Source organism: Demequina sp. NBRC 110055 (genome assembly GCF_002090135.1).
Taxonomy (GTDB): Bacteria; Actinomycetota; Actinomycetes; order Actinomycetales; family Demequinaceae; genus Demequina.
In genome coordinates this window covers 170,564-218,314 of record NZ_BBRL01000007.1, presented here as the reverse complement: position 1 = coordinate 218,314, position 47,751 = coordinate 170,564, and the positions used below count along the sequence as shown (strand labels likewise).

50 protein-coding genes (1 of these 50 running past the window's edge) are annotated in these 47,751 nt (G+C 68.6%); 20 read left to right on the top strand and 30 right to left on the bottom strand.

From position 1 onward, the window contains the following. Nucleotides 1-43 precede the first annotated feature (43 nt). From B7K24_RS09170 to B7K24_RS09160, 3 genes are all read left to right on the top strand, one after another. Nucleotides 44-607: a YdeI family protein gene (locus tag B7K24_RS09170; RefSeq protein ID WP_084130024.1), complete on the top strand. Its 564-nt coding sequence runs from the start codon at nucleotides 44-46 to the stop codon at nucleotides 605-607. Nucleotides 608-627: 20 nt separating this feature from the next. Then, nucleotides 628-1,974 (top strand): nicotinate phosphoribosyltransferase, encoded by a 1,347-nt coding sequence (locus tag B7K24_RS09165; RefSeq protein WP_084130023.1) that lies wholly within the window; start codon nucleotides 628-630, stop codon nucleotides 1,972-1,974. Between the two features lie 75 nt (nucleotides 1,975-2,049). Beyond that, entirely contained in the window at nucleotides 2,050-3,216 is a 1,167-nt protein-coding gene (locus tag B7K24_RS09160; protein WP_084130022.1) for a DUF2510 domain-containing protein, read from the top strand. Nucleotides 3,217-3,276: 60 nt separating this feature from the next. Here B7K24_RS09160 and B7K24_RS09155 read toward each other — a convergent pair whose 3' ends face one another. Beyond that, nucleotides 3,277-4,866: a DEAD/DEAH box helicase gene (locus B7K24_RS09155; protein ID WP_084130021.1), complete on the bottom strand. Its 1,590-nt coding sequence runs from the start codon at nucleotides 4,864-4,866 to the stop codon at nucleotides 3,277-3,279. 494 nt (nucleotides 4,867-5,360) lie between these two features. Here B7K24_RS09155 and B7K24_RS13305 point away from each other — a divergent pair, with 494 nt between their 5' ends. Next, nucleotides 5,361-5,831 (top strand): hypothetical protein, encoded by a 471-nt coding sequence (locus B7K24_RS13305; protein WP_144268225.1) that lies wholly within the window; start codon nucleotides 5,361-5,363, stop codon nucleotides 5,829-5,831. Here the strand turns inward: B7K24_RS13305 and B7K24_RS09150 are convergent. Further along, nucleotides 5,828-6,280: an HIT family protein gene (locus B7K24_RS09150; protein WP_084130020.1), complete on the bottom strand. Its 453-nt coding sequence runs from the start codon at nucleotides 6,278-6,280 to the stop codon at nucleotides 5,828-5,830. The genes B7K24_RS13305 and B7K24_RS09150 overlap by 4 nt on opposite strands. Continuing rightward, nucleotides 6,273-6,755, bottom strand: a complete 483-nt coding sequence (locus B7K24_RS09145; RefSeq protein WP_234986646.1) for a TIR domain-containing protein — start codon at nucleotides 6,753-6,755, stop codon at nucleotides 6,273-6,275. Before B7K24_RS09145 ends, B7K24_RS09150 begins: the two co-directional genes overlap by 8 nt. Before the next feature lie 439 nt (nucleotides 6,756-7,194). Between B7K24_RS09145 and B7K24_RS13465 the strand changes: the two genes are divergently transcribed. Then, on the top strand, nucleotides 7,195-7,422 hold the full coding sequence (locus B7K24_RS13465) for a hypothetical protein (protein WP_159449203.1): 228 nt from the start codon (nucleotides 7,195-7,197) through the stop codon (nucleotides 7,420-7,422). 163 nt (nucleotides 7,423-7,585) lie between these two features. Here the strand turns inward: B7K24_RS13465 and B7K24_RS09135 are convergent, their stop codons facing one another. From B7K24_RS09135 to B7K24_RS09130, 3 genes are all read right to left on the bottom strand, one after another. Continuing rightward, nucleotides 7,586-8,236 carry a hypothetical protein gene (locus B7K24_RS09135; protein ID WP_084130018.1) on the bottom strand — a complete coding sequence of 217 codons (651 nt, stop codon included), beginning with the start codon at nucleotides 8,234-8,236 and terminating at the stop codon, nucleotides 7,586-7,588. Between the two features lie 692 nt (nucleotides 8,237-8,928). Next, nucleotides 8,929-9,084 (bottom strand): DUF6131 family protein, encoded by a 156-nt coding sequence (locus B7K24_RS13570; RefSeq protein WP_200808316.1) that lies wholly within the window; start codon nucleotides 9,082-9,084, stop codon nucleotides 8,929-8,931. A gap of 216 nt (nucleotides 9,085-9,300) precedes the next feature. Beyond that, nucleotides 9,301-9,810, bottom strand: a complete 510-nt coding sequence (locus B7K24_RS09130) for a small multi-drug export protein (protein WP_084130017.1) — start codon at nucleotides 9,808-9,810, stop codon at nucleotides 9,301-9,303. A 165-nt stretch (nucleotides 9,811-9,975) separates the two neighbouring features. On the opposite strand from B7K24_RS09130, the gene B7K24_RS09125 reads away from it, so the two are divergent. After that, entirely contained in the window at nucleotides 9,976-11,064 is a 1,089-nt protein-coding gene (locus B7K24_RS09125; RefSeq protein ID WP_084130016.1) for a sensor histidine kinase, read from the top strand. Continuing rightward, nucleotides 11,061-11,666 (top strand): response regulator, encoded by a 606-nt coding sequence (locus B7K24_RS09120; RefSeq protein ID WP_084130015.1) that lies wholly within the window; start codon nucleotides 11,061-11,063, stop codon nucleotides 11,664-11,666. The genes B7K24_RS09125 and B7K24_RS09120 overlap by 4 nt, the downstream gene beginning before the upstream one ends. Nucleotides 11,667-12,002: 336 nt before the next feature. Here B7K24_RS09120 and B7K24_RS09110 read toward each other — a convergent pair whose 3' ends face one another. Further along, nucleotides 12,003-12,443 (bottom strand): hypothetical protein, encoded by a 441-nt coding sequence (locus B7K24_RS09110; RefSeq protein ID WP_084130013.1) that lies wholly within the window; start codon nucleotides 12,441-12,443, stop codon nucleotides 12,003-12,005. Nucleotides 12,444-12,684: 241 nt separating this feature from the next. Between B7K24_RS09110 and B7K24_RS09105 the strand changes: the two genes are divergently transcribed. Genes B7K24_RS09105 through ptsP form a run of 5 tightly spaced genes read left to right on the top strand, consistent with a single transcriptional unit; the run spans nucleotide 12,685 to nucleotide 18,475 of the window. Then, a complete protein-coding gene (locus B7K24_RS09105; RefSeq protein ID WP_084130012.1) occupies nucleotides 12,685-13,446 on the top strand; it encodes a DeoR/GlpR family DNA-binding transcription regulator in 762 nt (253 codons plus the stop codon). Beyond that, the gene (gene pfkB, locus B7K24_RS09100) at nucleotides 13,443-14,393 is read left to right on the top strand and encodes a 1-phosphofructokinase (protein WP_084130011.1); all 951 of its coding nucleotides are present in this window, start codon (nucleotides 13,443-13,445) and stop codon (nucleotides 14,391-14,393) included. Before B7K24_RS09105 ends, pfkB begins: the two co-directional genes overlap by 4 nt. A gap of 17 nt (nucleotides 14,394-14,410) precedes the next feature. After that, the gene (locus B7K24_RS09095; RefSeq protein ID WP_084130010.1) at nucleotides 14,411-16,483 is read left to right on the top strand and encodes a fructose-specific PTS transporter subunit EIIC; all 2,073 of its coding nucleotides are present in this window, start codon (nucleotides 14,411-14,413) and stop codon (nucleotides 16,481-16,483) included. A gap of 38 nt (nucleotides 16,484-16,521) precedes the next feature. Further along, nucleotides 16,522-16,794, top strand: coding sequence for an HPr family phosphocarrier protein (locus tag B7K24_RS09090; protein WP_084130009.1), 273 nt, complete (start codon nucleotides 16,522-16,524; stop codon nucleotides 16,792-16,794). Nucleotide 16,795: 1 nt separating this feature from the next. Next, nucleotides 16,796-18,475: a phosphoenolpyruvate--protein phosphotransferase gene (ptsP, locus tag B7K24_RS09085; RefSeq protein WP_084130008.1), complete on the top strand. Its 1,680-nt coding sequence runs from the start codon at nucleotides 16,796-16,798 to the stop codon at nucleotides 18,473-18,475. A gap of 96 nt (nucleotides 18,476-18,571) precedes the next feature. On the opposite strand, the gene B7K24_RS09080 is transcribed toward ptsP, so the two are convergent. The 11 genes from B7K24_RS09080 to infC form a co-directional block, all read right to left on the bottom strand. Then, a complete protein-coding gene (locus tag B7K24_RS09080) occupies nucleotides 18,572-19,054 on the bottom strand; it encodes an FBP domain-containing protein (protein ID WP_084130007.1) in 483 nt (160 codons plus the stop codon). A 257-nt stretch (nucleotides 19,055-19,311) separates the two neighbouring features. Further along, a complete protein-coding gene (pheT, locus tag B7K24_RS09075) occupies nucleotides 19,312-21,915 on the bottom strand; it encodes a phenylalanine--tRNA ligase subunit beta (protein ID WP_084130006.1) in 2,604 nt (867 codons plus the stop codon). 2 nt (nucleotides 21,916-21,917) lie between these two features. Continuing rightward, nucleotides 21,918-23,006 (bottom strand): phenylalanine--tRNA ligase subunit alpha, encoded by a 1,089-nt coding sequence (pheS, locus tag B7K24_RS09070; RefSeq protein ID WP_084130005.1) that lies wholly within the window; start codon nucleotides 23,004-23,006, stop codon nucleotides 21,918-21,920. Between the two features lie 257 nt (nucleotides 23,007-23,263). Further along, nucleotides 23,264-24,829, bottom strand: a complete 1,566-nt coding sequence (locus tag B7K24_RS09065) for a diguanylate cyclase (RefSeq protein WP_084130004.1) — start codon at nucleotides 24,827-24,829, stop codon at nucleotides 23,264-23,266. A gap of 16 nt (nucleotides 24,830-24,845) precedes the next feature. Continuing rightward, nucleotides 24,846-25,301 (bottom strand): hypothetical protein, encoded by a 456-nt coding sequence (locus tag B7K24_RS09060; protein WP_084130003.1) that lies wholly within the window; start codon nucleotides 25,299-25,301, stop codon nucleotides 24,846-24,848. Nucleotides 25,302-25,450: 149 nt separating this feature from the next. Continuing rightward, the gene (locus tag B7K24_RS09055) at nucleotides 25,451-27,055 is read right to left on the bottom strand and encodes a diguanylate cyclase (protein ID WP_144268224.1); all 1,605 of its coding nucleotides are present in this window, start codon (nucleotides 27,053-27,055) and stop codon (nucleotides 25,451-25,453) included. Nucleotides 27,056-27,109: 54 nt separating this feature from the next. Then, the gene (locus tag B7K24_RS09050; protein WP_084130001.1) at nucleotides 27,110-28,732 is read right to left on the bottom strand and encodes a diguanylate cyclase; all 1,623 of its coding nucleotides are present in this window, start codon (nucleotides 28,730-28,732) and stop codon (nucleotides 27,110-27,112) included. Nucleotides 28,733-28,801: 69 nt separating this feature from the next. Further along, a complete protein-coding gene (locus B7K24_RS09045; protein WP_084130000.1) occupies nucleotides 28,802-29,641 on the bottom strand; it encodes an RNA methyltransferase in 840 nt (279 codons plus the stop codon). Nucleotides 29,642-29,652: 11 nt separating this feature from the next. Next, on the bottom strand, nucleotides 29,653-30,033 hold the full coding sequence (rplT, locus tag B7K24_RS09040) for a 50S ribosomal protein L20 (protein ID WP_084076712.1): 381 nt from the start codon (nucleotides 30,031-30,033) through the stop codon (nucleotides 29,653-29,655). A 25-nt stretch (nucleotides 30,034-30,058) separates the two neighbouring features. Continuing rightward, nucleotides 30,059-30,253, bottom strand: coding sequence for a 50S ribosomal protein L35 (rpmI, locus tag B7K24_RS09035; RefSeq protein WP_084076713.1), 195 nt, complete (start codon nucleotides 30,251-30,253; stop codon nucleotides 30,059-30,061). 63 nt (nucleotides 30,254-30,316) lie between these two features. After that, nucleotides 30,317-30,982, bottom strand: coding sequence for a translation initiation factor IF-3 (gene infC / locus B7K24_RS09030; RefSeq protein ID WP_084100531.1), 666 nt, complete (start codon nucleotides 30,980-30,982; stop codon nucleotides 30,317-30,319). Between the two features lie 183 nt (nucleotides 30,983-31,165). On the opposite strand from infC, the gene B7K24_RS09025 reads away from it, so the two are divergent. The 3 genes from B7K24_RS09025 to B7K24_RS09015 are packed head-to-tail and all read left to right on the top strand — an operon-like array spanning nucleotide 31,166 to nucleotide 33,246. Further along, the gene (locus tag B7K24_RS09025; protein WP_234986645.1) at nucleotides 31,166-31,567 is read left to right on the top strand and encodes a DUF1844 domain-containing protein; all 402 of its coding nucleotides are present in this window, start codon (nucleotides 31,166-31,168) and stop codon (nucleotides 31,565-31,567) included. Continuing rightward, a complete protein-coding gene (locus B7K24_RS09020; RefSeq protein ID WP_084129999.1) occupies nucleotides 31,568-32,467 on the top strand; it encodes a hypothetical protein in 900 nt (299 codons plus the stop codon). Further along, entirely contained in the window at nucleotides 32,464-33,246 is a 783-nt protein-coding gene (locus B7K24_RS09015) for a serine protease (protein WP_234986644.1), read from the top strand. The genes B7K24_RS09020 and B7K24_RS09015 overlap by 4 nt, the downstream gene beginning before the upstream one ends. A 6-nt stretch (nucleotides 33,247-33,252) precedes the next feature. Here the strand turns inward: B7K24_RS09015 and B7K24_RS09010 are convergent, their stop codons facing one another. Together B7K24_RS09010 and priA are read right to left on the bottom strand one after the other, a co-directional pair. Beyond that, nucleotides 33,253-33,978, bottom strand: coding sequence for an SseB family protein (locus tag B7K24_RS09010; RefSeq protein WP_084129998.1), 726 nt, complete (start codon nucleotides 33,976-33,978; stop codon nucleotides 33,253-33,255). Nucleotides 33,979-34,179: 201 nt separating this feature from the next. Continuing rightward, nucleotides 34,180-34,917 (bottom strand): bifunctional 1-(5-phosphoribosyl)-5-((5-phosphoribosylamino)methylideneamino)imidazole-4-carboxamide isomerase/phosphoribosylanthranilate isomerase PriA, encoded by a 738-nt coding sequence (priA, locus tag B7K24_RS09005; RefSeq protein WP_084129997.1) that lies wholly within the window; start codon nucleotides 34,915-34,917, stop codon nucleotides 34,180-34,182. A gap of 159 nt (nucleotides 34,918-35,076) precedes the next feature. Here priA and B7K24_RS09000 point away from each other — a divergent pair, with 159 nt between their 5' ends. Both B7K24_RS09000 and B7K24_RS08995 read left to right on the top strand, forming a co-directional pair. Then, nucleotides 35,077-35,469: a helix-turn-helix transcriptional regulator gene (locus B7K24_RS09000; protein WP_084130043.1), complete on the top strand. Its 393-nt coding sequence runs from the start codon at nucleotides 35,077-35,079 to the stop codon at nucleotides 35,467-35,469. Continuing rightward, entirely contained in the window at nucleotides 35,469-36,155 is a 687-nt protein-coding gene (locus B7K24_RS08995; protein ID WP_084129996.1) for a cation transporter, read from the top strand. The genes B7K24_RS09000 and B7K24_RS08995 overlap by 1 nt, the downstream gene beginning before the upstream one ends. A gap of 47 nt (nucleotides 36,156-36,202) precedes the next feature. Here the strand turns inward: B7K24_RS08995 and B7K24_RS08990 are convergent, their stop codons facing one another. Next, entirely contained in the window at nucleotides 36,203-36,664 is a 462-nt protein-coding gene (locus B7K24_RS08990; RefSeq protein ID WP_144268223.1) for a hypothetical protein, read from the bottom strand. Nucleotides 36,665-36,696: 32 nt separating this feature from the next. Continuing rightward, on the bottom strand, nucleotides 36,697-37,350 hold the full coding sequence (hisH, locus tag B7K24_RS08985; protein ID WP_084130042.1) for an imidazole glycerol phosphate synthase subunit HisH: 654 nt from the start codon (nucleotides 37,348-37,350) through the stop codon (nucleotides 36,697-36,699). A 73-nt stretch (nucleotides 37,351-37,423) separates the two neighbouring features. Here hisH and B7K24_RS08980 point away from each other — a divergent pair, with 73 nt between their 5' ends. Next, nucleotides 37,424-38,134, top strand: coding sequence for a hypothetical protein (locus B7K24_RS08980; RefSeq protein WP_144268222.1), 711 nt, complete (start codon nucleotides 37,424-37,426; stop codon nucleotides 38,132-38,134). Nucleotides 38,135-38,196: 62 nt separating this feature from the next. On the opposite strand, the gene B7K24_RS08975 is transcribed toward B7K24_RS08980, so the two are convergent. Genes B7K24_RS08975 through B7K24_RS08965 form a run of 3 tightly spaced genes read right to left on the bottom strand, consistent with a single transcriptional unit; the run spans nucleotide 38,197 to nucleotide 40,498 of the window. Beyond that, nucleotides 38,197-38,811, bottom strand: coding sequence for a hypothetical protein (locus B7K24_RS08975; protein WP_084129993.1), 615 nt, complete (start codon nucleotides 38,809-38,811; stop codon nucleotides 38,197-38,199). Continuing rightward, entirely contained in the window at nucleotides 38,808-39,407 is a 600-nt protein-coding gene (gene hisB, locus B7K24_RS08970) for an imidazoleglycerol-phosphate dehydratase HisB (protein WP_084129992.1), read from the bottom strand. The genes B7K24_RS08975 and hisB overlap by 4 nt, the downstream gene beginning before the upstream one ends. Continuing rightward, nucleotides 39,404-40,498, bottom strand: a complete 1,095-nt coding sequence (locus B7K24_RS08965) for a histidinol-phosphate transaminase (protein WP_084129991.1) — start codon at nucleotides 40,496-40,498, stop codon at nucleotides 39,404-39,406. The genes hisB and B7K24_RS08965 overlap by 4 nt, the downstream gene beginning before the upstream one ends. A gap of 92 nt (nucleotides 40,499-40,590) precedes the next feature. Here B7K24_RS08965 and B7K24_RS08960 point away from each other — a divergent pair, with 92 nt between their 5' ends. Then, nucleotides 40,591-42,825, top strand: coding sequence for a RecQ family ATP-dependent DNA helicase (locus tag B7K24_RS08960; protein WP_084130041.1), 2,235 nt, complete (start codon nucleotides 40,591-40,593; stop codon nucleotides 42,823-42,825). 8 nt (nucleotides 42,826-42,833) lie between these two features. On the opposite strand, the gene B7K24_RS08955 is transcribed toward B7K24_RS08960, so the two are convergent. From B7K24_RS08955 to B7K24_RS08945, 3 genes are all read right to left on the bottom strand, one after another. Beyond that, a complete protein-coding gene (locus B7K24_RS08955) occupies nucleotides 42,834-43,274 on the bottom strand; it encodes a hypothetical protein (RefSeq protein ID WP_144268221.1) in 441 nt (146 codons plus the stop codon). A gap of 38 nt (nucleotides 43,275-43,312) precedes the next feature. Then, nucleotides 43,313-44,620, bottom strand: a complete 1,308-nt coding sequence (hisD, locus tag B7K24_RS08950; RefSeq protein WP_084129989.1) for a histidinol dehydrogenase — start codon at nucleotides 44,618-44,620, stop codon at nucleotides 43,313-43,315. Between the two features lie 123 nt (nucleotides 44,621-44,743). Continuing rightward, nucleotides 44,744-45,115, bottom strand: a complete 372-nt coding sequence (locus tag B7K24_RS08945) for a DUF4260 domain-containing protein (RefSeq protein ID WP_084129988.1) — start codon at nucleotides 45,113-45,115, stop codon at nucleotides 44,744-44,746. 83 nt (nucleotides 45,116-45,198) lie between these two features. Here B7K24_RS08945 and B7K24_RS08940 point away from each other — a divergent pair, with 83 nt between their 5' ends. Further along, complete coding sequence (locus B7K24_RS08940; protein ID WP_084129987.1) at nucleotides 45,199-46,038, top strand: SDR family oxidoreductase; 840 nt, start codon at nucleotides 45,199-45,201, stop codon at nucleotides 46,036-46,038. Between the two features lie 26 nt (nucleotides 46,039-46,064). Here the strand turns inward: B7K24_RS08940 and B7K24_RS08935 are convergent, their stop codons facing one another. Both B7K24_RS08935 and B7K24_RS08930 read right to left on the bottom strand, forming a co-directional pair. Continuing rightward, the gene (locus B7K24_RS08935; protein ID WP_144268220.1) at nucleotides 46,065-46,955 is read right to left on the bottom strand and encodes a hypothetical protein; all 891 of its coding nucleotides are present in this window, start codon (nucleotides 46,953-46,955) and stop codon (nucleotides 46,065-46,067) included. Nucleotides 46,956-47,110: 155 nt separating this feature from the next. Continuing rightward, nucleotides 47,111-47,751, bottom strand: the 3' portion of a protein-coding gene (locus tag B7K24_RS08930; RefSeq protein ID WP_144268219.1) for a DUF6318 family protein. Its footprint extends 4 nt past the window's final position; 641 of the gene's 645 nt are visible here — the last part of the coding sequence; its start codon lies off the right edge, out of view — the gene reads right to left on this strand; it ends in the stop codon at nucleotides 47,111-47,113.

The following is a 47,751-nucleotide window of genomic DNA, read 5'->3' as shown; positions in this document are numbered from 1 at the left end:
CGGACGCATCGCCAGAAACCCCAGGTAGGTCCAGAATGGGGACATGCCGACCACGCCGGAACCCGACCGCCTCACCGTGGAGGACCAAGCCGCTTGGCGCGCCTGGCTCGACGCCTACGAAGACACGTCGACAGGCGTCTGGCTCACCCTGACCAAGAAGGTCGGCTCCCCCGTCACCACCCTTACCTACGCCGAGGCCCTCGATGAGGCGCTGTGCAGCGGCTGGATCGACGGCCGCCGCCGCTCGAACGACGAGCGCACCTTCCTCCAACACTTCACCCCGCGACGCGCCCGCTCCGTGTGGTCGCAGCGCAACGTCACTCACGTCGCGCGACTCGTCGGGGAGGGCCGCATGCGCCCGCGCGGCCAGTCCGAGATCGACAAAGCGCAAGCAGACGGCCGGTGGGAACGCGCGTACGAGGGCCAAGCCACCGCGACCGTCCCCGATGATCTGGCGGCGGCGCTCACCAACGCACCCGCGGCATCGGCCGCATGGGATGCGCTCAGCAAAGCAGAGCGATTCCCTCACCTTGCGAGAATCCAGACGGCCGATGCCGAAGCACGGGCCACGTACATCGCTCGCCTGGTCGCGAAGTTGGGCGGGTGAGCCTGCCTACGATGGGTCGCATGAAGGACGCGGCCGCCGTGAGCGCGCTCACCACGGATCAGTATGAATTGACGATGGCCGCGAGCCACTTTGCCCAGGGCCGCACCGCGACAGCGACGTTCGACCTGTTCGTCCGTCGGCTCCCGCCCGAACGCCGCTTCCTCGTCATGGCAGGCCTCGCCGACGCGCTGACGTACCTGGAAAACCTGCGTTTCACCGACAGCGACATCGGGTTCCTCCGCAGCCTGAAACAGTTCGACGACGCCTTCCTCGAGCACCTCGCCGCCCTCACCTTTACTGGTGACGTCTGGGCCATCCCCGAGGGTGAGATCGTGTTCCCCGAAGAGCCGCTGGTGCGCGTCACGGCGCCGCTCATCGAGGCGCAGATCGTCGAGACCGCGCTTCTCACGTTCGTCGGCCACCAGACGGCCATTGCATCGAAGGCCGCGCGCGTCGCGCTCGCCTGCGGCGACCGCCAGTTCGTGGACTTCGCCGCGCGTCGCACCCACGGGCCCGAGGCGGCGCTCAGTGGCGCCCGGGCGGCGTACCTGGCGGGAGCAGCGGCCACCAGCAATGTCCTCGCGGGCAAGACCTTCGGCATCCCGCTGAGCGGCACCATGGCGCATTCCTACGTCATGTCCTACGACGACGAGCGCGACGCGTTCCGAGCCTTTGCTCGCGACTTCCCCACCGCATCGACCCTGCTCATCGACACGTACGACACGCTCCAGGGCGCCCGCAACGTCGTGCAGGTCGCGCACGAACTCGCGGCCGAGGGCATCCGCGTCCAGGGCGTGCGGCTCGACTCGGGCAACCTCGCGGCGCTGTCGCACGAGGTGCGCGACATCCTCGATCACGGTGGCCTGACGGACGTGCGCATTGTGGCCAGCAGCGACCTCGACGAGCGCCGCATCGCCGACCTCCTGCAGGCCGGCGCGCCCATCGACGCCTTCGGCGTGGGCACTCAAATGGGCGTTGCCGCCGATGCCCCCGCGATGAGCGCCGTCTACAAACTCGCCGAGTACGACGGCCGCCCCGTGCAAAAGCTCTCCCCTGGTAAACGCTCCCTCCCCGGCCTCAAGCAGGTGTGGCGAGTCGAGCGCGATGGCGTGCTGGTCGGCGACACGATCGGCGGCGCCGACGAGGCCGGTATTGAAGGGCGGCCGATGCTCGCGCGGGCCATGCGGTCGGGCTCCGTTATCGACGGCGCGGCTCACGGGACGGACGGCCTGACGGCCGCCCGCGAGCGCTGTGCGGCCGGGCTTGCCTCACTCCCCCGGCGACTGCGCGGCTTCGGGCCTAGCGACGATCCTGCGCCGGTGGCCCTCTCCCCACGGCTGGCAAAACTCGGCACCCGCGAGGGCTGATCTTCCCGATCGCGGCCACACGCGCTAGCCTCGGAGCTACGCCGACCCGGTCGGCTGCTGAGGGGGATACCAGCAATGACGTTCTATCCGGACGGGCACTTCGACGAGCCTGCACGCCGGCCTGCCACACCGCGCCTGCCCGCGCCGGGGTGGCTCCCCGACCCCAGTGAGACGCATCTGGAGCGTTACTGGGACGGGGCCCGCTGGACGGGCCGCACCCGAGACCGGGTGAGCAAGGTCGAGACGGGGACCATCGCATCGGCCGCCTACACGCCTCGGGCGTGGACGCCGACGCCGGTCAAGCGGCGTAATCCAGGCAAGGTCATCCTCGCGTGCCTCGCCATCGCGATCGTTGCGGTGAACGCGTATCAGTGGGCCGGCACACACGGGTATGTCCCGGCATGGGCTCTCATCGGCGAGACCGGCGCGCCTGTCTTTGACCTCGCCACGGCCGCCCAGATCGCGATGGTCGACACACCAGTAAGCGGCTACCCCACGTTCGGCAGCACCGAGTTGGTGCGCCACATCGAGGAGAGCCTGCTGGTGCAGGAGGACCGCATCGACGTCACCCCGTGGGCGCGTGAGGTGGGCCAGGAGGGCGTGTTCGACGCCTACACCGAGGCGTACATACAGAACCCGTACGCATTTGGCGGCGGCGGCTTCTACCAGGAACGCGGCGGCAAGGTGTTCCTCGAACCCCAATACGTGTACTCGGACGAGGAGGCTGAGCGGCGACGCGCGGTCACGTATGCGGCCGCGCGGGTGGGGATTGCCGCGTCAGGCGCGAGCCAGGCCGTCAGCGACCGCGACAAGGTGACGGCCATCCACGACTACATCGTGGGCCTCGCCGACTACGACTACGCCACCTACGAGGCGATGAACGCCGGCGCCACCGAAGGGCCCATGGTCGAACGCTCGCAAGAGGCCTACGGGATCTTCGCGGACGGCACCGCGGTGTGCAACGGTTACGCACAGGCGTTCCTCGCGATGGCCGATGCCGCGGGCCTGGACGCCATACAGGTCACCGGCAACGTGGCGGACGGCATGACGGTGGGCGGGCACGCCTGGAACAAGGTGCTGATCGACGGCCAGTGGCTGGTGGTCGACACGACGTGGGACGACCCCGGCGGGCCGCTCCTGGAACACGACTACCTGCTGCTCGACGCGAGCGATCCCCTGCTGTCGAATCGCACCGAGGACACCGACTGGATGGTGGACGCGCAGATCGGCGCATTTGCGTAAGGCAAGCACATGGGCCCGGACACCTCGCGGTGTCCGGGCCCTGGCGATATCTACGACGGCTTAGCGCGAGCGACGACCGCCGCGCGAGGCGGAGAAGTCAGCGGCCGAACGGTGTCCGCCGCTGTGGGACTGGGGACGGCGACCACCCGAGCGTGCACCGCCCGAGCCGCTGCCGCCCGCCTGACGCGTCGCGCCCTGCTCGTTGGCGGTGGCCGTCGAGCGGGCTGCGCCGTTGGCGCCGCGGCTCCGACCACGTCCACTCCCCTGGCCGCCCTGGCCCGAACCGCCCTGGCCGGCGTTGCCGCCGCGACCGCGCCCCTGGCCGCCGCCGTTGCCGGTTCCGTTTCCAGCACCACCGCGCGCGCGACCGCCACCGTTGGCACGGGCGCCGCCGTTGCCGCGACCACCGTTGCCACGGCCCTGGCCCTGCTTCTGCGGACCGGTGCCGGCCACGGCAATCTCGGCCGCAGCGGCGGAGACGCGCTCGGCGCGCTCGCCGATCAGCGCCACCACGGCGGGCGACGAGTCGTTGACCTTCTCGGGACGCACGGTGATCTTGGCCTTGCGCAGCAGCTGGTCAGTGTCGCGGCGCTGCTCGGGCAGCACGATGGTCGCGACGTCACCGGAGGAACCGGCACGGGCGGTACGGCCCGAGCGGTGCAGGTACGCCTTGTGCTCGGCCGGCGGGTCCACGTGAACTACGAGCTCGACGCCGTCGACGTGGACGCCGCGCGCGGCGACGTCGGTCGCGACGAGGACCTTCACGCGTCCCTCGGCGAAGGCCGCGAGGTTGCGGTCACGAGCGTTCTGCGACAGGTTGCCATGCAGGTCGACGGCGGGAATGCCGTCGGAGGTGAGCTGCTTGGCCAGGCGCTTGGCGTGGTGCTTGGTACGCATGAACAGCACACGACGACCGGTGCCCGACGCGAGGGCGCGGACCACGTTCTTCTTGGCCTCGGCATCGGCCACGTGGAAGACGTGGTGCGTCATAGCCTCGACGGGGCTCTCGGCCGAGTCGACGCTGTGCGTGGTCGGGTTGTTGAGGAAGCGCTTGACGAGCTTGTCCACGCCGTTGTCGAGCGTGGCGGAGAACAGCAGGCGCTGGCCGTTGGCGGGCGTCGCGTTCATGATGCGCGTGACACCGGGGAGGAAGCCGAGGTCGGCCATGTGGTCGGCCTCGTCGAGCACGGTGATCTCGACGTTGTCGAGCGACACGATGCGCTGGCCCATGAGGTCCTCAAGGCGACCGGGGCAGGCGACGACGATGTCGACGCCACGTGCCATGGCACGCTCCTGACGCTGCTGCGAGATACCGCCGAAGATGGTGGTGGTCGACATGCCGTAGGCCTCCGCGAGCGGGGCGATGACGGCGTCGATCTGGGTCGCGAGCTCGCGGGTCGGCGCGAGGATCAGCGCGCGGGGACGGCCGGGCTTGGCCTTGCCGCCCTTGGAGCCAAGGCGGGCGACGACGGGCAGCGAGAACGCCAGCGTCTTGCCGGAGCCGGTCTTGCCGCGGCCCAGGACATCACGTCCGGGAAGGGTGTCGGGAAGGGTGTTCTCCTGAATGGGGAACGGGGTGGTCTTGCCCTCGCGCTCCAGCACGGTAGTGAGGGCGGTGGGCACGCCGAGGTCGGCGAAAGTGACAGTCACGTAGGTGTCTTTCCTTAAAGCGGCCGATGCACGCGCCGGCTTTCGCGGCGCGTTTCAGTTCTCTCGTGGCGGGTTTCCGTCACACAGAGCACCGGCGATGGTGGCGAATCGCGATGGGGACACGCGTTCGTTCGCCGAAGAGAGGATTTCTACGAGCCTGGCACCACTCGGTCCGTGTCTGGGACGGTGGCGCCGGCGAGAAGGAGAAGCAATCTGCGACGCATGCCCGGCAGGAGCCGAACACAATCGTCAACTATAGCAGGTGGGTTGCCGCTAGGCCCGGATCGGCCACGTGAGCGCGGATTAGGACATCATAAGCAGCGACTCGTCGATGCGTCCCAATGAACCAACGAAGCGCGGTGGCGCTGCATGCCCGTATCTCTCGTGACCCTAGAGCGACATGCGGGGCGTCAGGGATGCCCCGAGTAATGCCACTAGATCACGTCAAGCGCGCGGCCACGCGCGACGAGCGGACATCATGGCAAAATGGCGCTATGACTTCAGCCGAGTCGCCCTCAAGCGGGGACAACCCGGTGTTTAGCGTCTCGCAACAACATCATATCGACCTTATCCAGGCCATCATCGTTCGAATGTCAACTAGCTCAGCAACGGCCAAGAGTTGGTTGCTACCGGTTGTCACGGCTACCTACGGCTATGCGCTCACTCAACAGGCCTGGACGGTCGCCACACTGGGCGTGCTTGCAACCGTGCTGTTTTGGAATCTCGATATCCGATATCTTCGCGAAGAGCGTGCGTACCGTGCACTGTTTTCCGACGTGGTGTCGGGGAAGACTGCACCGTATAACCTGAACGCCTCGGTCTACTACCGCGCCCCGCTCGGTGGAGCAGCCGACTGCCGTGCCCCCAACTGTAGATGGCGGAAAGTTGCTGGCTCATGGGCGACACTCGGCTTCTACGGACCGGTGGCGATCGTAGGAACAGCTATTGCAGTGGTGGCTCACTAGGCTCTGACGTCTCTAGCACAAGCTCTTGCAAGCCGCTCCCACACTAGGTCCTTGGAACTCTCGCTGTATGACGTCTCCGGCGGCCAAATTGTGCCGATGGCGTCGCCGTTCCACCTCGGTACGAGATGGAAGTGCACATGCTCAACTGTTTGGCTTGCGACTTCCCCGTTTGACTGGATAAGACTCAAGCCCTGCGGGGCGAGCGTCTCAACCATTACTCGGGCGAGGCTGCGACTAGCCTGCCCGAGCTGCGCGGCTTCCTGAGGCGTGAGGTCCCACAGATAGGTCACATGGCGTGCGGGTACCAAGAGCGTGTGCCCCAAGACCGCCGGCTCCGTTGGAAAGAAGGCTGCTACGCCCTCAGTACGAAACACAACACGGACATCCGGGTCATCTCCATCGACTATTCGGCAGAATGGACACGCCGTGCCGGCATAGAAACTAGGCACTCCGGCTAACACCTTGGTCGACCCACGTGTCCCAGTTCTCCTTAATGGAGGCGTAGACACCCTTACTGTCAGGGCCGCTCGGATTGAAAACTGGGACTATGTCGCCCAAGTCGCTGCCGTTCTTCAACTTGATCCCGGCGAATGGGTTGGCCCCTTGTCGATCTCTGCCATTTGCGGGGTCAGCGAGCCCGTGGATTCGCACTCCTAGAACCTTCTTGCCGTCGTTCCACGCCTTCCGAATCTCGTAGTCCACCCACTCTCTGCTCGCGGTCTCCTGGCCGACGAGAACGACCACCGCCCGCTTGTACTTCATCTGCTCGGCGATCCAGTTTTCTACCGCCGCATCACCCTCGTTCTTGACACTCTCCCAATCCTGAGCGCTGAGGATCGTCTGTCCTTCAACGGCGCCCATGTTGAGAATCTGCTGAACCCTCATCGCGTCGCGTCCGTAATGAAAACTCAAGAACACTGCCACTTCCGACCCCCTCGGTCATTATGATTAGTCGTGTAAACGTCAATCTCCGTGTTGCACCTAACCCACGATACAGACAGCGGTATTCCGCAGTCTATTTTTCCACTGCGCCGGTCTGCCATGTCGCGCCCATACTTCGTGCCGGCATCGGTAACTATCGGTCGTGACTGGGACGCTTAAGAACTCGCAGGCATCCTTTACGCCGCCTCCTCGCGTCATGGGTATCGAAAATTGGAAGACATGGCTAACGACGGCGGGCGTCGATGCTGCTCTTGCACTTCCAAGCGTCAGCTCGTCCCACGCCCCGTGCCTTGGGTACCCGGAGGATGTGGTCTTTCTCGGCCTGGCCATCGCCATTTGGTGCCTGGTTGCCGTCGCGGCGTCGGGCGCTGTGTGCGGACGCCGCGCTCACAAGAGCAAGTGGGCCGCGCGAGGCTCCGCCATGCGGCGCACAGTCGCGTACCTGGACGGCATCGCGGACTCCGAATCCGCAGAGTTTGTCCGCCTGTACGTCGCGGAGCAAGCGCACCGGGAGACATACGGAGGTCGGATAGGGGGCCAGAAGGCGAATGCTGAGCGAGTTCTCAAGAAGGCTGAAGCCGTCGAGGCGAAGCGGTGTTTCGCGGCCGCGCGAGAGGAGTATTTGGCGACCGCTTCGCGAGCGAAGTGACGGCGGTGCGAGAAGCAGTGGCCCGGCCGACGTCACGTCGGCCAGGCCGAGAGGCACCGAGGAAAGGAGTAGCCAAGATCGAGGGAAGGGACGGATCTGCGAATTGGCCTGTTACCTCCTCGGTTGACTCAACCAGGCCCAACGGAACTACTTCTCCTGCAGGTCAGAAGTCCTCCTGGTAATAGTCGAATGAAGTCGACTTTCCATGCGTGTATCGGCCACGCATCCGAATGCGCCCGAACTCGAACTCTCCTTCGAGGCTCACCGCGCCGCGCTCGCGTCCAGACACCTTTTTGCGAGTTTGACCACTCTTGGGCACAGTGCCGCGGCGCTCGGCGTCTCGCGCACGGGCTAAGAACTCGTAGATAAAATTCGCCCCCACGCCTACGGCCAAATCAACGCTGAGTCCCCCAATTGCCTGAAGCACGAGAATGACATCGACCTCGAAGACAAGCGGGCTACCCGCAGATAGCTTAGAGATGTGGTTAAAAACCACTTCTTCGCGCAACAACGCGTCTTCCTCGGGCCACAACCCGCGAAGGGTTCGTTCAATCGCGCGCCGCAGTGCCGCATAGTCTTCGCCATATGGCAGCCCCCATGGTTCCGAGATACGTAGCTCGTCCCTGAACCACGCGGGTTCCTCAAAAAGGTTGGGCAACTCGGCCGTTTGCAGAGTCTGCTCAATCATGTCGCCAACCCATGAGCGAGCAATAAGGAGTGCGGCAGCGAGCTCTTCGGCATCGTGCGATGGGAGCATCGGAATGGTGAACGTCAAGGTGGCCGTCTCGCCATGCACGCTTCGCAGTTTCGACATGCCGGCAAAACTACAGGAAAGACGTACAATCTCACCTGCAAGGTCGCGATCACGGGGAACTACGGGCGGTCGCTGGTCTTAAGGTTCGATGTGCACCCATTGCCGAGGGTGTACCGACGAGTTGCGTCACGCGGCGACCTAGTGCACTCATTGCCATCGCACCGGGCAATTCGCCTGGCGCTGCCACTCACTAGCTCGACGTCCCGACGCGCGCTTCGACGTGATGTGCCAACACAAGCACTGAACGCACCAATGCACAGCGGCGGGCAACTTCTTGCCCGTCCTCTGGTACCCACGCCGGATTGCCCGCAGGGCGACCCCCGCGGCCCTCGCATCTCGGTACGGCCTCTTTGCGCAAACCCTCATGACCTCTCCCAGTAAGTTGGGAAGGTCAATCAGCACTTATCTGATCCGCCTTCATGGGCGTGCCTCACATCCACGACGCCAGAAGTAAGCCCCACGGCTAGCAAGAGACTCGCACAACCACGTGTCAGGATCAAGATCTCCTCTCGCGGCCGCATCGCATGGGTGCCACCACAACGCGCCGCTGACAAGCCTCGCAGCCTCTCCGGTCGCGCCTAGGCAATGTCAGCGCAAGAAGCCAGAGGCGGGCACCCGGGGAATCACTCCCGAATGCCCGCCTCTTAATGAGAGCGAGGTCACACCTCAACTCGAAGGCTGAACGCCCACTATCAGAACCAGTGCTTCCGCCCGCCGATGCTCCGGCCCGAGCGTCCCAGCAGCGCCAGCACGAGGCCAACGATCATGAGCACGATGCCGATCGTCTGCAGGATGCCGATCGAGGCAAGAAGGCCGATAAGGAAGAGAATCAGACCGAGAATAATCACTGCGGTTCCAATCTATCGCGGCCTCGTTGCCAAGGCCGTGGGGACATTGTCGCGATCGGTAACGCCGAAAACCCCACGTATCTTCCCGGTTCGCAAGGCTCGAATGGCAAAAGCCCGTAGAGAGGACTCCAGGACGTCGTCGTCTTCGCACTTCGCGCGCACCTATGCCCCCCGTCACCGACGGCGCTCGACGCGGAGTCCGCAGCGGTGGCGCGATCAGTAGATCCAGTCGACCACCAGGTGGCTGAAGAAGCCGAACAGCACTCCCCAGGCAATGATCGAGATGCCCATCCAGAAGTACACCGAGCGCTTCGAGGCGCCGAGCGCGACCATCGCAGGACCGGTGAACTGGCTGGGCAGCGCGAGCGGTCCCAGCAGCGAGACTCCAGGAACGCCAAAGCGATCGAAGTACTTGGAGATCTTCGCGCGCCGGCGCACCTGGCGCTCGGTGAGTTCCTTCTCGGAACCGTTGCCGGTCACGGCAGTGCGCGCGCGGCCCGCACCGGCGATCAGCGCGAATGTGCTGATGGTGTTGCCAATCACGGCCGCGATGACGGCCACGAAGGGGTTAATGCCGACGAGCACGCCAAGGAAGCTGCCCGAGTAGGACTCGACGAACGGAATCGCGCTGATCAGGATCAACGCACCCAACTGCTGCCACGACTCGAGGCCAGCGACCCATTCGGTGAGCGTCATGATGAATTCGGCGATGGAATCGGAGAACATGCGTTCCTCTCCTCAATACGAGCGACAGGGCCAGCTCTTCCGGCCCCGATGAACGCCACCACTGTCCGTCGGATCCCCTGTTCTCAGAAGTGCCGTCGAGTCACCTTTGCGATGTGACACAGCGTCACTGGTCGCGGCCGGCGCAAGCAGGCAGGATGGTCTGCCATGAGCACCACCGAGGTGCGCCCGCTGCGGCGCATGCGAGCCATCACCACCGCCGTGATGGTCGCGACGGTGGTGGCCGTGGGAGCCGTCCCGCTCGTCGTCTCGACGCCTCCTATCTGGGAGATCCTCGCCGTGACGCCCAGCCTCATCGCCGCGGCCGGTATCTCCTCGCAGTGGCATGCGCCGCCGCGCCGCGCCTATCTGATGGGAGCGCTCGCGATCGGCGAGGCCACCTGGATCGTCGCCGTGCTGGTGGGCATGGATCCAGCGACGGTCATTGGCGTCGCGGTCGCCGGCGGCATCGCCGTCGCCACGCGTCGCGACAGCCGTTACGCCACCGCGTTCACCGTGCTTCTCGTCGTCGAGGCCACCGCCCTGCTCAGCCTCATCACCCAGCCCGACGCCACCGGCAGCTACCTCATTGTGGGCCTCTGGTACACCGTCATCTTCGCCGCCGTCTTCTGGCTCAACGACATCACGTGGCGGCTCTTCACCGACCTCGACAGCATGCGTCACACCGAGGCAGAACTCGCCGTCATGAAGGAGCGGGTCCGGTTCGCCGCAGACCTTCACGACATTCAGGGCCACACCCTGCACGTGATTAAGCTCAAGGCGGCGGTCGCGGCAAAGTTGCAGCACACCGATCCCGAGCGGGTCGCGATGGAACTGGCCGACATCGAACGTCTCACCGGCGAGACCATCGAACAGGCGCAGCTACTCGTCAACTCCACGCGACAACTGTCCTTCTCGGCGGAACTCGCTAACGCCTCGGCCCTCATCTCCGCCACCGGGATCGAGGTCGACGTCGACGGCGCGGACTCCTCCCCCGTGAACGACGAGGTGTTCGCGCTCGTCCTCAGAGAAGGCACCACCAACATCCTGCGCCACCCCAGCCCCACCGCGGTCCACATCGAGGTGACGGCCGATGCCATGGCGATCACCAACGATGGGGCCGACTCCGAGACCCGCCCGCTGCGCGGGCTCGCGGCCCTTCGGGAACGCGTCGCCGCCGCGGGCGGCTCGCTCACGGTCGCGCAACGCGAGGATGAATTCACGCTGAGCCTCGCCTTCGCAGATGGCCCACGATGACGATCTCCGTAGTCCTGGCCGACGACGAGGGCCTGATCCGCACTGCGCTCGCCACTCTGCTGCCGCTCGAAGGCGACATCGATGTGGTCGCCGAGGCGGCAGACGGCGAGGAGGCCCTCGCGGCCTTCGGCACGCACCGGCCTGACGTGCTGGTTCTCGACCTCGAGATGCCCGGGATGGACGGCCTCGCCGTCGCCGGAAGCGTCCTCGCAGAGCACCCCCAGCAACACATCCTCATGCTCACCCGGCACGCGCGCCCGGGCACCCTGCGCAGCGCTTTACGGCTAGGCGTGCGGGGATTCCTGGGCAAGCAGTCCGAGCCAGCGGTGATCGCGCAGGCCATCGGCGAGGTGGCCGCGGGTGGGCGTTACATCGACGCAACCGTGTCCGCCCAGGCCCTCATCGACGACTGTCCCCTCACGGATCGCGAACTAGACGTGCTGCGCGTGGCGAGCGACGGCTACTCGGTCGCCGACATCTCCCGCATCCTCCACCTCGCCCAGGGCACCGTGCGCAACTACCTCTCCAGCGCGATCGGCAAGACCCACACGACCACCAGGCATGATGCCGCACGCTACGCACGCGAGCACGGCTGGATCTAGCTGCCCGCCCATCGCACTGGTCGGTGAAGACGGGGCCTCCCGCGAAGTCCTCGGTGCGGTCGCGGCGCGAACACCCACGCGCGCTGGGTGCGCGCGGCGTAGTCGAGGACCACCACGCGCTCGCCCACCCAGACGTAGCCGTCTTGGTCCACGGTCGCGTTGTACTCGATGGACACTCGCACCCCGGGCGCCACAGGAAACTTTCGCCCTGACTGGCGTGCATCGAGAAGTGAATCCAGACCAGCCGTGAGTGCTCGTCGCTGCGCACCACGCCTACGCCCTCGTGGGCATCCCACTCGACGATGGTGCCCGTGTCGGAGTGCTCGGCTACGTCGCTCATGCGCGGGGCTCACTGGTGCTGAGGAACGGCACCGCCACCGCGTTGCGCAGGGCTTTGCCGGGCCGCGCGAGCGCCACACCGCCCACCACGACGGCGACATGCGCGACGTGCAGCGCACCCCAGAACAGGCCGGGAAGCCACAGGGGCCACGAGTCCGGAATGGGCAGCGCTGCAGTAGCGACGGCGTACACACCGATCAGGCCAAGGACGGTGAGCGCCCAGTTTGCGGCACCTCTCGCCGTGGCCACGGCCGGGTCCGCGAGCGGACCGGGAACGGTGAGCGCCGCGACGAGCATCGCCACCGCTCCCACCACGAGGAACGGCAAACTGAGCTCGCCGTACCCGGAGCCCCAGACCAGCGGTACGGGCAGCACTCCGACAATCCCCACCGCATACGCACGCCGACCCGAGCGGCCCACGCCGGCGAAGTCGTCCATCACGTGCCCACCTGGCGGCCACTCGCTCGCTGAGGCGCTTCCCTCCACCGTGTGGCTTGAGTCCGTCGCGTGATGGTTCATGTTGTCCCCCCTGAGGCGATAGCGCCTGGTACTCAGCGTAGCGAGCCTCCGACGCCCAGCGGCGCGTCGACGCCGCCCACAGAAACCCATGTGGCTTTGTGTTGCAGTGTGTTGTTTTCTGTGGTTTCATCGGAGAAGCCGGACAAGGGAGTTCACCCAGATGTATGCCACAGAGCGACAGCAGCGCATCCTCGAGATCGCGCGCGTCGACGGCCGCGTGGAGGTCGCCTCGCTCGCCGAAGCGCTCGACGTCACCACGGAGACCATCCGCCGCGACCTCACGGCCCTCGAGCGCCGCGGGGCCGTCCGCCGCGTTCACGGCGGCGCCATTCCCGTCGAGCGACTCGAGCTCGAGCCCACTCTCGCCTCCCGCACCGCCCTACGCACCGACGTGAAGCGTCGCATCGCGGCACGCGTGCTTGAGGAGATTCCCGCCGGTGGCACCGTCCTTTTGGACGCCGGATCCACCACACAGGCGATCGTCGAACTGCTTCCGGCCGATGCCGAACTCACAGTGGTCACGAACTCCATCCCCGCGGCCGCCGCACTCGCCGGGCGCCCTCACCTCACGCTGCTGGTGCTGGGAGGCTCGGTGCGCGGCACCACGGCCGCGGCCGTAGGCGACTGGACCACGCAGGCCCTCGCCGGGCTGGTGGTCGACGTCGCGATCCTGGGCACCAACGGACTCTCGGCCGCCCGCGGCCTCACTACCCCGGACCAAGCCGAGGCACACGCGAAGGCGGCGATGGCGAAGGCCGCCAGGCGCGTCATCGTCGCGGCCGACTCGTCGAAGGCGGGCGACGACCACCTGCACCGTTTCGCGTCTCTGGAGCAGGTGGACCTCATCGTCACGGACGACGATCTGTCCGACGACATTGCCGACGAGCTGCGCGAGGCGGGCGCCGAGGTGGTGTGCGCATGATCGTCACCCTGACCCCCAACCCCAGCGTGGACCGCGCCATCACCGTCGCTCGCCTGGAGCGCGGCGAGGTGAACCGCGCTACCGAGGTCCACGTGGACGCCGGCGGCAAGGGTCTGAACGTTGCCCGCGCGATCACCGCACAGGGAGGCGACGCCGTCGCCGTGCTCCCGGCCGGAGGCGCCGAGGGCGTCCTGCTGGGCGAATTGCTCGATGACGCAGGCGTGCCACGAGCATCCGTGCCCGTCGCCGGTGCGGCCCGCGTCAACATCACCGTCGCCGAGCCCGACGGCACCACCACCAAGCTCAACGAACCCGGCCCCGCGCTCAGCGCCGCGGAGCTGGAGTCGCTGCTCGACGCCGCCGCCGCTCGCGCCGCCGGCTCCGCGTGGCTGGTGGGCTGCGGGTCGCTGCCGCCGGGAGCGCCGACAGACCTCTACGCGACGCTCGTTGAGCGTGGGCACGCCGCCGGCGCCCTGGTCGCGATCGACAGCTCCGGGCCAGCCCTCGCCGCGGCCATCGGGGCGTCCCCCGACCTCATCAAGCCCAACCACGAGGAGCTCGCCGAGCTGGTCGGGCGTTCCCTGCCCACCCTCGGCGATGTCCTTGATGCCGCCCAGGGGCTCGTCGCCGACGGCATCCCGACCGTGGCGGTCAGCCTGGGAGCGCACGGCGCGCTCCTCGTCACGGACTCCGCCGTCCTCCACGCCCGCGCCACCGTCGAGCGCCCGCTGTCGACGGTCGGCGCCGGCGACTGCATGCTCGCGGGCCTGCTGCACGGCCTCGCCACGGGCCTCGACGGCGCCGCGGCCCTGAGCGCAGCGGTCGCGTGGGGCTCCGCAGCCGTGAGCCTGCCCGGAAGTAGCGTCCCCTCCCCCGCCCAGTTGGCCGGCGTCATCGTCGACCTCACCACCACCCCCGACCTCACCATGGAGCTGGGTCAGAGCTGACCCTGGAAGGACCCACAATGCCCCTCATCGATGAGACCCAGGTCGTTCTCGACCTCACGGCCGACGATCGCCACCAGGCCACCCGCGCGCTCGCAGAGCGCCTAGTCGCCACCGGACGCTGCACCGACCTCGAGGCCTTCCTCGCGGACGTGCGCAAGCGCGAGGAGACCATGGCCACCGGGCTGCCCGGCGGCATCGCCATCCCCCACGCCCGCTCCGCGGCCATCACCGAGCCCACCCTGGGCTTCGGCCGCCTCGCTACAGGGCTCGACTGGGGCGCCAAGGACGGCGCCGCCGACCTGGTGTTCTTGATCGCAGCGCCCGAGGGCGGCGGCGAAGCCCACATGCAGGTCCTTCCCAAGCTTGCCAAGGCGCTCATGAAGAAGGAGTTCACCGCCGCGCTGCGCGCCGCCACCTCCGACGCCGAGGTCGTCTCCCTCGTCCAGGCCGAGGTGGGCGAGGTGGTGCCGGCCGCGAGCGCCGCCCAGGCCACGTCGTCCGCAACCGCCCCCACCCAGGGCGCTCAGGAGGCGAGCGAGGTCACCGAGCCCGCCGAGGCATCGGCCGGCCTCACGCTGGTAGGCGTCACCTCGTGCCCGACGGGTATCGCTCACACCTACATGGCTGCCGAGGCGCTCGAGCGCGCCGCCGCCGAGGCGGGCCACACCATGCACGTCGAGACGCAGGGCTCTGCCGGAGCCACGCCGCTGACGCCCGAGCAGATCGCCGCGGCCGATGCCGTCATCTTCGCTCACGACGTGGAGGTCCGCAACGCCGAGCGCTTCGCCGGCAAGCCGCTCGTGGACGTGGGCGTGAAGAAGGCCATCTCCGACGGTCCCGGGCTCGTCGCCCAGGCCGAGGCCAAGGCTGCCGAGTGGAAGGCGAATCCCGAGGTGCGTACCGCTGCCCCCGCAGCCGCGGCATCGGGCGGCCTGTCCTCCAAGGTCGACAACAAGGCGGGCATCGGCACCCAGATCCGCCAATGGTTGATGACCGGCGTGAGCTACATGATCCCGTTCGTCGCCGCGGGCGGCATCCTGATCGCGCTGTCGTTCATGCTGTCGCAGGTCGCCTTGGGTGAGAACGGCGCCATCGAGATCGTCGAGTACAACCTCACCTCGGACGATCAGTACAACATCGCCCAGAACTTCGACATCGCGTCGCTGACCTCTTGGGCCGCGCTGCTGTACGTGATCGGCGCCGCATCCTTCGGCTTCCTGGTGCCGATCCTGTCCGGCTTCATCGCCTTCGCGATCGCCGACAGGCCCGGCCTGGTGCCCGGCATCGTCGGCGGCTCCGTGGCCGCGAGCATGGGCGCCGGCTTCCTGGGCGGCATCGTGACCGGTGTCCTCGGCGGACTCGTCGCCAAATGGATCGCCTCCTGGAAGGTCCACAAGGGCGTCCGGGGCGTGATGCCCGTGGTCGTGATCCCGCTGTTGTCGAGCCTCATCACCCTGGGCCTGTTCATCACCCTCCTGGGCGCGCCCATCACCGCACTGTCCGACGCCCTCAACGAGTGGCTTACTAGCCTGCAGGGCGGGTCTGCCTTTGTCCTGGGTCTGATCCTGGGCGCCATGATGGGCTTTGACCTGGGAGGGCCCGTCAACAAGGTCGCGTACTTCTTCGGCACGGCCGGTCTGGCCGCCGCGGGCACCGCGACCGACGCGCCGGCGCTGACCATCATGGCCGCCGTCATGGCTGCCGGTATGGTCGCCCCTCTCGCGATGGCCCTCGCCACCACGCTGCGTCCCAAGCTCTTCTCGGAGCCCGAGCGCGAGAACGGCAAGGCCGCGTGGCTACTGGGAGCGTCGTTCATCTCGGAAGGCGCTATCCCGTTCGCCGCGGCCGACCCGATCCGTGTCATCGTCTCCTCCGTGCTGGGCTCGGCGCTCACCGGCGGCCTGGTGATGGTCTTCGGCGTGACCCTGCGCGCCCCGCACGGCGGCATCTGGGTGCTGCCCCTCATGGGCGGCTTCCTGTGGTTCCTCGTGGCCCTCGCCGCCGGTATCGCCCTCATGACCGCCATCGTGCTGGTCCTCAAGTCCCGCGACCGCAAGCTCGCGACCGTCGACGCGGTCGCCACCGTCTAGCCCCTCACCCCGCGACCCTCAACACAAGGAGAACTGTCATGGCACAGCGCACCGTCACCATCGCATCGTCCGTCGGGCTTCACGCCCGCCCCGCCGCCCTGTTCGTCGAGGCCGCGCAGGAGACTGGCCTCGACGTCGAGATCGCCCGCCCCGGCGAGGACGCCGTGGACGCGACCAGCATCCTGGGCGTCATGGCCCTGGGCGCCAAGCACGGCGAGGAGGTGGTGCTCACCGCAGAGGGTGACGGCGCCGACGCCGCCCTCGAGTCCCTCGTCGCGCTCCTGTCGCGCAACCTGGACGCGGAGGGCTGACATGTCCGGCGACACCCGCACGGGCGTAGGCGTGAGCGCAGGAACCGTGGCCGGACCAGTGGTGCAGGTCGCGCCGCCGGTCCAGGCTCCGGCCGACGAGCCCGCCCCCGCCGATTCCGGAGCCGCCGTCGACGCGGTGCTCGGCGCCTTTGCGGCTGTCGCCACCGACCTCGACGAGCGGGCCGCCGCAGCCGACGACCACGCCAAGCCGATCCTCAAGGCCACCGCGCTCATCGCCCGGGACAAGCAGTTGGCGCGCGAGGCCGGCACCCAGGTGGGTCTGGGCAAGGGTCCCGCCACTGCGATCGCCGCGGCGATCGACACCTACGCCGCGCAGTTCGAGGCGCTGGGCGGGTACTTCGCCGAGCGCGTGACCGACCTGCGGGACGTGGGCTCGCGGGCCATTGCCGCAGTACTGGGCGTGCCGACGCCTGGGGTGCCCGTGTTGGACGGCCCGTCGGTCATCGTGGCCGAGGACCTCGCTCCTGCCGAGACCGCGGCTCTCGACCGCTCCAAGGTGGTGGCAATCGTCACCGAGGCGGGCGGCCGCACGTCCCACACCGCGATCCTCGCGGCACAGATGGGCATCCCTGCCGTGGTGCAGGTGCAGGGGGCGACCGCAATTCCTGCGGGCACCGTGATCGCGGTCGACGGAGACTCGGGCGAGGTCACCCTCGACCCCGACATGGCGTTGGTCGAGGCGCAGCGGGTCAAGCGCGAGAAGCGCTCCGCCGCCCTCGCGGGCGTGTCTGGGCCAGGGCGCACAGCCGACGGGCACCCCGTCGCGCTGCTGGCCAACATCGGCGGCGTGGACGACGCCGTGGCGGCGGGCACTCAGGACCTCGAGGGCGTGGGGCTGTTCCGAACCGAGTTTGTGTATCTGTCAGCAACGACGATGCCGTCGATTGAGGAGCAGGCGGACGTCTACCGCGCCGTGCTGGCACCTTTCGACGGCCGCCGCGTGGTGGTCCGCACGCTCGATGCGGGCGCCGACAAGCCGCTGGCCTTCGCGAACCTGGGCGAGGAGGAGAACCCGGCGCTGGGCCGCCGCGGTCTGCGACTGTGCCAGGAGAAGCCTGAGCTCATCGACTCGCAGCTTTCGGCATTGGCGCTGGCGGCGCGCGACACCGGAGCCGACGTCAAGGTCATGGCTCCGATGGTCGCGACCGCCGAAGAGGCGGCGTGGTTCGCCTCGCGCGTGCGCGCGGCGGGTCTCCCCTCTGCGGGCGTCATGATCGAGGTCCCGGCGGCCGCGCTGCGCTCGCGTCACGTGCTTGCCGAGGTCGACTTCGGCTCGCTCGGCACGAACGATTTGGCGCAGTACACGATGGCCGCCGACCGCATGGAGGGAGCACTGTCCGACCTGCTGGACCCCTGGCAGCCCGCCGTCCTCGATATGGTCGCCGCCGCGTGTCACGGCGGCGCCGAGACCGGCAAGCCCATGGGCGTGTGCGGAGAGTCTGCCGGCGATCCCTATTTCGCGCTGGTGCTCGCGGGCCTGGGCGTCGCGAGCCTGTCGATGGCCCCGTCCCAGGTGCCCGCCGTGAAGCTTGCTCTGTCGTTGCACAGCCTGGAGGAGTGCAGCGAGTTGGCAGAAGCGGCACGCGCCGCCACGTCGGCGAGTGCGGCACGGGACGCCGTGCGCGCGGCCGCGAACCCGGAGCTGTCGGCGATTTTGTAACCGCAACCGTTCCTGGCCCGGCGTCGCCGGTCACGCCACTCCCCCCGAGGCGTGACCGGCGATGCTGTTTCTTGACAGGTGTTGAGGGGCCGCTCGCTAGACCTGCGCGGCGAAGGCTGCAACCCTCAGCTGCAGCTCCTCGATCTGACGCTGGCGCTCGGCCTCGCGGTCGAACCCCTCGTACCAGGCCTTCGGGTAGCGGCGAGCGTTCTCGGAGCACTGAAAGTCCTCGCACACCAGCGATCCCAGGGTGTTGCCGTTCTTGCCTGCCTTGCCCGAGCGCTTGGCGTTGTACAGCACCACGTCGTTGGGCAGCGTGGTGTCGTTGCACCACGAGCACTGGGCTCGGGTGCGCGGCGAGGATCCGGGGTGTCGGAACAGGACGCCGGTGGCGCCGCGATCGAGGCTGGGCACGATCACGTACGAGCGACGCTCGAGCTTGGGGTCTCGCCAGCCCAGGAAATCGAGCTGGTCCCAATCCAGCGAGTCGAAGTTCGCCGGCAGGGTGAGGTCGGACGCCTCCTTGCGAGAGGCGTTGACGAAGGACGCACGAATGGTCGCGGGGGTGAGGGGAAGCATGAGGTTCTCTTTCAGGAGTGCCCTGGCGCAAGGCGTGCGCCGCGCGGGCGGGGTGCTTTCAGGGTCGACACTGTGGGCCGCGCCTGACGGCGCAGCCCGGGGCGGGATTACCTGATGTCGGCGCACACGGCGCCGACCACCTCCTGAAGACTCACCCTTCGAGTGTAAGGCCCCGTCAAGCCCACCGTTCTCATCACGCAAAAAGGCGTCGGGCGAGCGTGAGCTTCGCCCGACGCCTTCAGCGCCGGTGGCAATGCCTACCGCAGCAAAGCCTCGAACTTCTCGGCTGCGGCAGCGATAATCGCCTCGCGCACACCCAGCACCTCGTCAGCAGACAGCGTGTGATCCGCGGCACGCAGGCGGACGTTGATCGCCACCGATTTGCGGCCCTCGCCCACCTGCTCACCCGTGAACACGTCGAACACCGTCGCGTCCTCGACCAGGTCTCCCCCGGCGTCCTTGACGACGCCCACCAGGTCTCCGGCGGCAACATCGGAGGCCACCACGAACGCGAAGTCCTCCTTGGCCAGCACCTGCTGCGACACCGGAGTCGCCGCGGCGATGACGCCGTCGGACTCACGGATCAGCGGATCCAGCACGACCTCAAAGGCCACCGAGCGCGCGGGCAGGCCCAGCGTCTCGCACACCTTGGGGTGGAGCTCGCCCGCGTGCGCCACGAACGTGCCGTCGGTCAGCCAGTAGGTGGCGCCGCGACCCGGGTGCCACGGCATGCGCGACCCTTGCGTCACGGTGAGTTCGACGCCCGCGACGGACGCAATGCGCTCCACCGCTGCCAAAGCATCGACCCAGCCCCACGCCGTCGCGTGACCGTTCCAGCCCGCGCGCACGCGGTTGCCCGCCATGATGCCGGCCACGCGGCGCGGCTGACCAGGGAGGGCCTCGTTGAGCGCCTCGACCTCGGACGGCGCGATGCCGCCGTCGGTCGGGTCCACCGTCGGCAGCACACCAATGTTCTTGGCCTGGTACGCACGGCCGAGCTCATACACGGCCACGTCCTGCTCGCCGCGTCCCAGGTTGACGCGCACCGCGTCCACCAACGTGGCCAGCATGGTGGTGCGCATGAGCGGGAGTTCCGCGGACAGCGGGTTGGCGAGCGCGATCCAGTCGCGGCGCGGGTCCTCGTCGGGGATGCCCAGGTCGTCCAGGCGAGACTCCGCCATGAACGGGTACGTCAGCACCTCGGTCAGGCCCGACTCCGCCAGCGTGCGCGCCACGGAGCGGCGCACCTTCTGGCCGTGCGTGAGGCCACGCCCGGGAGGCGCGACCGGCAGGATCGACGGGAGGTTGTCGTAGCCACGCAGGCGTGCAACCTCCTCGACCAGCGTGATGGCGCTGTCGAGGTCGGGGCGCCACGTGGGCGGCGTCACCAGCAGCGACTCGTAGTCCCTGTCGACCTCGCAGCCGACCTTCTCGAGCGCCTCCACGACCTCGTCGGCCGGGTACTCCACGCCCACAATCGTGCTGGGATACGCGACATCCATCGCGATCTGCGAGGGCGCCACCGTCTGGTCGAGGTCCGTGTAGACGTCCTCGATCTGGCCGCCGCCGAATTCCTGCATGAGGTTCAGCGCACGCTGGACCGCCACGACCTGCAGGCGCGTGTCCACGCCGCGCTCGAAGCGGCGGGATGCCTCCGAGCCCAGGCGGTGACGACGCGCGGTGCGGGCGATGGTGACCGCGTCGAAGTGCGCGGCCTCGAGCAGGATGTCCGTGGTCGCGTCCGAGACCTCGGTCTCCGCGCCGCCCATGACACCGGCCAGGCCGACGGCGCGGGCGCCGTGGCCGCCGGCCGAGTCCGCGATGACGAGGTCCTCCGCATCCAGCGTCCGCGACGCATCGTCGAGGGTCGTGAGCTTTTCACCGGCCGATGCACGACGCACCACGATCGGCTCGCTCACCTGCGCGAGGTCATAGGCGTGCAGGGGCTGGCCCAGCTCGAGCATCACGTAGTTCGTGACGTCGACGGCGAGCGAGATGGGGCGCATGCCCGCCTGCTCGAGGCGACGCTTCATCCACGTGGGGCTCGCGGCATCGGCCGCAAATCCGGTGAGTCGACGCGCGACGAAACGGTCGCACCCCACCCGGCCCCGGACGGGGGCCTGGTCCTCGACGACCACGCCGAAACCGTCGCCGACAGTGCCGGTGACCACGACATCGGCCGGATCCCGGAACGTCTGTCCCGTCGAGTGGCTGTACTCACGCGCCACTCCACGCACGGAGAACGAGTAGCCGCGGTCGGGGGTGACGTTGATCTCGATGGTGGACTCGTCCAGGCCCAACAGGCCGATGGCCGATGCGCCGGGCACCAGGTCCTCGTCCGCCACCAGTCCCGGGAAGGTCACCTGGGATTCGCCGGAGGGAGAGGCGAGCACGATGATGCCGTCGTGGTCCTCGCCCAGGCCCAGCTCCTTCGAGGAGCAGATCATGCCGTCCGACCAGTGGCCATACGTCTTGCGGCCACCGATGGGGAACGGGCCGGGCAGCACGCCGCCGGGCAGGATGCACACCACGTAGTCGCCCTCGTGGAAGTTATGCGCTCCGCACACGATGCCCTTCGAGGACGGGTATTCCTCCTTGTTGTCGGGCTTGTGGCCGGGGCCCGCCGGGTCGTTGTGCTCGCCGACATCCACGCGGCAGTAGTTGATGGTCTTGCCGTTGGAGGCGACCTCCTTGATGAGGCTCATCACGCGGCCGATCACGAGCGGGCCCGTGATGCCACCGCCCTCGATGCCCTCTTCCTCCAGGCCCACCTTCACGAGCGCCGCGGCGACGTCCTCGGGGGTCGATCCGGGGACCAGGTCGACGGACTCCTCAAGCCACTTGAGTGGAATCTTCGGCACGACTAAATCTCCATTCCGAACTGCTGGGAGAAGCGAATATCGCCCTCGACCATGTCTCGCATGTCCTTGACGCCGTGACGGAACATCAGCGTGCGCTCCACGCCCATGCCGAACGCGAACGCCGTGTACTCGTCGGGGTCGATGCCCGCGGCACGCAGCACGTTGGGGTGCGTCATGCCGCAGCCGCCCCACTCGATCCAGCCGGTGCCCGAGCACGTGCGGCAGTCGGCGTCCGAGCCGCCGCACACGAAGCAGCGCAAGTCCATCTCCGCGCTGGGCTCGGTGAAGGGGAAGAAGGACGGGCGCAGGCGCGTCACGGCATCCGGGCCGAACAGCGAGCGGGCGAACGCGTCGAGCGTGCCCTTGAGGTGGGCCATCGTGAGGCCCTTGTCGACCGCGAGGCCCTCGATCTGGTGGAACACTGGCGTGTGCGTCGCGTCGAGCTCATCGGTGCGGAAGGTCTTGCCCGGGCACACGACGTAGATGCCGCGGCCCTCGCTGACCAGCGCGTCGCGGCGCTCGAGCGCGGCGCGGACCTGCACCGGCGAGGTGTGGGTGCGCAGCACGATGCCGGCCTCGGGCGGGTCGATGAAGAACGTGTCCTGCATCTCGCGCGCGGGGTGGTCGGGGTCGAAGTTGAGGGCATCGAAGTTGAACCACTCCGCCTCCATCTCGGGCCCCTCGGCGACCTCCCAGCCCATGGCGACGAACGTGTCCGCCATGAGCTCCTGCATGGTCTCCAGCGGGTGGCGCGCGCCCTTGAGTTCACGGCTCACGGGGAGGGTGACGTCGACGGTCTCCTCGACCAGAACGCGGGCGTCACGCTCGGCCTCAAGCTCGCCCTGGCGGGCGGCGATGGCCTGGTTGACGCGTCCGCGCGCCTTGCCCATGTTCTTGCCGGCGGTGGCCTTGTCGGCGGGCTCGAGGCCGCCGATCTGGCGGTTGGCCAGCGTCAGCGCGGCTTTGTCGCCGGTGTGGGCGAGCCGTGCCTCCTTCAACTCGTCGAGGGTCGTGGCGGCGGCGATGGCCTCGAGGGCCTCGGTCACGGCCGCGTCGACGGCGGCGCCGTCGAGGGGTGAGAGCTCAGTCATGGCTGCTTTCCTGAGGTTTCGGGGGTCTGGGGGTGAGTCTATCGGCGTGCGGAGGGCCGATGCCGTGGCGTGGTGGCGTACGACCGTCGCGTGCCGTACGCAAGCCGCGAGACGCATCGGCCATCCGGGCGACGCGCCGAGGCCCAGGGGTTCTCCCTGGGCCTAGATAAACAGCGAAGGTGCGGCGCTCACCGGAGCGACCGACTCCCGGCGCACGGCGGCGCGGGCCGATGGGGCCCAGTGCTGCTCGCTCGTGCTCATGCGTCCAGGGTAGCGCCTTCGGCGAGCAGCGGGTTCGTCGCCGGCGCCGCGTACGTGGTGCCCTTCCCGTCACGCCTGCCGCCCATGAGGGCCTCGTCGGCGGCCGTGAGGAGGTCGCCGATGCGATACGAGCCCGCGAGCGCGGCGGTCGTGAAGCCGGCGGAGACGCCCACGCGCGAGGCGTCAGGCACGAGCGCACGGATGTCCCGCTCGACCTGGGCGCGCAGGGTCTCGACGATAGCGTCGGGGTTCGCGCCGAGCTCGAGCCAGCGCACCACCGCGAACTCGTCGCCGCCCAGGCGCGCCACCAGGTCCCGCTCGCCGCTGTGCAGCGTCAGCGCGTGGCCGCAGGCACGCAGCACGGTGTCGCCTGCGTCGTGGCCCATCTCGTCGTTGACGGACTTGAAGTGGTCCAGGTCGATCGCCACCACGGCGATGTCTGAGGGCCGCTTGGAGGCTGCGTCGAGCATGGTCTGGCCGCGCCTGTTGAGCTCGTGCCGGTTCGCCAGGCCCGTCAGTTGGTCGGTGCGCGCCCGCACCACCGTTTGTAGCAGGGGCCGCCGCAGGAGCCACAGACCAAAGGTCACCGCGCCCGCGATCAGCACGACCATTCCCGTATAGACCAGCATCTGGCGCGGCAGCGCGGCGATGCCGGGCACGATCTCGGCCGGCGCGACCTGCACGTGGACGATCCAGTCGGGCGCACCCTCCACGCCCAGCGGCCGTTCGACGACGACCTCGCCATCACCAAAGCCCACCGCCGTGCCGGAGCCGTCGGCGACGAGCGTGACGTCGTGGAAGGCATCGGCCTCCGTCGGGCCGGCCACCACGGCGCGTTGGGAGTCGAGGAGGAAGGCCGATGCCGCCGCTCCTCCCGTCCCATTGTCCAGTTCGGCGTTGAGCGCCTCGCTCGCGAGCGCCACCACCGTGACCACGGTGGCGCCGTCGGTGCTACGCGGCACCGCCACCGACACCACGGCCTGACTGGACCCGTCGTCGCGGATTACGTGCTGCCACACCGGCCCCTCGCCCACCGCCGCACGGGCGGCGTCCAACCACACGGGCGGCCCCGGGGGAATGGGAGGAGACTCCAGTGAGTCGAGCGGAGCGAGCGACTCGTCCACCAGCCAGGCGCGGGACTCTCCGTCGGCGGCGAGCGTCTCGACCCGCAGACCTTCGGGCGTGCGCAGGACACCCAACACTTCGTGCTCGGGGGTGAAGACCGCCATCGTCTGGAAGGGCGGATGGGCGGCGACGAATCCGTGGACGGCGGCAAGCAATGCGTCCTCGTCGGCAAAGGTGAGCGCGCCCGAGGCGACCGCCGACGCCACGTCCTCGGCCGACTGCCCCGCCGGCCGGGCGAGGACGCCCGCCCGTTGGGCGTAGGCATCGGCCACAATGCTGGCGACGTCAGCCGACGCGTCACGGGTGTCGCTCGACGCGCGCCACGCCATGTACAGCGCCCCCACCAGCTGGAGGGCGAGCACCGCGGAGACCATCACGGCGGCAACGGTCAGCGACGCCGGACGGCGCCAGCCGCGCCGCTCCCCCGCCACGTTCATCCGCGGTCCTCCCGCGTCAGGCGGCCAGGCCGGCGAGCCCGACCAGGATCATCGCGCCGGCACAGGTGTTAATCAACGGCAGGGCGATGCGCAACTTGCGAGGAATTTGGTCGCTCTTGACCACCAGCACCGAGGAGAAAAACAGCAGGATCGCGAGGATCATCGCGAGGGTCGAGGCACCCAGGAGCAGCAGCAACGGCGCGAACATCACGATCTTCTCGGTGCGCGAAGCGTGTGCCCCGAACCGGTAGAGCTCCTCGCCGTCCAGCGACAACGTCTGGAACCCCGGCAGGAGGCCGCTGGCCGAGATCCGCGACTCCTTGCCCCCGCGCAGCGGCACCACCCAGGCGCCCTTGCGACGCTTCAGCGGCTCACCATTGAGGAGAATCGAGTAGAAGATCCCTTGCGCACCCTTGAGCTCGACCTTGCCGGTCGCGCGGGGCACGTTGAGGGGAATGAGATTGCCTGCCATGTCCTGCCTTCGTGTCGTTGGCGGCAGGCTAGCACCAGGCGTGTTGCTACTTTGTGACAGGCGCCACATCACGGGCCGTCGTCGCGGACCTCGCGCGCCTCGGCCGCCGAACTCCCGCGCGGCGCATGGTCCCCATCGGGATCACGTCGTCACCGGTCTGTGGGCGCCGCTGGGGAGTCGGGATGGTCTTCGGCGGCGGCGTCGTAGACCCTCCCCTTCGCTGTCTGCTTGCCGCGAATCAGAGCCATGTCTGCGAGCTTGAGTAGTGCCGTGAGGTCGGTGCCGCCGTCGGTGGCGACGGCGATACCCATCGTCACACCCACGTCTTCGGCTCCCGACAAGCGGGTATGGAGCTCACGCTCGACCTCATCGCGTACCCGCGTCGCCACCGTGCGCCCCGCGTCCCTGCTGCGCAGCACCTGCACCGTCACGAACTCGTCGCCGCCCAGGCGCGCGACAATGTCGCCGTCGCGCACGCAGGCCCTTAACGCAAAGGCAACGGCGATCAGGGCACGGTCGCCCACATCGTGCCCCTGATTGTCATTGAGTTGTTTGAAGCGATCTAAGTCGATCGTGGTGACCATGACGCGATCGCCGCGTGTCGCCGCAGCGGCGACGACGATCCCGCCGCGACGCATGAGCTCCGAGCGGTTGGTCAGCCCAGTGAGGGGGTCTGTCAAGGCTCGCTCACGTAGCCGACGCAGAGGGTGGCGCACGCGCCAGGCGAAGACGGCCGCGGCGGCCAACAACACCAAAGAAATCGCGGTGATCCACCACAGCGTGGCGCCTACTCCGCCCAGTCCCGCCGAAAGCTGAGACTCCTGCGCGGAGATGTGAATGGTCCAGTCGAGGCGCTCCTGCGCCGGAAAGGTCGCGTCCAGGAGGATCTGTGAACCGGCGCGCGTGAATTCGGTCGTGCCAGGGCGGGTGGGTGGTTCGGTCACCGTCAGGCCGATATCGGCCGCCGTCGGGACCTCGCCGGATGCTGCGGCGACCTCGCGCAGACGCTCCAAGTACGTACTGGGCGCAGCGATGACCTCACCCGCGGGACTGAGTACAAAGGCCTCGGCACCCTCTCCATACGGAAGGTCATCGAGGACACGGCCCAAGCGTTCGAGGCTGAGGTCGGCGCCCACGACGGCCAGCAACTCACCTTCACGGCGCGCGGCTTGAGACGCGGATACCAGCGTGTTCGAGGTGTCGTACTCGATATAGGGATCCGTCCAGGCCACGCTCGAGTGTGCGGCTCCCACTTGATACCAGGGCCGGGTGCGTGGGTCGTAGTCGACCAGCGCCTCGATATCGCCTATCTCTCGGAACACGCCATCGCGGAGAACCCCTTGCTGGGTCCCATCCGGGCCGCCGAGGAGCTCCTCATACCCGCCGTCTTTGCGGCGCACCACCAGGTACTCGCCAGTCGCCCACCCCACGTAGATTCCCCGCACGCTCGGTTCGCGTTCGAGCCGCTGGTACATCGCCTGGGCCAAGCTTTCGCGCGTGCCGTCGGTGTCGTCACCAATCTGCACCGCAGTGCCCTTGACGACGTCAGTGGCGGACTCGGCGTACCGCGCCACTCGCTCTGCCGTGAGATCACCGACGTACTCGTAGGTGTCAAGGGCTGCCGCGTCGACCTGGCGTGTCGCGAGAACGACGCCCGTGATCGTGGCGATCGCCTGGGTCAGAATGATGGCGACGATCAACACAATAGCGATCACATACCCCCGCGACCGCATCAGGATTCGTCGGCGTCTCACGGCACTACCGTAATGTGCGCGCTATCCGAGGCGAGGCTGAGCTGGGAGGTACTCCTAGGCGGGAGATGCGACACGGGACTGCCCCTCGAACGGCACGGCCACGTAGACGCGCCCCTTCCCCACCTGCTTGCCTTGCACCAGCGCGTTGTCGGCATAGACGAGCAGGGAGGCGAGCTCGTGCTCGCCTTCTGTGGAGTGCACAATCCCCATCGTGACTCCAATCTCGGAGCCACCTGCCGCGTGAGCGCGCACTGTGTTCTCGATCTCATCTCGCAGGCGCTCGGCGATCAGGCGCGCGTCCTCGTCTGGCCGTATCGCCATCACGACCGCGAACTCGTCGCCTCCGAGCCGAGCGACCACATCTCCCTCGCGCGTCGTACGTGACATCGCGCGCGCGACATGCGTCAGCACCTCGTCCCCCGCGCCGTGGCCGAGCCGGTCGTTGACGGACTTAAAATTGTCGAGATCGATCGCGGCGAGAAGGATGCAGTCACCCTGATCGCCCGCTCGGCGTAGAAGTCTGGCTCCGCGGCGCATGAAGGCGTCACGGTTGGCGATACCGGTCAAAGCGTCCGTCGTCGCGGCGCGCTGCAGCCGGGCCAGCGGATGCCTGACCGTCCAGATGATGGCGAGGGCAATCGCGGTGACCACCAGTGTCAGAGCGCTCGACCACCACGCGATCGACTTGAGCGCGCCCAACCCGCCCGAGAGGGCGCTCACTGGCGCGGAAAGGTGGATCCACCATGGAGCGCGATTGCTGTCGACCTCACGAGTGAGTTGCACTCCGGTGTTCGACGCGGTCTCATACGTCTCGCCGTCCGCCCACACCATCTTGTTAAGTTCGACACCGAGATCGCTCGCCGTAGGGACATTGCCCGTGCTCACAATGTAGTCACCGATCATGGCGTCATACGCCGTGGGCGCCGCGACGACCTCTTGGCCACCCGCGAGAACAAAGGCCTCGGCGTCGGCCCCGTAAGGGAGATCGTCGAGGACGCCCGTCAAGAGCTCTGTGCTGACATCCGCGCCGATCACCGCGAGGAGCTCTCCGCTGTCCGACCGCGCCGCGCGCGCCACGGTCACAAGAGTGCGCGGCTCGGCACCGAAGGCGACGAAGGGATCCGTCCACCGAGCGACCCCGCTGCCCAGCGCGACCTGGTACCACGGACGGGAACGGGGATCGTAACCGCTGTCGATCTCAGATGTCTCGATGATCACGCCCTGGTCGTCCAGGATCGCGACGGAGGACGGCTCATCAATGCCTGGCCGTGCCACTTGGCGGTACCCGTCGCCATCACGTTCAAGGTAGAAGTACCCGCCGTCAGGAATCCCGATGTAGAGCGCTCGCACCGCGGAGTTGTCACGCATCCGGAGGTAGGCCGCGCGTGCAGCCGATTCAACGGTGACGTTCTCTCCGGGCAGAGCGGTCTCGTATTGAGCCACCGAGGAGTTCACGACGCCGATGGCCTCGGCCGCGAAGTGACCCACCTCAGAAGCGGTGAGTTCGCCGACGTAGCCCATGGTGTCGCGCTGCGCATTGGACAGCTCCCTGTCAGACCACACGGCGCCGACCATGGTCACCGCCATCTGGACCACGAGTACCACGAGGATCAGCGCAATCGCCACGGACAGTCCGCGCGAACGCAGGCCTAGGCGAAAGGCGGAACTTGAGGGCACCGCATAAGCGTACGGAATCGCGGGCTCACCGACGACGATTCCGGCCTGTGAACCTCGTCACAGCAGGCACTACGCGCGCTGAGCGTTCGCCGAGGCGTACAGACACACCGCGGCGGCGGTGGCGAGGTTGAGGCTTTCGGCTGCACCGTAGATGGGGATGCGCACGGCCTGGTCGACCAGCGCGAGGTCGTCCTCGGTGAGGCCCCAGGCCTCGTTGCCGAACACCCATGCGGTGGGCGCGGCGAGGGCGTCCGCATCGGCGCCGAGCTGGCCCACCTCGACGGTGCCGGAGCCGTCGGCGGCCAGAATACGCAGCCCCGCGGCGGACAGTTCGGTCACGGCGTCCTCGAGCGGCAGCGCGCGCACCACGGGCAGGTGGAAGATGCTGCCGGCCGTGGCACGGATGACCTTGGGGTTGCCGGGATCGACGGACTGGCCGGCGAGGATGACGGCGTCGGCGCCCGCGGCATCGGCCGCACGAATGACCGTGCCGGCGTTGCCGGGGTCGCGGACGTTGCTCAGCACCGCGACAAGGCGCGGCTGGGAGGCCAGGACCGCATCCAAGGCGACACCTGCATCGGCCACGACGGCGACGACGCCCTGGGCGTCGGAACTCATGGCCTCGAGGACCTGGGCGGTGCCCAGGTGCACGTAGAGGCCGGCGCCGATGGCCTCGGCGGCGATCTCGGGGTGGCGTTCGAGTGCGTCCTCGGAGAGGTACACGTCTCGCACGCGCTCGGCGGCGAAACGCACCGCCTCACGCACCGCCTGCGGCCCCTCGACCAGCAGCATGCCGGCCCGGGAACGCTGAGGACGCCCCGCCAAGGCCGCGACCTTCTTGATCCGCTCCGCCTTGGTGTTCTCCAAGGTGAGCGTGAGGTCGTCGAGCGTGGCGGGGCGTCCTGTCATGCGAATGAGGCTTACGCGGCGGGCGCGTTAACGTCCTCGGGGAGCGCCTTCTTGGCGGTCTCCACGAGGGTCGCGAAGGCGGCCTCGTCGTTCACAGCAAGCTCGGCGAGCATGCGGCGGTCCACCTCGATCTCAGCGGCCTTGAGGCCCTGGATGAAGCGGTTGTAGGTCATGCCGTTGGCGCGGGCCGCAGCGTTGATGCGCTGGATCCACAGCTTACGGAAGTCACCCTTGCGCTTACGGCGGTCGCCGTAGGCGTACACCATGGAGTGAGTGACCTGCTCCTTGGCCTTGCGGTACAGGCGCGAGCGCTGGCCACGGTAGCCGTGGGCGCGCTCGAGGGTGCTACGGCGCTTCTTCTGGGCGTTGACTGCCCGCTTGACGCGTGCCATGTGTTACTCCTTGATTCCTCGGGCCTTACTTGCCCAGCAGCTTCTTGATCTTCTTCGAGTCGGCGTCCGACAGGATCGCGTCCTGCGCCACGCGGCGCTTGCGCGACGACGTCTTCTCCTCGAACTTGTGCACGTTCATGGCGTGCGAGTGCTTCACCTTGCCGGTGCCGGTGAGCTTGAAGCGCTTCTTGGCGCCCGAGTGGGTCTTGTTCTTCGGCATGATCTGCCCTTTCTGACTTCAGGCCCTCACCCCGTGCGGGGGTCGAGCACGAATGGGACCGGCTTACTCGCCGGACGTCTGCTTGGCCGTCTTCGCCGCGGCGCGCTGCTCACGGTCGGCACGATCGGCGGCCTTCTTGGCCTCCCGTGCGACACGCTGCTCTTCCTTGGCTTCCGACTTCTTCTTCAGAGGACCGAGGACGAGCGACATGTTGCGTCCCTCCTGCGAGGGCATGTTCTCCACGACGCCGTACTCCTCGAGCTCCTCCGCCAGCTTCAGCAGCAGGCGGCGGCCCATCTCGGGACGGGACTGCTCACGACCGCGGAACATGATCGTGACCTTGACCTTGTCGCCGCCCTTGAGGAAGCGGATGACGTGGCCCTTCTTGGTCTCGTAGTCGTGCTCATCGATCTTGAGACGGAAACGCATTTCCTTGATCTCGGTGTTGGCCTGGTTACGACGCGCCTCGCGCGCCTTCACCGCCGCCTCGTACTTGAACTTGCCGTAGTCCATGAGCTTGGCGACCGGGGGTCGCGAGTTCGGAGCGACCTCGACCAGGTCGAGCTCAGACTCCTGCGCCAGACGGAGCGCATCCTCGATACGGACAATGCCGACCTGTTCGCCCTGGGGGCCCACGAGGCGGACTTCCGGAACGCGGATGCGATCGTTGATGCGGGGCTCGTTGATGGTGGCTCCTTCTTGTCGAGTACCTGTTCGCTCGCCGGACATAGGAAAAGGCCCTCGTCCGAACGCAGACGAGGGCCACCATGATTGCGGCGCCTGCGGTCTTGTCACACCACCTGTGCCGCGACCTGGAACCCCGGCCCAATGACTGGCCCTAGGGTGGGAGGTGGACTCCGCTTGCGCGCCGGGGATCCATTCCCCAGCCGGTCGACTCACAAGGATAGCACGATGACCTCTGACATGCCCGCCGCCGATGCAGACGGCGCCGTCGCCGCCTCGCAGGTGCCCTCCGCTACGGCCGCCGCCACGGCATCGGCCGCCCGAGACCTGGCCGAGGTCAACGCGGTGGAACTTATCTCTACGGTAAGCGTTCATCTGTTGAGCGCCGCCGCGCTCCGCTGCGGCCTTGCCGAGGACGGCGAGGAGCACCAGGACCTGGACGAGGCGCGCACCCTCATCAACGCCCTGGCTGGCCTCATCACGGCTGCCGCACCGGATCTTGGCGACACTCATGCACGAGCGCTGCGTGACGGACTACGAAGCGTACAGTTGGCGTTCCGGGAGGCCTCAGTGGTCCCCGACGCACCGGGTGACGGCCCGGGAGAGAAGTACACGGGGGCTGTGAGTTAGATGATTCGTCCGCAGGACGCCACCACCAACGACGGGACCACTCCCGCTGTCCCTGGCGACCCTGCGCTCGACGAGGATCTGGACCGCGACGACGAAGACACGGTCATCCTGCCCCGGCGTGACCCCGCCGACGAACCCGTCGAACCGCCGCGCGACGACGACCCCGATCCGTTTATCGACGATGAGGCCGATGCCGTAACTGAGGCCGATGCCGTCGCTGAGCCGGCGGCCCCCGCGCGCCCGAAGGCCGCCGAGGTCACCGCCGAGGGCGACATCCCGCTCGGCGGCCTGGCCCGCTACACCCCGACCGGCTCGATTCCGATTGTGGGCGAGGCGAACCCCATTACGGGAGCCATGCCGGTCATCGGCCCCGTGTACCCCCCGAAGTCGCGCCGCCCGTGGATCATCGCCACGAGCGTGCTTGCCCTTGCGCTCATCGGCGCGGGCTACCTGGGGTGGCGCATGTGGCAGATCAATGAGGAGTGGCAGGCGTACGCCGACGACGTGACGTCGGCGAACTACGACCTGGGCGAGCAGATTGCCGGCGTGCAGCAGAACCTCACCGAGAAGCAACAGGAGGTGGACCTGCTCTCGCAGCAGTTGGCCACCTCGAACGATCGCCTCACCGACGTGTCCGCCGAGAAGGCCGCGGCCCTCGATTCTCAGGAACTGACCAGCCAGGTCATCACCACACTCGAGGAGACGCTGAGCCTCGGCCAGGCCGCGACGGCGACCCTCAACTCGTGCATCGACGGCCTCGAACAGCTCACGGCCTACCTCCAGGCCCCCGAGGATGAGTACGAGCCCGAGCAGATCACCGAGTACGCCTCCAACGTGTCCGACCTGTGCGACAACGCGGACGCCGCGACCGCGCGGTTCCAGGGAGCGTTGACGGAGTGAGGCGCGCGCTCGCCGTCACCCTCGCCGCCGGAGCCCTCGCGCTGACCGGCTGCGCGGCCCTGCCCGCGACCCCTGGCGCGATGCCCACGAACTGGGTGCCCGCGCCCTCGGCCGCACCGGAGCAGAACAACGTCGCCCTGTCTCCCGACGGTTTCTCCGCGGCTCAGCGCATGACGGTGCGCGTGCGCAACAGCGGCTGCGGCGCCGTCACGACCGGGTCCGGCTTCGCCCTCGACGCGTTCACGCTCGTGACGAACCGGCACGTCATCAACGACTCGGCGACACTCGAGGTGTCGACCCACGATGGCCGGGTGATCGAGGTCGAGGCAGCCGAGGTCACGACCGTGGCCGACCTCGCCATCCTCAAGACCACCACCGCGATGGGCGGCGCCTTCGCCGCGCTCGCGCAGGAGGACCCCGCGGAGGGCGACGCCATCACCGTCGTGGGCTACCCCAACGGCGGCCGCCTCACCACCACCACCGGCGTGGTCCTGGGAGCGACCAAGGACCCGGTCGAGAACAACGACGGCGGCGCCGTGGGCACCGTGCTCGCGACCACCGCGGTCGTGCAGCCTGGCTCCTCCGGCTCGCCCGTCTTGAATGAGGACGGCGACGTGGTGGGTGTGGTCTACGCGCGCTCGAACACGACGGATCAGAGTTATATCGTTCCCGTCTCCATGCTGAACTCGCTGCTGGCACAGCCCAAACTGCTGGTGCCGCAGTCGTCGGCGTGCGCCGCTGCCTTGGGAGGCTCCGGCGCGGCCGCCGGGCTCAACTAGCCTGCGCTAGGCCGTCGCAAGGCGCAGCTCGAGCGAGTCGATGCGCTGGGCCACGACGTCGGAGTGCGAGAGCTCGCGCTGGACCCTCTCCACCACGGCATCGACCTCGGGCCGGGTGAGGCCGCCCACGAGCGTGAGCACCACGGCGATCTCCGCTCCCCTGCCCGGGACGGCATCGACCGCTCGGAGGGCCTCGTCGAGGGTCACGGCCGTCACGATCGCGTCCCGGATCGCGTCGCTCACCACGCCGTCCTCGATCGCAGGCTGCCACGGCTGTCCCTGACCGAGCGCCCACACCGCCGGGCGTGGGATCAGGACGGTCTCCATGCCGGGGTTCACTACGAGCGACGACCAGCCCTCGGCGATCGCGGCGAGCGCGGCACGCGGACCCTCGGCGGGGATGGGCCGCGCCTGGGCGTTCCACGCCTGCACGGCGTCGACGTCGGTGAAGACGGGCAGCGCCGCGCGACCGTCGGGCATCTGCACCGCGACCACGCCCGTCGAGGCGACCGCGTCCTGCTCGAGCCCGTGCTTGCCCATGTGGCGCTGCTCGCCCTGGGCGAGGACCGGGATCAGCACGCGCGCGTACGCGAGCGCGTCGACGACATCGGCCAATGGCGCCTTGCCGCGCGAGTGGCGGATCAGCGCCTGCGCCAGGTGGGCATCGGCCGAACCGTCGTCGTCGGCAAAGATCGACTCGGGGATCTCCTTGGAGGGCTCGGCGTCGCTCATGCCATCGATGCTACGGGGTGGCGGTGACGCGGCTCACGCGAGGCGCGCGAGGGGCCGCGTGGCTACGGCGCCCCAGGCCACCTGCACTCGCGCACGTCGATCCGCCACATGACGTATGGGGGTGCAGATATCGGCGTACGCGCCCGTCAGTCGGCCGCATGACGTGCCGGAGTGCAGGCAGGACCGGGCCCGGAGTCTCGCCTACGGGCGACCGGCGATGTCGAGCGCCTGCGGCAGGGTGAAGTTGCCGTTGTACAGCGCCTTGCCCACGATCGCGCCCTCGACGCCCGTGCCGACGAGCGTGCGAATCGCCGCGATGTCGTCGAGGGAGGAGATGCCGCCCGAGGCCACCACGGGCGCGCTCGTCGCCTCCGCAACCTGGCCCAGCAGCTCGAGGTTCGGGCCCGAGAGCATGCCGTCCTTCTTCACGTCGGTGACCACGTAGCGCGCGCAGCCCTCGGCGTCCAGGCGTGCGAGCACCTCCCACAGGTCTCCCCCGTCGCGCGTCCAGCCACGGCCAGACAAGGTCGTGCCGCGCACGTCGAGGCCCACCGCGACGCGGTCGCCGTGCTTGGCGATCGCCGCGCGGGTCCACTCGGGGTTCTCGAGGGCGGCGGTGCCGATGTTGACGCGGTGGCAGCCGGTCGCGAGCGCCGCCTCGAGCGACTCGTCGTCGCGGATGCCGCCGCTCATCTCGACCTTGATGTCGACGCTCCTGACCACCTCGGCCAGCAGGTCGGCGTTCGAGCCGCGTCCGAAGGCCGCGTCGAGGTCCACGAGGTGGATCCATTCCGCTCCGCCGTCGACCCAGTCCTGAGCCGCCTTCAGCGGCGAGCCGTAGCTGGTCTCCGAGCCGGCCTCGCCCTGCGTGAGGCGGACGGCCTGGCCGTCGGCGACGTCGACGGCGGGAAGGAGCTCGAGGCGCGGGGAGTCGGTCATGGTCTCGCTTTCAAGTCGTGTCGCACCGGCGAGGGCGGCCGATGCCGTGGCCGCGTCGTGCGCGGCGGGTCCAGGCTACCGGGGCGCGGGGTTGTGTGGCTCACCGGGTCCGGCCCCACTCCTCGACAGTACAGCGGACGATGTATTAACGTCGTGGACATGACGATCGCCGTACCGACCTCGACCACCGCGACCACCATCGCGACGGAACCGCGTGACCACATCCGCTGCGCGCGTCCCGAGCACACAGCCGCGGTCGCCCACATCGGCCACGCCCTGTCGGACGCCACCCGCGCCGCGATCGTGCTGGCGCTGCGTCACGGCAGCCACTGCCCTGCGGACCTGGCATCCGAGCTCGGCGTGAGCCGCCAGTCGATGTCCAACCACCTCTCCCACTTGCGTGGATGCGGGCTCGTCGTGGCCGAACGGCGGGGTCGCCACATGCACTATTCGCTCGCCCACCCCGCGCTCGCCGAAGCCCTCGACGCGATGCTCGCCCTCACGGTCACACTGAACCCCGCCTGCTGCGACTCGGAAGGATGCACCTGCTGATGACGACCACACTCCTGCCCGACCGCGCCGCAGTGCTGCGCCGGCGCATCCGGCTGATCGTCGCGGGCACCATCGTCTACAACATCGCCGAGGCGGCCATTGCTCTGGCCGCGGGTGCGGCGGCATCGTCAAGCGCGCTTCTCGGGTTTGGGCTGGACTCCGTCGTAGAAGTGGCATCGGCCGCCTTTGTTGCCTGGCAGTTCGCCGCCCCCGACCCACGGACGCGCGAGCGCGTCACGCTGCGCCTCATCGCGGGGGCGTTCTTTGCCCTCGCCCTCGTCGTGACGTTCGACGCGGGGCGTGCGCTCCTGGGTGCCGAAGCCGCAGAAGTCTCGCCCGTGGGCATCGCGCTTGCGGCGGCCTCCCTCGCGATCATGCCCGGTGTCGCGTGGTTCGAGCGGCGCACGGGCCGTGAGCTCGGCTCCCCGACGGCCATCGCCGACTCTCGGCAGCTGGTGCTGTGTAGCTACCTTTCGGCGGCGCTTCTCGTGGGGCTCGTCCTCAACGCCGCGCTCGGCTGGTGGTGGGCCGACCCTCTCGCCGCGCTGGTCATCGCCGGCTTCGCGGTGCGCGAGGGGCTCGAGGCGTGGCGCGGGGACGGCTGCGCGACGACCTCAGGTGCTCTGCTCCACGGCAGCGAAACCACCTGCGAGGACGACTGCTGCGCCGACGCAAGCTCGCGGTAATCCGGTGATACGGGAGTACGGTCGGCCCGCGATGAGGCGAGCCGGCCTCAGTCGGCGGTGACGGTCAGGGTTGAGGGAACATCCAACACTGCAGGCGCCGGCGTGACGGTCGCCGTGTACTCGCCGGCGGGCGCACCTTCGGGGAGCACCAAATCCGCGCTGCCGGTGTTCCACTCGCCCAGCGAGACGTCCACCGACACGAGCTCGGCCCCACCGTCGACTGGGACGAGAATCGCTTCCATGACCTCAGCGATCGGTTCGGGTTCCCCCGCCGGTCCGGCGCCGTACTGTCCGGTGTCGTAGCAGTCGTCCGACATACCCTCGAGCGTCACTGTGACGGTGTCACCTGGAGCCGCCTCGAGCGGCGCGAAGAGCACCATCGGTGCGGCGCATGCGGCTTCGCCGCCGGCACCCGTCTCCTCGGCGCCCGGCGCGGGATCTGCGGCGCCCGCGCAACCTGCGAGCACCAGCGCCACCGCCGCGATGCCACCGCCCGAGATCGTCCTCACCATCTCAGTGTGGCGGCGAGAGGCGGCCAGCGCTAGAGCGACTCCACCCAGTTCTTCAGCAGGTGCAGGCCCGCCTCGCCTGACTTCTCGGGGTGGAACTGGGTAGCCGTGAGGGGCCCGTTCTCGACGGCCGCCACAAATCGATCCGAGTGCCCCTCCGGCCCGGCCTCCGACCACGTCACGAGCGGCGCCGCGAAGCGGCCCGTGTCTTCCGTCGTGCCCAGCGGGAACTCCCGCACGCCGTACGAGTGCACGAAGTAGAAGCGCTCGTCCTCGACGCCATCGAACAGTGTGGAACCCTCCGGCACATCGACTGGGGCCCAGCCCATGTTGGGCACCACGGGAGCCTGCAACAGCTCGACGGTGCCGGGCCACTGATCGAGGCCCTCGGCCTCGACACCGTGCTCCACGCCGCGCTCAAACATGACCTGAAGACCCACGCAAATCCCCAGCACCGGGCGTCCGCCCGACAGGCGCCGGCCCACGATCTGGTCGCCGCGCACGGAGCGCAGCCCACCCATCACGGCCTCGAACGCTCCGACGCCGGGTACCACGAGGCCGTCGGCATTCTCGGCGATCTCGCGGTCTGCCGTGAGGGTGACGCGCGCCCCCACGTGCTCGAGCGCACGGACCGCGGAACGGACGTTGCCAAAGCCATAGTCAAGGACGGTTACGACGGGGGTCATCACCCCGCAAGCCTACCGAGGGCATGAACGGCGCCCCAACGTCGTTGCCCTACCAGGAGGTACACCCATGAACATGACGCAGATCCTGATCATTGTCGCCGCGGTTGCCGTGGCGCTCCTGCTCATCACAATCGCGTTGCGGCTCAGTCGCCGGCGCAAGGTCAACGCCATGAGCCCCGAACAGCGCGACCTCCACTACGCCCAGCAGGCACACAAGAAGTGCGTCTCCGAGCTCAAGAGCGACTTCAAGGCCGTGGAAAAGGACACCGACCGCGCCGTCAAGGACGCGAAGTCGCGACTGGACGGTGCGCTCGCCATCGGCTCGGACCGCCTCGACCAGGTCAAGGGGCCGGCTGGCACCGTCACGCTCACCTCGCTCGAGCTCACCACGCCTGGCGGGACGCGCGCCGTGACGCCTCAACTCAGCGCCACCGCCGAGGCGGCCGGCGCCGCGCCCGTGGCCGAGGGCGACGACGACACCCGCCGAACGACGCTCACCATCGAGGACGGCGAGCACCGCGAGACCATCGATTTCAAGCCCGATCAGGAGTCCGCCGTGCGAGGGCTTGCGGCGCGCATCACGAGCGCCGGCGAGCACGTCGACGAGGTCACCCGCCAGCGCGACGAGGCCACGCGCGAGGCCGAACAGGCCGTGGCCACCGCCAATGAGCAGGCAACGGTCCGCCTCAACGACGCCCAGGTGCGCTACGACAAGGGCATCGCCGAGTCCGAGGCCAAGGTGCGCGACGCCGAGGCCCGCCTACGCGACAGCAGGGTGCGCTAACAGGGCCTACGCCCTCCGAGCGGTGAGCGCCGCGACCGAGCCAGCCACGGCATCGGCCGCCCCTACTCCCCCGAGCCGTCGGGGTTCGGGTCGGAGTTCTTCTTGTTCTCCTGCTGAGCCTTGTAGGCCTTCTTCGCGTCCTTGGACGCGGCGCGCAACTCACGGAAGGCCTGGAACTTGCTCATGCGGGCGTCGAAGACCTTGCCGGGGTGCGTCATGGCAAGTTCGTCCATGGTCTGCACGCCGCTCATGAGGGTCGTGATGACGCCGGGAGCCTCGTCGAGCGCGAGGCCCGGGGGCAGCTTGTCGCCCTTCACGCCTGCCATCCAGCGGTGAATGGTGATCTGGCCCGCGCGGCGCTCCATCGCGAGGATGGGCTGCTGCTTCACGAACGCACTGACCACCTGGCCGGCGGCATCGGTCGCGCCGCGCGAGGTGTCGTCAAGCACCGCAAAGGCACCCGCGGAGGTCTCGATGCAGCGGCCCTGCACGCCGTTGAGCGCGCACACCGCGGCCAGCACGCGACCGTTCTGGATGGGCGTGAAGATCGCGACCGTGTCCTCCTCGACATGGCGGCCGGTCTCGCCCTGGGGCGCGGCGCTGTCGAGGCTCGACAGGTCGTCAGGAATCTCGATGCCGCCCAGGTCGTCGTTGCCGCCGTGGCTGTCCTGCGTCACAGCGCGCCCTTCGTGGATGGGATGCCCTTGACCCTCGCATCGGCCGTCACTGCGAAGCGCAGCGCCCGGGCGAGGGCCTTGAACTGGGCCTCGACAATGTGGTGAGGGTCGCGCCCGGCGAGCACGCGCATGTGGACGCAGATGCCGGCGTGGTGGGCGATCGACTCCAGCGCGTGGCCGGTCAGTGAGCCCGCGAAGTTGCCGCCGATCAGGTGCGTGGCCTGACCGACGGGCTCGCCGACGTGCACGAAGTACGGGCGGCCCGAGACGTCGACCACGCACTGCGCCAGGGCCTCGTCGAGCGGCACCAAGGCGTCGCCAAAGCGGGAAATACCAGCCTTGTCGCCCAGCGCGATCTTGAGCGCCTCGCCGATGCAGATGGCGATGTCCTCGACCGTGTGGTGCGAGTCGATGTGCACGTCCCCGGTCGCCTTGACCGTGAGATTCATCAGCGAGTGCTTGCCCAGCGCGGTGAGCATGTGGTCGTAGAACGGGACGCCGGTGTCGATGTCCGTCTCGCCCGAGCCGTCCAGGTCGAGTTCGACGAGCACCTGCGACTCGCTCGTGGCGCGCTCGATGCGTCCGGTGCGGCTCATGCAGTGACCTCCATCAGGGCGCTGCGGAACAGCGCCATCTCCGTCGCGGTGCCGATCGACACTCGCAGCCATCCTTCGGGACCCGTGACGCGGATCAGCACTCCGCGCGCGAGCAGCCCTTCAAATACCTTCTCACGGTCCTCGAAGGGCCCGAACAGGCAGAAGTTCGCGTCCGTGTCCGCGACCGTGTAGCCCTGCTCTCGCAGCCACTCGACGGTGTCGTCGCGCTCGGCGCGGATCTCGTCGACCTGCGCCTGGAGCTCGCGGTGGTGGGCCAGCGCGGCGCGCGCGACCGCCTGGGTCACCGCGCTCAGGTGGTACGGCAGGCGCACCACGCGCAGCGCGTCGATCAGCGGCTCGTGCGCGACGAGGTATCCCAGACGGCCGCCTGCCAGGGCAAACGCCTTGGACATGGTGCGACTCACGGCGAGGTTGGGGTGCGTGGGGATGAGGCTCGCGGCGCTCGGCACGCCGGCGCGCCTGAACTCCGCGTACGCCTCGTCGATCACCAGCACGCAGCCGCCCTCGACGTCCTCGGTCGCGGCGTACAGGGCCTCCACCTCGTCGAGCGTGAGCGCGGTGCCCGTGGGGTTATTGGGGCTCGCGACAATGACGAGGCTGGGCTGGCGCTCCCGGATGGCCGCGACGGCGGCCTCGACGTCGATCGTGAAGTCGTCATTGCGCGGCACGGCGACGTACTCGGTGAGCGAGTCGCGCGCGTACTCGGGGTACATCGAATACGTGGGCGCAAAGCTCATGATGGTGCGGCCAGGACCGCCGAAGGCCTGGTGGAGGTGCAGCATGACCTCGTTCGAGCCGTTCGCGGCCCAGATGTTGCGCGCCTCGACGAAGTCGACATAGGACTCCGCTGCCAGGTACGTCGCGAGGTCCTGACGCAGCAGCGTGAAGTCACGATCTGGGTAGCGGTTGAGTCCCTCGGAGACCTTGCGCACGGCCTGCGTGATCGCGTCGACGACCACGGGCGGCGGCGAGTACGGATTCTCGTTGACGTTGAGGCGCGCTGCGACGGACAGCTGCGGGGCGCCGTACGGCTCGAGCCCCGCGAGGTCGGGGCGCAGGGGCAGGGTCATGGCCGGAAGTCTAGTAGTCGCGCGGTTCTGTTCCGTGCGGGCGGCCGATGCCGTGGCCGACCTTGTCACAGGCTCCCCCTACCGTGGTGGGCATGAGTACGCAGCCCGCTGTCGCATCGGCCACCGAGACCTCGCTCCGCGAGGAGGCCGAGGCCTCGCTGCGCCGCCTGGTGGGCCGCGACGAGGTGGCACTGCGCGACGACCAGTGGACCGCGATCGAGGCGCTGGTGTCGAGGCATGCGCGGGCACTCGTGGTGCAGCGCACTGGGTGGGGAAAGTCCGCGGTGTACTTCGTGGCGACCATGCTGCTGCGGGCGCGTGGGGCGGGCCCGACGGTCATCGTCTCCCCCCTGCTCGCGCTCATGCGCGATCAGATCGCGGCGGCCTCGCGCGCCGGGGCGCGGGCGGCGACGGTGAATTCCGCGAACGTAACCGAGTGGGACGACGTGCACGCCGCGATTGCCCGTGGAGAGATCGACGTGCTGCTGTGCTCGCCCGAGCGCCTCAACAACCCTGGCTTTCGCGACGAGGTGCTGCCCCGGCTCGCGGCCGATGCCGGCCTGGTGGTGATCGACGAGGCGCACTGCATCTCCGACTGGGGTCACGACTTCCGGCCCGACTACCGGCGCATTCGGACGCTGTTGGCGGACCTACCCGAGGGCATCCCGGTGCTCGCCACGACGGCGACCGCGAACGCGCGGGTGACGGCGGATGTGGCCGAGCAGCTGGGCGTGCGGGCGCCCGCGGCGGTGGCCGATGCCGTGGCGGGAGGCGACGAGACCGCCCTCCGCGAGGAGGTCCTGGTGCTGCGCGGAGAGCTGGACCGCGAGTCGCTGCACCTCGCGGTGGTGTCGCTGCCAGATCCGGCCGCGCGGGTGGCATGGCTCGCGGGGGCGCTCACTGAGATCGACGGCTCGGGGATCGTGTACTGCCTCACGGTCTCCGCGGCGGAGGAGGTGGCGTCGCAACTCCGCTCCGCCGGGCTCGAGGTCGCGGCGTACACGGGGCGCACGGATCCGACCGAGCGCGAGAGCCTCGAGGAGGACCTCAAGGCCAATCGCGTGAAGGCGCTCATCGCGACGTCCGCTTTGGGTATGGGCTTCGACAAGCCCGACCTCGCCTTCGTAGTGCACCTGGGCGCGCCGTCCTCCCCCATCGCGTACTACCAGCAGGTGGGGCGAGCGGGGCGCGGCGTGGACCGGGCGACGGTGGTGCTGCTGCCGGGATCCGAGGATCGCGCGATCTGGGAGTGGTTCGGCTCCCAGGCATTCCCGCCCGAGGAGCAGGTACGTGCCGCGCTGGGTGCGTTGTCGGCAGAAAGGTCCACGTCCGTGCCCGCGTTGGAGACCGCTGTGGACCTGCGCCGCGGCCGGCTCGAGTCGATGCTCAAGGTGCTCGATGTGGACGGCGCGGTGCGCCGAGTCCAGGGCGGCTGGGTCGCGACGGGCGAGCCGTGGGCGTACGACGCCGAGCGGTATGCGCGGGTGGCGGCGGCGCGGGCGGCGGAGCAGGACACGATGCTCGAGTACGAGCGGCTGGAAACGTGCCGGATGGCGTTCCTGCGGCGGGTTCTCGACGATCCGGAGCTGGTCGATGGGTGGCAGTGCGGGCGGTGCGACGTGTGTGGAGGGGTGTCGCTACCCGCCGTGCCGACGGCCGATGCCGTCGCGGCCACTCGCACGCAAATGGACCGCGTCGGCGTGGAGGTCGTGGCCCGCAAGCAGTGGCCCAGCGGCGTGGACCGCATGGGGCTGGACCTACGCGGGCGCATCCCCGCCGGCGAACAGGCCGAGACGGGACGCGCCGTGGCCCGCCTGGACGGGCTGGGGTGGGCCGTGCAGTTGCGCGAGCTGTTGGAGTCGCGCGACGCGTCGGGCGCGCCGGTGGACGGCGAGACGCCGGTGCCGCTGCGCGGAGCGGCGACCCGTGTGCTCGACGACTGGGACGGACTGTGGACGGGCGCGGGCCTCACCCGGGTACGGACCATCGACGCGGTGGTCGGGGTGCGGTCCACGACGCGGCCGCAGCTCATGGGCCACCTCGCGCCCGGGCTAGCCAGGTATCTGCAGATGCCGTTCCTGGGCTGGCTGTCGCCCGCGGCCGGGCTCGAGGAGCCGGGACGGCATGACCTGAACTCGGCGCAGCGGCTCGCCGTGGTGGCGCGGCGGCTGCGGCTCGAGGACGCGGCGGCCGCGTCGCTTGGCGGGCGCGCGGTGCTGCTGGTCGACGACTACACGGACTCCGGCTGGACACTCACGGTGGCGGCGCGGCTGCTTCAGCAGGCCGGGGCCTCCGCCGTCTACCCGTTTGTGCTTGGGGTGCGGTAGGAGTCGCCTCAGCGTTGGGCGCGCCGTGGGGAGATCGTCGCGTGGTCGAGAACCACCACGCCGACCTTGTCCGCGTCGCAGAAGCCTCCGAAAGCCGCGAAGTAGCCGTCGCCACCCCAATCGGGCAACGCATCGGCGGTCACCAGCGCGCCCGTACCCGTGATCCCGTCGCCCGCGTCCACGGCCACACCGTCAAGTTCGGGCATCGCACCGCCGTCAACGGCGCCAGAATCGGCCGGCCAGACGGCCCAGCGTTGCAAGCCATCGACTTCGAGGTCGACGCAGTCGTTGCCTCGCACCCGCACCACGCCCGAGATGTCGGTGCGCTCGCCCTCGATCGGGGCGTCATCGGGCTGCCGCGGCACACCAAAGCCCGCCTGTGCTTCGCCCAGGGCCTCGTCAGTCGTGTCGCACGCCGCGAGCGCCATCCCTGCCGCCACAATGCTCACGACGACACCTGAGACGCGCATCGACCTTGGCCGTTGCTCTATGAACGCTCGAGACGAGCCTGAATGGCCTGCCCGTGGGCCGGTAGATCCTCGGCGTTCGCGAGCGCGACAACCTTGTGGCCGATCTCCTTCAGCGCGCTCTCGCTGTAGCGGATGTACTGGATCGCCTTGAGGAAGCTCGTGGTGTTGAGGCCGCTCGCGAACCGTGCGGTGCCACCGGTGGGGAGCACGTGGTTGGAGCCGGCCATGTAGTCGCCGAGTGGCACGGGGCTGTACGGGCCCACGAAGATCGCGCCGGCGCTGCGGATGCGGCCGGCGACGTCGTCGGCGTCACGCGTGTGGATCTCGAGGTGCTCGGCACCGTAGGCATCGGCAACCTGGATGGACTGCGCGATGTTCTTGGTGAGGATCACGGCCGACTGCACGCCGGTGAGGGCCTCCTTGGTGCGGGCGAGGTGCTTGGTGTCGTCGGCGCGGCGGCCCAGGGCCTGCTCCACGCGCTCGGCAAAAACCTCGGAGTCGGTGATGAGGACGGATCCCGCGAGGGGATCGTGCTCGGCCTGGCTCAGCAGGTCGGCGGCCACAAACTCAGGGTCGGCAGAGTCGTCCGCGATGATCGCGATCTCGGTGGGACCAGCCTCGGCGTCGATGCCCACCACGCCGTTGACCGCGCGCTTGGCGGCCGCGACGTAGACATTGCCGGGACCCGTGATGATGTCGACCGGGTCGCATAAGTCGTCGACGCCATAGGCGAGCATCGCCACCGCCTGGGCGCCTCCGGCGGCGTAAACCTCGTCGACGCCCAGCAGCGCGCACGCGGCCAAGATCGTGGGGTGCGGTTCGCCACCGAACTCCTTCTGCGGGGGCGTCGCGACCGCGATGGACGGCACGCCCGCCGCTTGGGCCGCCACCACATTCATCACCACGGAACTCGGGTAGACCGCCAGTCCGCCGGGCACGTAGAGACCTACTCGGCCCACGGGCACCCAGCGTTGCGCGAGCTGAGCACCAGCTGCCACCTCGACCGCGACGGGCGGCGGGACCGTGGCCTCGTGGAACGTGCGCACGCGGGCGATGGCCTCGCGCAGCGCGTCGATCACCGCCTGGTCCTGCGTCTCAAGCGCCTGGTCGATGCGCTCGCGCGGCACCCGCAGGTGTTCGATCTCGACGCCGTCGAACTTCGCGGCGTACTCGCGCAGCGCCGCGGCTCCGCGTTCGCGCACATCGTTGATGATGGGCGTCACGATCTCGATGGCGTGGCTGACGTCGAGGTCAGCTCGGGGCACCACCTGGAGCAGCTCGCGGGCGGTGAGGTCACGGTCACGGAGATCGATGCGGCTCAGCACCCGCCCAGCCTATCGGGCTGACCCCACCTGCCTGTCTGCCCTGCGCTCCCCCCTCGGCCTTCCCCTGCGCCGTGGTGGACGGCCAGTGTGCTCTGGCGCACCTGGCCGTGTCGTCGTGGACCCTCAGTGCGCCTCGCGCTTGCCGATCCAACCCAGGTGGGTATGTTGAAAGTCGTCGTTCTCCTTCAGCCCGTACCCCAACGCCCGGTCCGCCGCGACATGGAAAGCCCAGGCAAGAGCGGCAATCATCACGGCATCGGCCCCCGACAGGGCGAAAAGCCCGGCCGCAAGGACGGGACCAATGTACGAGTGACCGGCGTTGTAGAGCACGGCACACACGCGCGGACCCGCGAGGTAACCAAGCGCGCTGAGGTCGAAGACCAGGAAGAGGGCGAGCAGCCACCACCACGCGTAGCCGAAGCCCATGACGGTCACCAGCACGATGCCTGCTGCGATGGCGATGGATTCAACCCGCTGCCACATGGCTGTGCTCATGGGTGCCACGCTAGTACCTCCCCTCATTGGACACTCACCGTCGTTGTCAGCAATTCTGTGCGTCCTGTGGGACGCTCACCGTCATGCACACCGCACTTGTGACCGGAGTTTCACGCCGCCGCGGCATCGGCTTTGCCGTGGCCAGGAGCTTCCTCGAGGACGGCGCGTCCGTCTTCATCCAGCATCACCGGCCTCACGACCTCGACCAGCCGTGGGGCGGCGACGACATTGACGAGGTCGTCGCCGAATTGCGGACGTTCGCGGCGCCCGGCGCGATGGTCGGAGAGGCGGGCGTCGACCTCCGTTTGCCGGGAGCGCCCGAGGCGCTCGTGGCTGAGGCTGCGGGCCTCACCGGAACGCTCGATGTGCTGGTGTGCAACCAGGCCAAGAGCGGCGACGATGGCTCGATCCACGACATGACCGCCGAGCGGCTCACCGCGTTCTGGGAGGCCAACACGCGGGCCACGCTGCTCATGACGTCGGCGTTTGCGGCGCTCCACGGTGGCGTCGCTGGCGGGGCACGTCCGGGCGACCACGGCGAGCGCACTCCCCTCCCTGGCCCTGTGGGTCGCGTGATCTGGATGACGTCCGGTCAGGGCGATGGCGCCATGCGCGGCGAGGTTGCCTACGCCGCATCCAAGGCCGCGTTGTCCGGTGTGACGGCGACGGTGGCGGCGGAATTGCTCGAGCTGGGCATCATCCTCAACACGATCAACCCCGGACCCGTCAATACGGGCTATCTGGACTCTGATTCCACGGACCGCGACCTGGGCCCGATCGACGAGTGGCGGGCGCGGACGCCGTTCGGGCGGTTCGGCGAGCCCGCGGATCCCGCACGACTCATCGCCTGGCTGTGCTCGGACGAGGGCGCATGGGTGGTCGGCCAGGTCATCAAGTCCGATGGTGGGCTGTCGCTTTACTGAGCGAGGTGGGGCTGCGGGTTGCTGTTTCAGTCCTTGCGAGCCGCAAGGTAGTCAGCGATCTGGCCGTCCGGGACCGTGTAGTTGTCGGTGCCGTCACCATCGGGATCCAGGACCGTGGGTACATCTGTGTTCGCCGCTCGCTGGCTGCTGCCGCAGTCGCCGTTGAGGTCGCAATCGACCAGCCGTGAGCGCGGACTGTAGATGTGGATGCTGGTGGTCGTCGACGTCGTGGTGGCCGTGCCTGGAGCATCGATCCAGGTAGCGCCGCCGTTCAGGGAGAACTCGCCAGTCCACTCCGTCGCGAGCGTGAGTTGGATGCGGCGCTCGCCGGGGTCGAACACGTAGGGCTCACCGCCGTTCGCGTAGGTGGCGCCGGGGCTGGTGGTGGTCCACGAGTCACCGTCGCTGGTCGCCCACGTGAAGCTCTGCGGGGTGGCGCGGAGTTGGACGTTAGCGCCGAGGAGGGTGACCGTGCGGGTCTGTGGGCCGCCTTCGGCGACGGGGACTACGCCAAGACTGGCGATCGCGTAGCCGGTGTCGGGTTGAATCTCGTAGCCGCTGGGCGTGATGTCCATCGAGCGCCAGGCGTCAACCGCGGCGGCGTAGAGGGCGTCGGTGTCGGTGGCGCACAAGTCAGCGTCGGCGATGACCCATGGCCCATACTCGCCCGCGTCGGTGACGCGACTTACCCACAGAGGATCGACCAGAATCTGACCGTCGGGGCACAGAATGTCGGGGAGAACGACTGTCGGACCATTGCACCCAGGAACTTCTTCCGTGAACCGCAACGAGAGCCACGCAAAGGGGCTCCCACCAGCGTCCCAGTCTCCACAGATCGGGTGGCGCTCATAGCGGTCCTGGTAACCAACGTTGCCCGACGCCGCCGAGTCAGTCGCGGCGGACGGAGCGTTAGACACGTTCCCCTGACCTGCACCCACAGTGTCACCACAGGTACGTCCCGCCCATCCCGAACTAGAAGCATCCGGACGACCACATCCCGGCACAGACTCGAGAGTGGATGGGCTAGACGTCTGCGGAGCGATCAAGACTGCAATCGCCAGAGCAAGTTCAATCATGTCGACTCCTTGGCGCCGACACCTTCTACCTGCCACCGCGAGCCGTCGTGGTTGAGAACGACCGATGCCACAAGGTGATTTGGCGGCACCGTTTCGACCACCGAGCCATCAGCGTCAAGTGTGCGTTGCTCGCCGACGTCGATCTCGAACTCAATGCGCCACGTCCCATCAGCCTGCAATCCACCGTCGGGAAGTGCGTCTGAGATCTCAATTTCACCGCCCTCGATCCGTAGATCCTTCTGCTGGAGATCATCGGCGAGTTCAAGCGAGTTGTTGCAGAAAACGCACTCCGTCGACGAGAGCGCAGCAAACAGTTCCGTGTCGAACCCGATCATCATGCGCTGCGATTCGATGACGAAGAACTGAGCGAAGGCAAAAGCGTCGCCGAGCGATTCGTTGCGCGCATTCTCGGGGATCTGCGCCAGCACTTCCTCCTCCGTGAGCGCTGTCGCGCTTGGAGAGGGCGTGGGAGTCGGCGAGGGGCTCGACGAAGCGGCGGGAGAAGCCGTCGGAGAGAGCGTCGGGGTCGTGGTGACGATCGGCTCGGGGTCGTTGGTACACCCCGCCAGGACTGCGACGAGCACTCCGAGCCCCGCCACGGCCCGCGTGGCGGTCTGCAGAAGCCCCCGGTCTGCAC

What these genes read in the sequence shown, in the direction of transcription:
- B7K24_RS09170 (WP_084130024.1), top strand. Translation starts at nt 44, where the DNA reads ATGCCGACCACGCCGGAACCCGACCGCCTCACCGTGGAGGACCAAGCC.
- B7K24_RS09165 (WP_084130023.1), top strand. Translation starts at nt 628, where the DNA reads ATGAAGGACGCGGCCGCCGTGAGCGCGCTCACCACGGATCAGTATGAA.
- B7K24_RS09160 (WP_084130022.1), top strand. Translation starts at nt 2,050, where the DNA reads ATGACGTTCTATCCGGACGGGCACTTCGACGAGCCTGCACGCCGGCCT.
- B7K24_RS13305 (WP_144268225.1), top strand. Translation starts at nt 5,361, where the DNA reads ATGACTTCAGCCGAGTCGCCCTCAAGCGGGGACAACCCGGTGTTTAGC.
- B7K24_RS13465 (WP_159449203.1), top strand. Translation starts at nt 7,195, where the DNA reads ATGCGGCGCACAGTCGCGTACCTGGACGGCATCGCGGACTCCGAATCC.
- B7K24_RS09135 (WP_084130018.1), bottom strand. Translation starts at nt 8,236, where the DNA reads ATGTCGAAACTGCGAAGCGTGCATGGCGAGACGGCCACCTTGACGTTC.
- B7K24_RS09130 (WP_084130017.1), bottom strand. Translation starts at nt 9,810, where the DNA reads ATGTTCTCCGATTCCATCGCCGAATTCATCATGACGCTCACCGAATGG.
- B7K24_RS09125 (WP_084130016.1), top strand. Translation starts at nt 9,976, where the DNA reads ATGAGCACCACCGAGGTGCGCCCGCTGCGGCGCATGCGAGCCATCACC.
- B7K24_RS09120 (WP_084130015.1), top strand. Translation starts at nt 11,061, where the DNA reads ATGACGATCTCCGTAGTCCTGGCCGACGACGAGGGCCTGATCCGCACT.
- B7K24_RS09110 (WP_084130013.1), bottom strand. Translation starts at nt 12,443, where the DNA reads ATGGACGACTTCGCCGGCGTGGGCCGCTCGGGTCGGCGTGCGTATGCG.
- B7K24_RS09105 (WP_084130012.1), top strand. Translation starts at nt 12,685, where the DNA reads ATGTATGCCACAGAGCGACAGCAGCGCATCCTCGAGATCGCGCGCGTC.
- pfkB (WP_084130011.1), top strand. Translation starts at nt 13,443, where the DNA reads ATGATCGTCACCCTGACCCCCAACCCCAGCGTGGACCGCGCCATCACC.
- B7K24_RS09095 (WP_084130010.1), top strand. Translation starts at nt 14,411, where the DNA reads ATGCCCCTCATCGATGAGACCCAGGTCGTTCTCGACCTCACGGCCGAC.
- B7K24_RS09090 (WP_084130009.1), top strand. Translation starts at nt 16,522, where the DNA reads ATGGCACAGCGCACCGTCACCATCGCATCGTCCGTCGGGCTTCACGCC.
- ptsP (WP_084130008.1), top strand. Translation starts at nt 16,796, where the DNA reads ATGTCCGGCGACACCCGCACGGGCGTAGGCGTGAGCGCAGGAACCGTG.
- B7K24_RS09080 (WP_084130007.1), bottom strand. Translation starts at nt 19,054, where the DNA reads ATGCTTCCCCTCACCCCCGCGACCATTCGTGCGTCCTTCGTCAACGCC.
- pheS (WP_084130005.1), bottom strand. Translation starts at nt 23,006, where the DNA reads ATGACTGAGCTCTCACCCCTCGACGGCGCCGCCGTCGACGCGGCCGTG.
- B7K24_RS09065 (WP_084130004.1), bottom strand. Translation starts at nt 24,829, where the DNA reads ATGAACGTGGCGGGGGAGCGGCGCGGCTGGCGCCGTCCGGCGTCGCTG.
- B7K24_RS09060 (WP_084130003.1), bottom strand. Translation starts at nt 25,301, where the DNA reads ATGGCAGGCAATCTCATTCCCCTCAACGTGCCCCGCGCGACCGGCAAG.
- B7K24_RS09045 (WP_084130000.1), bottom strand. Translation starts at nt 29,641, where the DNA reads ATGACAGGACGCCCCGCCACGCTCGACGACCTCACGCTCACCTTGGAG.
- rplT (WP_084076712.1), bottom strand. Translation starts at nt 30,033, where the DNA reads ATGGCACGCGTCAAGCGGGCAGTCAACGCCCAGAAGAAGCGCCGTAGC.
- rpmI (WP_084076713.1), bottom strand. Translation starts at nt 30,253, where the DNA reads ATGCCGAAGAACAAGACCCACTCGGGCGCCAAGAAGCGCTTCAAGCTC.
- infC (WP_084100531.1), bottom strand. Translation starts at nt 30,982, where the DNA reads ATGTCCGGCGAGCGAACAGGTACTCGACAAGAAGGAGCCACCATCAAC.
- B7K24_RS09025 (WP_234986645.1), top strand. Translation starts at nt 31,166, where the DNA reads ATGACCTCTGACATGCCCGCCGCCGATGCAGACGGCGCCGTCGCCGCC.
- B7K24_RS09020 (WP_084129999.1), top strand. Translation starts at nt 31,568, where the DNA reads ATGATTCGTCCGCAGGACGCCACCACCAACGACGGGACCACTCCCGCT.
- B7K24_RS09010 (WP_084129998.1), bottom strand. Translation starts at nt 33,978, where the DNA reads ATGAGCGACGCCGAGCCCTCCAAGGAGATCCCCGAGTCGATCTTTGCC.
- priA (WP_084129997.1), bottom strand. Translation starts at nt 34,917, where the DNA reads ATGACCGACTCCCCGCGCCTCGAGCTCCTTCCCGCCGTCGACGTCGCC.
- B7K24_RS09000 (WP_084130043.1), top strand. Translation starts at nt 35,077, where the DNA reads ATGACGATCGCCGTACCGACCTCGACCACCGCGACCACCATCGCGACG.
- B7K24_RS08995 (WP_084129996.1), top strand. Translation starts at nt 35,469, where the DNA reads ATGACGACCACACTCCTGCCCGACCGCGCCGCAGTGCTGCGCCGGCGC.
- hisH (WP_084130042.1), bottom strand. Translation starts at nt 37,350, where the DNA reads ATGACCCCCGTCGTAACCGTCCTTGACTATGGCTTTGGCAACGTCCGT.
- B7K24_RS08980 (WP_144268222.1), top strand. Translation starts at nt 37,424, where the DNA reads ATGACGCAGATCCTGATCATTGTCGCCGCGGTTGCCGTGGCGCTCCTG.
- hisB (WP_084129992.1), bottom strand. Translation starts at nt 39,407, where the DNA reads ATGAGCCGCACCGGACGCATCGAGCGCGCCACGAGCGAGTCGCAGGTG.
- B7K24_RS08965 (WP_084129991.1), bottom strand. Translation starts at nt 40,498, where the DNA reads ATGACCCTGCCCCTGCGCCCCGACCTCGCGGGGCTCGAGCCGTACGGC.
- B7K24_RS08960 (WP_084130041.1), top strand. Translation starts at nt 40,591, where the DNA reads ATGAGTACGCAGCCCGCTGTCGCATCGGCCACCGAGACCTCGCTCCGC.
- B7K24_RS08945 (WP_084129988.1), bottom strand. Translation starts at nt 45,115, where the DNA reads ATGAGCACAGCCATGTGGCAGCGGGTTGAATCCATCGCCATCGCAGCA.
- B7K24_RS08940 (WP_084129987.1), top strand. Translation starts at nt 45,199, where the DNA reads ATGCACACCGCACTTGTGACCGGAGTTTCACGCCGCCGCGGCATCGGC.